Origin of the sequence: Treponema porcinum (assembly GCF_900167145.1) — a bacterium.
Taxonomy (GTDB): domain Bacteria; phylum Spirochaetota; class Spirochaetia; order Treponematales; family Treponemataceae; genus Treponema_D; species Treponema_D porcinum.
This window is the reverse complement of sequence record NZ_FUWG01000010.1, coordinates 57,487-114,789: the sequence shown is the minus strand read 5'-3', so window position 1 is coordinate 114,789 and position 57,303 is coordinate 57,487. Positions and strand designations below refer to the sequence as shown.

General features: G+C 43.4%; 54 protein-coding genes and 1 riboswitch (2 of these 55 cut by a window edge). Of the genes, 32 read left to right on the top strand and 22 right to left on the bottom strand.

Annotation, left to right across the window (positions count from 1 at the left end; all coding sequences use genetic code 11):
- The 5 genes from dnaX to purD all read left to right on the top strand — a co-directional run.
- On the top strand, positions 1-125 hold the final stretch of the coding sequence (gene dnaX, locus B5D55_RS07705) for a DNA polymerase III subunit gamma/tau (protein WP_078933426.1). The gene continues 1,993 nt to the left of window position 1, outside the view; only the last 125 of its 2,118 coding nucleotides appear in the window; the start codon falls outside the window, past its left edge; it ends in the stop codon at positions 123-125.
- Between the two features lie 29 nt (positions 126-154).
- On the top strand, positions 155-466 hold the full coding sequence (locus B5D55_RS07700) for a YbaB/EbfC family nucleoid-associated protein (protein WP_078933425.1): 312 nt from the start codon (positions 155-157) through the stop codon (positions 464-466).
- Between the two features lie 15 nt (positions 467-481).
- The gene (recR, locus tag B5D55_RS07695) at positions 482-1,072 is read left to right on the top strand and encodes a recombination mediator RecR (protein WP_078933424.1); all 591 of its coding nucleotides are present in this window, start codon (positions 482-484) and stop codon (positions 1,070-1,072) included.
- A 132-nt stretch (positions 1,073-1,204) separates the two neighbouring features.
- Positions 1,205-2,104: a glycerol-3-phosphate acyltransferase gene (locus tag B5D55_RS07690; protein WP_078933423.1), complete on the top strand. Its 900-nt coding sequence runs from the start codon at positions 1,205-1,207 to the stop codon at positions 2,102-2,104.
- A 71-nt stretch (positions 2,105-2,175) separates the two neighbouring features.
- Positions 2,176-3,519 carry a phosphoribosylamine--glycine ligase gene (gene purD / locus B5D55_RS07685; protein ID WP_078933422.1) on the top strand — a complete coding sequence of 448 codons (1,344 nt, stop codon included), beginning with the start codon at positions 2,176-2,178 and terminating at the stop codon, positions 3,517-3,519.
- Positions 3,520-3,642: 123 nt separating this feature from the next.
- Here the strand turns inward: purD and B5D55_RS07680 are convergent, their stop codons facing one another.
- The 4 genes from B5D55_RS07680 to B5D55_RS07660 all read right to left on the bottom strand — a co-directional run bounded on the left by B5D55_RS07680 (position 3,643) and on the right by B5D55_RS07660 (position 9,979).
- A complete protein-coding gene (locus B5D55_RS07680) occupies positions 3,643-5,730 on the bottom strand; it encodes a glutamine synthetase III family protein (RefSeq protein WP_078933421.1) in 2,088 nt (695 codons plus the stop codon).
- Positions 5,731-5,882: 152 nt separating this feature from the next.
- Positions 5,883-7,529, bottom strand: a complete 1,647-nt coding sequence (locus tag B5D55_RS07675) for a Na/Pi cotransporter family protein (protein ID WP_078933420.1) — start codon at positions 7,527-7,529, stop codon at positions 5,883-5,885.
- A 512-nt stretch (positions 7,530-8,041) separates the two neighbouring features.
- Entirely contained in the window at positions 8,042-9,376 is a 1,335-nt protein-coding gene (locus B5D55_RS07665; RefSeq protein WP_078933418.1) for a hypothetical protein, read from the bottom strand.
- A gap of 12 nt (positions 9,377-9,388) precedes the next feature.
- A complete protein-coding gene (locus B5D55_RS07660; RefSeq protein WP_078933417.1) occupies positions 9,389-9,979 on the bottom strand; it encodes a TP0733 family outer membrane beta-barrel protein in 591 nt (196 codons plus the stop codon).
- 119 nt (positions 9,980-10,098) lie between these two features.
- On the opposite strand from B5D55_RS07660, the gene folD reads away from it, so the two are divergent.
- Both folD and hrpB read left to right on the top strand, forming a co-directional pair.
- The gene (gene folD, locus B5D55_RS07655) at positions 10,099-10,974 is read left to right on the top strand and encodes a bifunctional methylenetetrahydrofolate dehydrogenase/methenyltetrahydrofolate cyclohydrolase FolD (protein WP_078933416.1); all 876 of its coding nucleotides are present in this window, start codon (positions 10,099-10,101) and stop codon (positions 10,972-10,974) included.
- Positions 10,975-11,031: 57 nt separating this feature from the next.
- Positions 11,032-13,446 carry an ATP-dependent helicase HrpB gene (gene hrpB, locus B5D55_RS07650; protein WP_143593269.1) on the top strand — a complete coding sequence of 805 codons (2,415 nt, stop codon included), beginning with the start codon at positions 11,032-11,034 and terminating at the stop codon, positions 13,444-13,446.
- Here hrpB and B5D55_RS07645 read toward each other — a convergent pair.
- The 6 genes from B5D55_RS07645 to B5D55_RS07620 all read right to left on the bottom strand — a co-directional run bounded on the left by B5D55_RS07645 (position 13,436) and on the right by B5D55_RS07620 (position 20,326).
- Positions 13,436-14,686 (bottom strand): M20 family metallo-hydrolase, encoded by a 1,251-nt coding sequence (locus B5D55_RS07645; protein WP_078933435.1) that lies wholly within the window; start codon positions 14,684-14,686, stop codon positions 13,436-13,438. The genes hrpB and B5D55_RS07645 overlap by 11 nt on opposite strands.
- A gap of 34 nt (positions 14,687-14,720) precedes the next feature.
- On the bottom strand, positions 14,721-15,695 hold the full coding sequence (gene galE / locus B5D55_RS07640) for a UDP-glucose 4-epimerase GalE (RefSeq protein ID WP_078933414.1): 975 nt from the start codon (positions 15,693-15,695) through the stop codon (positions 14,721-14,723).
- Positions 15,696-16,228: 533 nt separating this feature from the next.
- On the bottom strand, positions 16,229-17,107 hold the full coding sequence (locus B5D55_RS07635) for a metallophosphoesterase family protein (protein ID WP_078933413.1): 879 nt from the start codon (positions 17,105-17,107) through the stop codon (positions 16,229-16,231).
- A 2-nt stretch (positions 17,108-17,109) separates the two neighbouring features.
- On the bottom strand, positions 17,110-17,832 hold the full coding sequence (locus B5D55_RS07630) for a hypothetical protein (RefSeq protein ID WP_078933412.1): 723 nt from the start codon (positions 17,830-17,832) through the stop codon (positions 17,110-17,112).
- Positions 17,832-19,292 (bottom strand): peptidase U32 family protein, encoded by a 1,461-nt coding sequence (locus tag B5D55_RS07625; RefSeq protein ID WP_078933411.1) that lies wholly within the window; start codon positions 19,290-19,292, stop codon positions 17,832-17,834. Before B5D55_RS07625 ends, B5D55_RS07630 begins: the two co-directional genes overlap by 1 nt.
- 2 nt (positions 19,293-19,294) lie before the next feature.
- Complete coding sequence (locus B5D55_RS07620; protein ID WP_078933410.1) at positions 19,295-20,326, bottom strand: alpha/beta hydrolase; 1,032 nt, start codon at positions 20,324-20,326, stop codon at positions 19,295-19,297.
- Positions 20,327-20,454: 128 nt separating this feature from the next.
- On the opposite strand from B5D55_RS07620, the gene B5D55_RS11590 reads away from it, so the two are divergent.
- The 4 genes from B5D55_RS11590 to B5D55_RS07600 all read left to right on the top strand — a co-directional run bounded on the left by B5D55_RS11590 (position 20,455) and on the right by B5D55_RS07600 (position 22,962).
- Positions 20,455-20,598 (top strand): hypothetical protein, encoded by a 144-nt coding sequence (locus B5D55_RS11590; RefSeq protein ID WP_159446182.1) that lies wholly within the window; start codon positions 20,455-20,457, stop codon positions 20,596-20,598.
- 2 nt (positions 20,599-20,600) lie between these two features.
- Positions 20,601-21,512: a homoserine O-succinyltransferase gene (locus B5D55_RS07610; RefSeq protein ID WP_078933408.1), complete on the top strand. Its 912-nt coding sequence runs from the start codon at positions 20,601-20,603 to the stop codon at positions 21,510-21,512.
- Positions 21,513-21,533: 21 nt separating this feature from the next.
- Positions 21,534-21,941 (top strand): hypothetical protein, encoded by a 408-nt coding sequence (locus tag B5D55_RS07605; RefSeq protein WP_078933407.1) that lies wholly within the window; start codon positions 21,534-21,536, stop codon positions 21,939-21,941.
- Positions 21,942-22,101: 160 nt separating this feature from the next.
- Complete coding sequence (locus B5D55_RS07600; RefSeq protein ID WP_078933406.1) at positions 22,102-22,962, top strand: flagellin N-terminal helical domain-containing protein; 861 nt, start codon at positions 22,102-22,104, stop codon at positions 22,960-22,962.
- A 160-nt stretch (positions 22,963-23,122) separates the two neighbouring features.
- Here the strand turns inward: B5D55_RS07600 and B5D55_RS07595 are convergent, their stop codons facing one another.
- The gene (locus B5D55_RS07595) at positions 23,123-23,974 is read right to left on the bottom strand and encodes an Rpn family recombination-promoting nuclease/putative transposase (protein WP_143593275.1); all 852 of its coding nucleotides are present in this window, start codon (positions 23,972-23,974) and stop codon (positions 23,123-23,125) included.
- An 828-nt stretch (positions 23,975-24,802) separates the two neighbouring features.
- On the opposite strand from B5D55_RS07595, the gene B5D55_RS11585 reads away from it, so the two are divergent.
- Positions 24,803-24,952, top strand: coding sequence for a hypothetical protein (locus B5D55_RS11585; RefSeq protein WP_159446181.1), 150 nt, complete (start codon positions 24,803-24,805; stop codon positions 24,950-24,952).
- A gap of 69 nt (positions 24,953-25,021) precedes the next feature.
- On the opposite strand, the gene B5D55_RS07585 is transcribed toward B5D55_RS11585, so the two are convergent.
- From B5D55_RS07585 to B5D55_RS07565, 6 genes are all read right to left on the bottom strand, one after another.
- Complete coding sequence (locus B5D55_RS07585; RefSeq protein WP_078933403.1) at positions 25,022-25,981, bottom strand: hypothetical protein; 960 nt, start codon at positions 25,979-25,981, stop codon at positions 25,022-25,024.
- An 82-nt stretch (positions 25,982-26,063) separates the two neighbouring features.
- The gene (locus B5D55_RS07580; protein WP_078933402.1) at positions 26,064-26,285 is read right to left on the bottom strand and encodes a hypothetical protein; all 222 of its coding nucleotides are present in this window, start codon (positions 26,283-26,285) and stop codon (positions 26,064-26,066) included.
- A gap of 254 nt (positions 26,286-26,539) precedes the next feature.
- Entirely contained in the window at positions 26,540-26,923 is a 384-nt protein-coding gene (locus B5D55_RS07575; protein WP_078933401.1) for an Rpn family recombination-promoting nuclease/putative transposase, read from the bottom strand.
- A 43-nt stretch (positions 26,924-26,966) separates the two neighbouring features.
- Entirely contained in the window at positions 26,967-27,476 is a 510-nt protein-coding gene (locus tag B5D55_RS11890; RefSeq protein WP_234975401.1) for a transposase, read from the bottom strand.
- On the bottom strand, positions 27,466-27,846 hold the full coding sequence (locus tag B5D55_RS11885) for a hypothetical protein (RefSeq protein WP_234975400.1): 381 nt from the start codon (positions 27,844-27,846) through the stop codon (positions 27,466-27,468). The genes B5D55_RS11890 and B5D55_RS11885 overlap by 11 nt, the downstream gene beginning before the upstream one ends.
- A gap of 444 nt (positions 27,847-28,290) precedes the next feature.
- Positions 28,291-29,097, bottom strand: a complete 807-nt coding sequence (locus B5D55_RS07565; RefSeq protein ID WP_143593267.1) for a hypothetical protein — start codon at positions 29,095-29,097, stop codon at positions 28,291-28,293.
- A gap of 667 nt (positions 29,098-29,764) precedes the next feature.
- On the opposite strand from B5D55_RS07565, the gene B5D55_RS07560 reads away from it, so the two are divergent.
- From B5D55_RS07560 to B5D55_RS07535, 6 genes are all read left to right on the top strand, one after another.
- Positions 29,765-30,640, top strand: a complete 876-nt coding sequence (locus B5D55_RS07560) for an Rpn family recombination-promoting nuclease/putative transposase (RefSeq protein WP_078933399.1) — start codon at positions 29,765-29,767, stop codon at positions 30,638-30,640.
- A gap of 87 nt (positions 30,641-30,727) precedes the next feature.
- Positions 30,728-31,321 carry a peptide deformylase gene (def, locus tag B5D55_RS07555; protein ID WP_078933398.1) on the top strand — a complete coding sequence of 198 codons (594 nt, stop codon included), beginning with the start codon at positions 30,728-30,730 and terminating at the stop codon, positions 31,319-31,321.
- On the top strand, positions 31,318-32,289 hold the full coding sequence (gene fmt, locus B5D55_RS07550; RefSeq protein ID WP_078933397.1) for a methionyl-tRNA formyltransferase: 972 nt from the start codon (positions 31,318-31,320) through the stop codon (positions 32,287-32,289). The genes def and fmt overlap by 4 nt, the downstream gene beginning before the upstream one ends.
- Before the next feature lie 141 nt (positions 32,290-32,430).
- Complete coding sequence (gene ilvC, locus B5D55_RS07545) at positions 32,431-33,912, top strand: ketol-acid reductoisomerase (protein WP_078933396.1); 1,482 nt, start codon at positions 32,431-32,433, stop codon at positions 33,910-33,912.
- Between the two features lie 209 nt (positions 33,913-34,121).
- Positions 34,122-35,546: a methyl-accepting chemotaxis protein gene (locus B5D55_RS07540; protein ID WP_078933395.1), complete on the top strand. Its 1,425-nt coding sequence runs from the start codon at positions 34,122-34,124 to the stop codon at positions 35,544-35,546.
- A 156-nt stretch (positions 35,547-35,702) separates the two neighbouring features.
- Positions 35,703-36,230, top strand: a complete 528-nt coding sequence (locus B5D55_RS07535) for a hypothetical protein (RefSeq protein WP_078933394.1) — start codon at positions 35,703-35,705, stop codon at positions 36,228-36,230.
- A gap of 88 nt (positions 36,231-36,318) precedes the next feature.
- Here the strand turns inward: B5D55_RS07535 and B5D55_RS07530 are convergent, their stop codons facing one another.
- Positions 36,319-36,909, bottom strand: a complete 591-nt coding sequence (locus tag B5D55_RS07530) for a DNA-deoxyinosine glycosylase (protein WP_078933393.1) — start codon at positions 36,907-36,909, stop codon at positions 36,319-36,321.
- A 74-nt stretch (positions 36,910-36,983) separates the two neighbouring features.
- Between B5D55_RS07530 and B5D55_RS11470 the strand changes: the two genes are divergently transcribed.
- The 12 genes from B5D55_RS11470 (at position 36,984) to B5D55_RS07475 (ending at position 48,651) form a co-directional block, all read left to right on the top strand.
- Complete coding sequence (locus tag B5D55_RS11470) at positions 36,984-37,148, top strand: hypothetical protein (protein ID WP_234975399.1); 165 nt, start codon at positions 36,984-36,986, stop codon at positions 37,146-37,148.
- Positions 37,149-37,293: 145 nt separating this feature from the next.
- A complete protein-coding gene (locus tag B5D55_RS07525) occupies positions 37,294-37,851 on the top strand; it encodes a SpaA isopeptide-forming pilin-related protein (RefSeq protein ID WP_078933392.1) in 558 nt (185 codons plus the stop codon).
- A gap of 133 nt (positions 37,852-37,984) precedes the next feature.
- Complete coding sequence (fabF, locus tag B5D55_RS07520; RefSeq protein WP_078933391.1) at positions 37,985-39,247, top strand: beta-ketoacyl-ACP synthase II; 1,263 nt, start codon at positions 37,985-37,987, stop codon at positions 39,245-39,247.
- A 21-nt stretch (positions 39,248-39,268) separates the two neighbouring features.
- Positions 39,269-40,519 carry an enoyl-ACP reductase FabV gene (gene fabV / locus B5D55_RS07515; protein WP_078933390.1) on the top strand — a complete coding sequence of 417 codons (1,251 nt, stop codon included), beginning with the start codon at positions 39,269-39,271 and terminating at the stop codon, positions 40,517-40,519.
- Positions 40,520-40,681: 162 nt separating this feature from the next.
- Positions 40,682-41,767: a PASTA domain-containing protein gene (locus B5D55_RS07510; RefSeq protein WP_078933389.1), complete on the top strand. Its 1,086-nt coding sequence runs from the start codon at positions 40,682-40,684 to the stop codon at positions 41,765-41,767.
- A 37-nt stretch (positions 41,768-41,804) separates the two neighbouring features.
- Positions 41,805-43,316 (top strand): shikimate dehydrogenase, encoded by a 1,512-nt coding sequence (aroE, locus tag B5D55_RS07505; RefSeq protein WP_078933388.1) that lies wholly within the window; start codon positions 41,805-41,807, stop codon positions 43,314-43,316.
- Positions 43,303-44,022: a ribose-5-phosphate isomerase RpiA gene (gene rpiA, locus B5D55_RS07500; RefSeq protein WP_407701170.1), complete on the top strand. Its 720-nt coding sequence runs from the start codon at positions 43,303-43,305 to the stop codon at positions 44,020-44,022. The genes aroE and rpiA overlap by 14 nt, the downstream gene beginning before the upstream one ends.
- 10 nt (positions 44,023-44,032) lie before the next feature.
- Complete coding sequence (locus B5D55_RS07495) at positions 44,033-45,388, top strand: RluA family pseudouridine synthase (protein ID WP_078933386.1); 1,356 nt, start codon at positions 44,033-44,035, stop codon at positions 45,386-45,388.
- A 169-nt stretch (positions 45,389-45,557) separates the two neighbouring features.
- Positions 45,558-46,175 carry an ATP-dependent Clp protease proteolytic subunit gene (locus tag B5D55_RS07490; RefSeq protein ID WP_078933385.1) on the top strand — a complete coding sequence of 206 codons (618 nt, stop codon included), beginning with the start codon at positions 45,558-45,560 and terminating at the stop codon, positions 46,173-46,175.
- Between the two features lies 1 nt (position 46,176).
- Complete coding sequence (locus B5D55_RS07485; RefSeq protein ID WP_078933384.1) at positions 46,177-47,067, top strand: GNAT family N-acetyltransferase; 891 nt, start codon at positions 46,177-46,179, stop codon at positions 47,065-47,067.
- Positions 47,068-47,096: 29 nt separating this feature from the next.
- The gene (locus B5D55_RS07480; RefSeq protein ID WP_078933383.1) at positions 47,097-47,885 is read left to right on the top strand and encodes a DbpA RNA binding domain-containing protein; all 789 of its coding nucleotides are present in this window, start codon (positions 47,097-47,099) and stop codon (positions 47,883-47,885) included.
- 79 nt (positions 47,886-47,964) lie between these two features.
- Positions 47,965-48,651 (top strand): MBL fold metallo-hydrolase, encoded by a 687-nt coding sequence (locus B5D55_RS07475; protein ID WP_078933382.1) that lies wholly within the window; start codon positions 47,965-47,967, stop codon positions 48,649-48,651.
- Here the strand turns inward: B5D55_RS07475 and B5D55_RS07470 are convergent.
- The 3 genes from B5D55_RS07470 to B5D55_RS07460 form a co-directional block, all read right to left on the bottom strand.
- Positions 48,648-49,343, bottom strand: a complete 696-nt coding sequence (locus tag B5D55_RS07470) for a YfcE family phosphodiesterase (protein ID WP_078933381.1) — start codon at positions 49,341-49,343, stop codon at positions 48,648-48,650. The genes B5D55_RS07475 and B5D55_RS07470 overlap by 4 nt on opposite strands.
- Before the next feature lie 15 nt (positions 49,344-49,358).
- Entirely contained in the window at positions 49,359-50,126 is a 768-nt protein-coding gene (locus B5D55_RS07465; protein ID WP_078933380.1) for a DUF3798 domain-containing protein, read from the bottom strand.
- A gap of 141 nt (positions 50,127-50,267) precedes the next feature.
- Positions 50,268-51,710, bottom strand: a complete 1,443-nt coding sequence (locus B5D55_RS07460; RefSeq protein ID WP_078933434.1) for an alanine/glycine:cation symporter family protein — start codon at positions 51,708-51,710, stop codon at positions 50,268-50,270.
- A 79-nt stretch (positions 51,711-51,789) separates the two neighbouring features.
- Positions 51,790-51,886, bottom strand: a riboswitch (glycine riboswitch).
- A 480-nt stretch (positions 51,887-52,366) separates the two neighbouring features.
- On the opposite strand from B5D55_RS07460, the gene B5D55_RS07450 reads away from it, so the two are divergent.
- Positions 52,367-54,367, top strand: coding sequence for an AMP-dependent synthetase/ligase (locus B5D55_RS07450; RefSeq protein ID WP_159446180.1), 2,001 nt, complete (start codon positions 52,367-52,369; stop codon positions 54,365-54,367).
- A 59-nt stretch (positions 54,368-54,426) separates the two neighbouring features.
- Here the strand turns inward: B5D55_RS07450 and rpoN are convergent, their stop codons facing one another.
- Entirely contained in the window at positions 54,427-55,983 is a 1,557-nt protein-coding gene (gene rpoN / locus B5D55_RS11465; RefSeq protein ID WP_159446179.1) for an RNA polymerase factor sigma-54, read from the bottom strand.
- Positions 55,984-56,029: 46 nt separating this feature from the next.
- Between rpoN and B5D55_RS07430 the strand changes: the two genes are divergently transcribed.
- Positions 56,030-57,303, top strand: the 5' portion of a protein-coding gene (locus B5D55_RS07430) for a DUF1015 domain-containing protein (RefSeq protein ID WP_078933376.1). Its footprint extends 70 nt past the window's final position; 1,274 of the gene's 1,344 nt are visible here — the first part of the coding sequence; its start codon is at positions 56,030-56,032; its stop codon lies off the right edge, out of view.

The window sequence follows — 57,303 nt, the reverse complement described above, 5'->3', positions numbered from 1 at the left end:
GTCACGAGCATATGCAGTTTGAGATTCAATACATAGAAGAAAAACAAGAAAAATCAGCCGTTGAACTTCCGCAGCAGGTAAAAATCCTGTGCAATGCGTTCAAAGGCACCGTTGTAGGGACATAAGATAAAAACTGCTTTTATAGGAGTAAACAATGAATCCTTTTGAGTTACTGAAAAATTCTCAGGCAATAAAAGAACAGGCGGAAAAGCTTCAGAAAGAAATCTCTGAACTGACTGCAGAAGGGTCTTCCGGCGGAAGAATGGTTACGGTAAAAATCAACGGCAGGTTCGAGATGCTTGAAATTCATCTTGATCCTCTGTGTGTAGATAACCGCGATGTAAAAATGCTGGAAGATTTAATTGTTGCCGCCCAGCACGATGCAATTTCAAAAATGCAGGAACAGCTTAAGGAAAAATCAGGTACACTGCTTTCCGGGCTGAACATTCCTGGTCTTGGAATATAAGGCAGGGAAGTCGCAATGAATATAATTGATGAACTGACTAATTCGTTTTCCCGGTTGCCTGGAATAGGTAAAAAAAGCGCGGCGCGGATTGTAAATCATCTTCTAAAGGCAGAACCGCTGTACATTCAGAATTTTTCGCGTCAGATAAGCGAACTTCAGCAGAAAATAAAGCCGTGCTCGGTATGCGGCGCATGGACTGAAAACGATCCGTGCCCGATTTGCTCAAATCCGCTGCGCGATTCTTCCGTTATCTGCATAGTAGAGCAGCCGCAGGATGTTCAGACTATAGAAAGCGCCGGCGGATACACAGGACTTTTTCACGTGCTGGGCGGAGTAATTGCGCCGCTTGAGGGCGTAGGACCTGACCGCCTGAACATTGCAAGCCTTGTAAAGCGCGTAAGTGCCGGCGGAATAAAGGAAATTATCCTTGCGACAAATCCTACGTTTGAAGGCGACTCGACGGCGCTTTACATACAGAAAATCCTGTCGGAAAAATATGACGTAAAAATCACACGGCTTGCAACAGGAATTCCTGTTGGCGGTGACCTTGAGTATGCTGACAAGCTGACTTTGGCGCGAAGTTTCCGCGGAAGGACATCGTTCTAGCCGGTCAGCCTGTGCTGGCGGTAAAACAAATTGACACCTGCTTGAACTGCTATTAGAATATATTAAATGCACTGAGCGGTCTGTTTTTAAGCAGTCCGTTCAATCTGCTCATAAAGAAACAGAAGGAATTTTATGGCAAAACAATTAAAAGATGCGTACGGAAAATATTTTAAGGAGATGGTGGCTCTTTCCCACGCGCCTGATAAAATTGACGAAACGAATATTTATCAGGAAGCAAATCCTGAATTGACAAAATATATGGATTTAATGCTTGATGATAATTTTCTGCCGGAATCAGGTTTGGGAAACATCGAAAATTTCAAGGCATTTTATGATGCAGTTGTAAAAGACGGAAAAAAAGGTCTTATACTGATGGAGCATTATACAAATCTTGACCTTCCTGCAATCATTTATCTTTTGAAAAACCGTGACGAGGAGTGGGCAAAAGATTTTTCAAAACGAATTGTTGCCGTTGCCGGAATGAAGCTGAACGAAGCCGGTCCTGCCGTAAAAGTATGGACAGAAGGCTTTACACGCGTCGTCATTTATCCTACAAGAAGCCTTACAAAAGCAGAAGAACAGGCTGTTTCTGAAGAAGAACGTGCTGCAGAAGAGGCTAAAGCTCGAAAGATAAATTTTGCGGCTATGCGTGCTATGGATGCGTGCAAGCGCCGCGGGCAGGTAATTCTCGTTTTCCCAAGCGGTACGCGCTATCGTCCTGGTCAGCCGGAAACAAAAAAAGGTCTTCGCGAAATCGACAGCTATCTCCGCCTGTTTGACGTTATGCTTCTTGTTTCTGTAAACGGTGAAGCGCTCAAAATCAATATGGAATCCCCTGACGATATGCTGAGCGATCTTGTAGAACCTGCAAAAGTCGTGCTTACGGCAAAGCCTGTAATTAACTGCAAGGAATTCCGTAACGAAGTGCTTGCTTCCCTTCCTGCTGATGATCCTGATCCGAAACAGAAAATCATTGACCGCGTGATGGAAATTCTTGAAAAACAGCACGAGGAAGTTGCAAAAACAATGTAACGTTCCTGCGCAAAATCAAAAAAACGTGCGTAAAAATTGAATAAAGCCGCTGTTTATTGTATTATTGCATTATGAATGTTATCGTTGTCGGCAATGGTGGTCGCGAGCACACCATTGCTTGGAAAATTGCTCAGAGTCCTAAAGTTGAAAAAGTTGTTTGTGTTCCCGGAAACGGCGGAACTGCAAAAGAATCTAAGTGCACTAATGTAGAAATCAAGAACTGCTCGTATATTTCCGGCGATGAAAATCCGTATGTGCAGATTGCAAAACATGAAGGCTGTACGATGGCAGTAATCGGACCGGAAGATCCTTTGGCAGAAGGTCTTGCCGATGAATTCTGGAATGCAGGAATTCCGTGCGTAGGTCCTAAAAAACAGGCGGCGCAGCTTGAAGCAAGCAAAGACCTTTCTAAAGAGTTTATGGAAAAATACGGCGTTGCCTGCGCAAAAAGCCGGACATTTACCGATAAAAAGCAGGCAGAAGCGTATGTTAAGGAACACGGTGCTCCAATCGTTATAAAAGCAGACGGTCTTGCAGCCGGAAAAGGCGTTGTAGTTGCCGCTACTGAAGAAGAAGCGCTTGAGGCAGTTGCAGACTTAATGGAAGGCGGACGTGTTGGAACTGCCGGTCAGAAACTTGTAATTGAAGACTATCTGCAGGGCGTAGAAATTTCAGTTCTCTCTGCTGTTTCTGTTACAAAAGAAGCTGTTCAAAACGGAACGGCTGCCATTATTCCGTTCCTTCCGGCGCGTGACCACAAACGGCTGAATGACGGAGCCAAAGGACCTAATACAGGCGGAATGGGTGCTGTCTGCCCGTTAAGTGACGTTACGGACGATATTATGGCGCAGTTCAACAAAGAATGTCTTGAGCCGACTTTAAAAGGAATGATTGCCGAGGGATTTGATTACCGTGGCTTTATTTTCTTTGGCGTTATGCTTACAAAAGACGGACCGAAGCTTCTGGAATACAATGTGCGCCTCGGCGACCCGGAAACCCAGGCTGTTCTTCCGCTTATGGATTTTGATTTTATAGAGATGTGCGAGGCGATTGTAAACTGCACGCTTAAAAACTTCAAATTCAGCTGGAAAAAGGGATTTCAGGTTGCCCCTGTCGTTGTTTCCGGCGGATACCCGGGAGCATACCCGAAAGGAAAGCCGATTGTCATTGCAGAAAAGGCAGTTGAAGCAAGCGGTGCAAAGATTTTTATTGCCGGTGCGCGTTATGACAGGCGGACTGGCGGCGGCGGACTTGTAACGAACGGCGGACGCGTTCTTGCGTGCAGCGCATTCGGTAGAACTTTTGAGGAAGCATGGAAAAACGCCTACAATGCTGTTGATGCAGTTTCATTTGAGGGTGCGTTCCACAGGAAGGATATTGGTCTTCCTGGCGCGGCAGAAAGCGGTCAGCTGTAAGCGTTTTTTGCATACAAAAATACTTGTATACTGATAAAAAATGGAGGTGAAATTTTTTCACCTCCATTTATTTTTGTTCCTTTTTAATTTTTTCTTATATCACTTTGCGCAAACAAAAAAACTTTAAATCTTAAAAAGCAAATCTTCGTAGCTTGGGAACGGCTTGTAGTTTTCTCCAAGAAGCGGCTCGATTTCGTCTGCAACGGCGCGTGCTTCTGCCATTGCCGGAATTACCTCCCGCGCATACCCCTGTGCAATCTCCATTATGCCGGAGCGTTTCTTTATGCGGATATGCGTACTGCTCAGTTCTTCTGCTTTTTTTGCAAGTTCGTCCGTAAGTCCGTCAAGTTTTTTCAAAATATCACATTCTGCCCTGCATTTAGCGTCAGGAAGGAGATTTTTTACGTTTGCAGCTGTTTCTCCCACAGCACGCATATAACTGAATGATGCCGGAAGAATATCCTTATAAATCATCTCAAGCATCGTTTCAACTTCGATATTAAGGATTCCGCAGTATTTTTCAAGCTTGATGTCATAGTGGCTTTCCATTTCCGGTTCGGTGTAAATTCCCATTTCCGTGTAAAGCCTGACGTTTTTCGGCTTAAGATACTGTTCCATTGCATCCGGCAATGTCTTTAAGTTTAAAAGACCGCGTTTTTCTGCTTCTGTGATCCATGCTTCGTCGTAACCGTTTCCGTCAAAAACAATCCGCCAGTGAGCAGTGATTTCCCTCTTTATAAGATTCTGTAGTTCTTTTTCAAAATCAACGGCTTTTTCAAGTTCGTCTGCATATTCTTTGAGCGCGTATGCAAGAATTGAATTGAGCGTCGTATTCGGACCGGAAATTGAAAGCGCGGAACCCACAGAGCGGAACTCAAAGCGGTTTCCTGTAAATGCAAACGGAGACGTTCTGTTTCTGTCTGTGGAATCCTTAGGGATTGGAGGAAGGACATCTACGCCGATGGACATTTTTGACTTTGATTTTGAATCATAAGGCGTTCCGTCCTTAATCGACTTAAGTACGGCTTCAAGCTCGTCGCCAAGATAGATTGAAACGATTGCAGGAGGCGCCTCGTTTGCTCCAAGCCTGTGGTCGTTTCCTGCACTTGCTACACAGATACGCAGTAAGTCCTGATTTTCGTCGACTGCTTTAAGAACGGCAGTAAGGAAAAGAAGGAACTGCGCATTTTCCTGAGGCGTTTTTCCCGGAGCAAAAAGATTTTCGCCTTCGTCAGTAGCGATAGACCAGTTGTTGTGCTTGCCCGAACCGTTTACGCCGGCAAACGGTTTTTCGTGAAGAAGGCATACCATTCCGTGACGGCGCGCAACTTTTTTCATTATTTCCATCGTAAGCTGGTTCTGGTCTGCGGCAAGATTTGACGTAGTAAAAACAGGCGCCATTTCGTGCTGTGCCGGCGCAACTTCATTATGCTCCGTTTTTGAAAGAATTCCGAGCTTCCACAGTTCTTCGTTCAGTTCTTCCATATATTTTACAATGCGCGGCTTTATGGCGGCAAAATACTGGTCATCCATTTCCTGACCTTTCGACGGTTTTGCGCCGAAAAGCGTTCTTCCTGTCATACGAAGGTCTTTCCGCTGATTCCAAAGTTTTTCATCAATAAGAAAATACTCCTGTTCCGGCCCCATTGTCGTTGTAACGTGCCTTGCTTTGCTTCCGAACAGTTTAAGGATTCGGAGAGCCTGCTCGTTCAGTGTTTCCATAGAGCGAAGAAGCGGCGTTTTTTTGTCCAGTGCTTCACCTGTGTAGGAACAGAAAGCAGTTGGAATACAGAGCGAATGGTCTTTTACGAATGCGTACGCCGTCGGATCCCATACGGTGTAGCCGCGCGCCTCAAACGTAGAGCGTTTTCCGCCGGACGGAAAAGAAGATGCGTCAGGTTCACCCTTCACAAGTTCCTTCCCGGAAAATTCCATGATAACGCCGCCGTCCTGTGCCGGCGAAATAAAACTGTCGTGCTTTTCCGCAGTAATTCCTGTAAGCGGCTGAAACCAATGTGTGTAGTGCGTTGCACCCTTGGAAATTGCCCATTCTTTCATTGCGTGGGCAACCTGATTTGCAATTTCAAGTTCAAGCGGAATTCCCTCGTCAAGCGTCCGCTTCAGCGCCTTGAACGTTTCTTTTGGCAGGAGTTCCTGCATTACTTTCTGATTGAACACATTGCTTGCAAAAAGTTCCGGTACATTCGTCATACATACTCCAGTTGATAAAAAGTCTGCGTTGCTGTTTTAAAATAAAAAAGCGATGAGAACGCAGCAACACTACGTTCTCATCGCCATTGATGTTATATTGTTATACACTTTTTACAGTTTTTTAGCAAGATGCAAGAGAAAAACGCAATTTTCTATGCTGTCTGCGCAAGCAGTTCTGAAATGCTGAATGCGTGGTCGCCGATTTTTTCAATCTGACGGATTAAATCAAGGTAAAGAAGCTCCGCCTTTACGTCTGCACCGCTTTCAAGGCGTTTTCGGGCGATTTTCTTAAGGTTTTTGCGGAACAGGTCAATCTGTTCTTCAAGTTCCGTTGCCATTGCAAGTTTGTTTTCGTCAAGGTGCTTATTTATGTTTATGCGGATGAATTGCAGGAACTGGCGCGCAAGTTCCACGTATGGAATAAGGCGTTCCATATCTTCCTGCGGAAATTTCATCTTTTTTTCTATGCTGCGCTGCAAAAGCATTCCGGCGGAAAAACAGTCGTCAGACATAGCTTCAATGTCATCGGTAATCTGAATCATAAGGGAAAGGTTTGCGCGCTGGTTGTCCGTAACAGGAAGGTGCTGGCACTGAATTATGTAACGCACAAGCTGTTCGTGCATCTGGTCGCAGTAATCTTCCGCAGACTCAAGTGCTTCTGCATGTTCGTCAATGAAAGACTGACTGCGCTTTGAAAATCCGATTTGAAGCCTGTCGAACATCTGCGTTACTACATCCGTCATATCAGCAATTTCTTTTTCTACGCGGATGATGTGCATTGCCGTACTTTCTTTTCCCGTATGCTCCTGAAAATCAAGGTGATAATGCCTGAGAGCACCATCATTGTCATCTTTTACCAGAAATTGGGAAAGCCTGACAATTTGCGGAACGAACGGAACGAAAACAAGAGTCGTAACGATTTTAAATACAGTATGAAGAACGGAAATGCGTATTGCAATATTCTGACCGGCAGAAAGCCAGGTAACGAATGAAAGAAGCGGATTAAGGAAAATAAGTGCAAGAAGCGTTCCTACAACATTGAACAGAACGTGAATGAGTGCCGAACGCCTGGCATCTGCATTTGTGCCGAACGCCGCAAGAACTGCGTCAATCGTTGAACCGATGTTGCTTCCGAGCGTCATTGCGGCGGACACTTCCCAAGTTATGATGTTGTTGAACGCCATTGTAATTACGATTGCAGAAAATGCGCTTGACGAGTGCATAAGCGCCGTAACAAGAATGCCGATTACAAAACCGATAAGAATTGAAATAACGCCTAGATTCTGCACTTCTGCAAGAAATTTCAAATCCGATGGGTCAAACGAGAACGTATCGGAAAGTCCGCTTAATCCCATAAAAAGAAGACCGAATCCCATAATGGCTTCGCCGATGTTCCTGCAGTTTGAATCCTTTAATATTGTAAGGAAAAATCCCATTCCAAACATCGGAATTGCAAAACTGGAAATTTTGAAATTAAAGCCAAACAGCGAAACAATCCATGCGGTAATTGTAGTTCCGATATTTGCGCCGAAAATGACGCCGACTGACTGCGTAAGGGTGAGCAGTCCGGCGTTAATGAACGAAACGACCATAACGGTAGTTGCGCCGGACGACTGTATAATCATTGTGATTGCAAGACCGGTCAGAATGCCGACGAAACGGTTTCCGGTCATCATGCCTAAGGCCCGCTGTAGTTTTTCACCTGCGCTTTTTTGAATACCGTCACTCATCAGGCGCATTCCATACAGCAGAAAGCCCAGACTTCCTATCAACAGCAAGAAAGAATTAAGGATACTCACAATGCGTTAAATACTACAGGAAAAAAAACGTTAAAGCAAGAACGCCCTGTCGGTGGAATAGGGCAAACGCATTATAATTTTTTCAATAAAGAATACAAGTACATTGCAAAATATTACGGCTTCCGGCAGTCCGGCTGGCACAGGGTGCTCCAATTTTTCGTAAAAAATCATCACTCCACTACGTTTCGTTCTGATTTTCTCTGTGACAGGCGTCCAAAGTTGTCGCAATTGTGCGCCGTTCTACCTTCACCCTTCATATTTTATTATTATTTTTCCGCATTTTCACTGCTTTGATTTATAATGCGTTTGCCCTCAACAACAGACAACACGTTATCGCAGTTTTGCAAAGCAAAACTGGAAGCGCAGGTCAATACGAAAATCAATGAGCGATGTGTTTACCCTGCGCTGTAATTCCGTTACAGCAGACAATACTTTTATCGCAGTTTTGCAGCGCAAAACTGGAAGCGCAGGACGATATGTAAACCAATGAAAGATCGTTTTACCCTGCGCTGTCATTCCTTATTCCAGTTATTCCTGTGGCCGTTTTCTTTAGAATTATAGTACGACCAAAGACCTACGTTCTTATACGATGCTCCGGCGGAAGTTTCCGTGTATTGGAACTGAAGTGCGCTGTACAATGCACTGCCGTCAGCCGTTTCGCCAAGCGACGGATCTGTGCAGAAAAGCATACGGACAATATACGGCTTGCACATAACGGAATTTGCATTTTTTGTCGGAAAGGAGGTAGAAGCTTCAGTTTCCGGTTTGCCGCTGTCTGTCTTTACGTGGTATGCACCTTCTTTATAAGTTCCAAGAATAATAGAATCGTTTGTAACGCACATAGAAAGAATGTCGGCTGCACAGCCTGTTGATTTTCCTACAGGCTCTGCATCCAAAGCCTTAACGGAAGAAACGGATGCTGTTTCAAACCAATAAAGAGTCGTACCGTTACCCAAATAAATGTAGTCTGCTTCTTTGTTTTTTGTTTCATTTGTGGACGATGCAAGATAATCAAGGAAGTAAACAGTGTTGTTTGCATATACGGCAGAAGTTGTGTCTTTTCCGGCACCGGTTTTTTCAAGTGTACCGATTTTTCCGTCTCCCAGCAGCACAACATTTGCAATATCTGTATCAGTTCCGTTCAGTTCAATAATTCCGCAGTTCATAACGCCGTCTTTTACTGTAAAGTCACTTCCGTATGTCTGCTTATCTGACATCCACGAATAATACGGAGAGCCGCCTCCGATTCTGATGTATGCCTTGCGGTGTTCGTTCTGCGGTGCGTTAGTGCAGAAAAGCTGAATGCTTGAGTCCATCATGTATTTGTCATCATCAAGCGTACTTTCATATTGCTTCAGTATTGTATTGATTTGTTCAACAGATTTCCAGCCGTTTGCCTTGCTGTAGCAATACAGTTTAAAATTCTTCAGTATATTGCGGCTGCTCGATTCGTCATATTCAGGCGTTGCACCAAGAAGATAGACATAGTTTGAATCTGATGCAAGCTTACAGCTGTAAGTACCGGAAAATTCCTGATCAAAATAGGAATAGCTTATTCCTTCCGGTGCAGAACTGTCTTTTGTCCATTTGTCGTGATCCTGATTTTTAGTAAGTTTTGTTTTATCATCATCTTCTGAAATCTGCTTGTAATATACGTTTCCGTTCTGAAGATAAAGGAATTCCGTTTCGTCCGGTTCCTGATAGCGCACGATTGAATTTGTATAGCCGTTTATTACGCCGTCTTCAAGCGGAACTTCGTTTCGGATATTATAGAAAATTGCGTCATAGCAGCCGCTAAAACCGAAAACTGCGGCGGCGATGCTGATTGAAAGGAATATTTTTTTCATCGAAAACCTCTGTTAGAAATGATAGCGCGCGGCAACAAATGCCGTAAGGAAAAGTCCGTAGTCGGAACTTGCCCGTTCATCAGTCGTATACCACTGCGGAAGATACAAAAAGTCAGAGCCAAGACCGAACGACCAGCCCTCATTCATGCGGAAAAATGCGCCAGCCTCTGCTTTTGCAACAAATCCCGGAAAATACTTGCGGTTCTGGCAGGTTTCAAACGCAAAGCCTGTAGAAAGCGTAATCGGAAATTCAATCTTCCATACTGCCGGCTGGAACGAAACTCCGAACGTAATCGGAACGAACGTAAGGCTGTTGCTTCCAAGCGTGGGATTGTAGCCTACGCTAAGTTCACCTCCCAGTGCAAGCCAGCTGTTCAAAAAGCGGTAGTAGCCGAGTTCCGCCGCTCCGCCCACATACAACTGGTCTCCAAAGTTCAGTGGAAAATTCGGCATAATGGCAATCTTGATATACTGGTCGCCTCTTCCGTTCATTGAATATGAAAAGTCCTGTACTTCGTCCATGTCATCTTCCGGTGCATCCTGCGCAACCGCAAAAACCGAAAGTAATAGAAAAAAAACTACAATTGAAAGAATACGTTTCATCACATTTCCCTGCTATACATTACATATATGGATAGAATTTTACTAGAAAAAAAGGTATATTGACTATACATTTTTTAAAGTCTTTTTACAATAGAACATATATTACAGGAAAAGGTAACATGAGCGCTACTATTATTGATGGAAAAGAAGTTGCGGCACAAGTCCGCGCTGAAGTTGCGGAGAAAGTTTCTGCATTGAAGGCAAAAGGCATTACGCCGTGCCTTGCGGTCATTCTGGTCGGGGAAAATCCTGCGAGCGTTTCTTACGTAACAGGAAAACAGAAAGCGCTTGCGGAAGTTGGAATGGCAGACAGAAGCGTTCACCTTCCGGAAACTACAACGGAAGAGGAACTTCTGCATTTAATCGGAGAATTGAATGCAGATTCTTCCGTACACGGAATTCTTGTACAGCTTCCGCTTCCGAAACATATTGACGAAGAAAAAGTGCTTCTTGCAATCGACCCGTCAAAAGACGTAGACGGCTTTCATCCTGTGAATGTGGGAAATCTTGTCATAGGAAAAAAAGCTTATCTTCCGTGTACGCCGCACGGAATTATCGTACTGCTTGAAAAAGCAGGAATTCAGACGAGCGGAAAACACGCCGTTGTCATCGGACGGTCTAACATTGTGGGAAAACCAGTTTCGCTTCTTCTTGCGAGAAAAGAAACGAACTGTACGGTAACTTTGTGCCACACCGGAACAAAGAATATTGAAGAAATCACAAGACAGGCAGACATTCTTGTTGCCGCTGCCGGAAGACCGCACACCGTTACGAAAGATATGGTAAAACCTGGCGCTGTAGTAATTGATGTAGGCGTAAACCGCATTCCTGACAGCACCAAAAAGAGCGGATTCCGCCTTATCGGTGACTGCGACTTTGAAGATTTAAAAGACGTTGCAGGATTTATAACGCCTGTTCCGGGCGGAGTAGGACCTATGACAATCGCAATGCTGATGTTCAATACGCTTGAAGCTGCGGAGAATGCGCGAAAATAAAGCGAATTGCATTTCCGGCGCTTTTTTTGCCGGAAAGCAGTTTTTTTCCGCAAGCCTATGAACTATCCGGAGTCCGTACAGCAGTTTCCGATAACTTCTCATCTTGACTCAATCTGTAAAACATTGAAAAACAGCCCGGGAAGATGCGTTGTCCTTACAGCGGAAACAGGTGCCGGAAAATCAACGGTTCTTCCATTAGGGCTTCTGAAACACTTTTCCGGCAAAATCATTATGACTGAACCGCGCAGGCTTGCTGTTCTTGGAGCTGCAAACCGCGTTTCAAATCTTTTGGGCGAAAACTGCGGGGAAACTGCCGGGTACCGCATTCACCTTGAAAGTAAAATTTCTTCAAGAACGCGCTTTGAAGTTGTTACGGAAGCCATCCTTATCCGTGAAATGCAGAACGATTCCACCCTTGAAAAATATTCCGTCATCGTCATTGATGAATTTCACGAGCGCTCGGTAAATACTGACCTTGCGCTTGCGTTTCTTAAAGAAGCAATGGAGTTCCGCGATGATTTGTTTGTCATCATAATGAGCGCAACAATCAACACGGAAAAAACAGCCGCGTATCTAGGAACGCTGTGCAAAAACGGTGCGGCGGATGTTCCTGTAATTGCAATTCCGGGGCGGACGTTTCCTGTTTCGCTGGAATACCGTCCCGGCGTTTCGGTGGAAGAGGCTGTCCGCGAAGAACTTTTGTCTTTATCAAAAGGAACTATTCTTGCATTTCTTCCGGGAATAAACGACATTTCAAAATGCGCCGCCGCCCTGCACGATATTTCAGACGACAGGACGGAACTTCATATCCTTCATTCAAGCATTTCGTTTGATGCGCAGAAAGCCGTTCTTTCCGAGCCGAAAGAAAATGTCAGGCGCGTAATAATTTCTTCCGCAGTGGCAGAAACGTCGCTTACAGTGCCGGGCGTAACGTGCGTCATAGACTCAGGACTTTCGCGCATAAGCCGGATGAACGTTTCTACAGGAATGCAAAATCTTGTTACGGAAACAGAAAGCGAATTTTCCGCCGCCCAGCGTGCCGGACGTGCAGGACGTACCGCACCCGGAAAATGCATCCGCCTGTGGAGCAGAAACGACCCGCGCATAAAAGAGCTTCCGCCTGAAATCCAGCGGTGCGACCTTATACCGCTTGTCCTTGAATGTGCCGCCCGCGGAGCGTGCAGCATTTCTTCCGTAGATTTTATTGATGCACCGGGCGAAGCGGCTTGGAATGAAGCGGTATTCCTTTTAAAGCAGACAGGATGCCTTGACGGCGGCGGAAAAATTACGCGAAAAGGAACCGCCGCGCTCTCGCTTGGAATGCATCCGCGCCTTGCAAGCATTATGCTTTCTGCAGGAAGCAACCGGCTTACTGCGCAGGCAGAGCGGCTGTTCCTGAAATACGGAAATTACGCAAATGCAGGCGCAGAAATACAAAAAAAAGCAGTAAAAGACCTTGAACGCCGCCTTGCAAAATGCGCATTTTCGGAAGAACCCGGCGGAACGGACAAACCTGACGTGCCGGACGAAACTACCCTGATTCTTAACGGTTTTGCAGACCGGCTTGCAAGGCGGATTACGCCGCTGGGTGCGCAGAAAGCGGAGTATCAGTTTCCGTCTGGGCGAAAAGCCGTCCTTCATTCTTCCCTTAAAGAAACGCCGGAATACATTGTTGCGCCTGAAGTAATGGCAGGAACGACGGAAGCAGTCATATTTTCCTTTGAAGTAATGCAGGGCGCCGCCTTTGAAAAATGGCTTTCTTCGCACAGTACTGTTCGTACGGACTGTTTTTTTGAAAACGGAAAGCCTGCAAAGTTTGAACGGGTCTGCTACGGAGAAATCATAATCACAAGCAGACGGCTTTCCGCCGGAAAAGACGATATTGCCGCCGCCTGGATTTCTGAAATACGGAAAAAAGGCTTGCAGTGCCTCCCGATTGATGAAAAGACAAAATCTTTTTTGATGAGGGTGCAGTTTTACCGTCAGGAAAAGCGGAAGGAAAAATTACCGGCGGATGCAGGGAAGAGCGGCGGAACGCTGGAAGAAGAACTTGCTTTGTCGGCGGAGGAATGGCTTGTTCCGTTTATGGCAGGCACAAACCGGATTGACTCAAAAACAGTTTATGATGCACTTTACTGGTATCTGAACGGAAACGAGGTGGACGCAGCCGTGCCGGAACGAATTACGCTCCAGAACGGAAGGACTTGCGTAGTTCATTATGAAAAAAACAATATGATCCGCCCTGTAATAGAAATCATTATCCAGCGGATTTTTGGCTGTTTTGAAACTCCAAAAATCATGAATCAAAAAGTGCTTTTGAAACTTCTTTCACCAGCAAGCCGTCCTTTACAGATTACAGATGACCTTGAACATTTCTGGGACACAACATGGAAAGAAATCTGCAAGGAAATGAAAGGACGCTATCCTAAACATAACTGGGACTACCGCATTACAGATACGACTACTCGCTGAAAAATTCTATCAGCGTTTCCGCATCTTTTACAATATTTTCTATTATACAGTATTCATCCGGCATATGCGCACATTCATCCAGCGTACTCCATACAGCGCATGCAATTCCTTCCCGGCGAAGTTCCGCACCGACAGTTCCGCCGCCTATTCCTATTGTGCGCGCCTGTATTCCGTGCGCCCTGTAAATTGCAGAAGAAAGTTTTTTTACTACAGGAGAATCTTTTGGCGTAGCCGGACTTTCACTTTTCTGCGGAATTTCATAGCATACTTCAACGCCGTATTCTTCTTCAATCTGAGTACAGCACTGTTCCACTGCACTAAGAACTTCATCAAGCGTATAGCAAGGAAGAATGCGGCAGTCCATACAGAAAGTATCTTCACCCGGAATAATATTTATTCCTGAAACATTTGCAAGGCGCATCGTCGGCTGGAACGTAGAAACCGGCGGTTCAAAAAGCGCATCCTTACGGTTAAAAAACTGCTCAAGATTATGAAGCCTTAAAAGCAAATCGCTTGCCGCAGTACAGGCGTTGTTTCCCTGGTCAGGGCGTGAACCGTGCGCCTGTTTTCCGTGTACGTGAACTTTAAGCCACAAAAGATTTTTTTCCGCAATTTCAATCGTTTCGCCCTTTGAATCGCCGCCGTCCGGAATAAGCACAAGGTCATTCTTCCTGAAAAGCGCCGTATTTTTCAAAAGCCATATAACGCCGTATTCAGAGCCGACTTCCTCATCCGCCGCAAAAAGAAGCTTTACAGTATGTGCAGGCACGGCACCGTTTTTTATGTAGGCAAGGGCGGCGAATACTGCGCTTACAAGCCCCTGCTGATTATCCTCAACGCCGCGTCCGTACAGTTTGCCGTCCTTTTCTACAACCGTCCACGGATCTCCAGACCACAGCGAAAGGTCGCCGCAAGGCACAACGTCAAGATGCGCCATCACCCATACGGAAAAGTCATCGCTTTTTCCGGGAACAGTAACTACAAGATTTGGCCTGATTTTGGAAGAAATGCGGCAGTCCGGGGCATCAAAACGTTCAATTTTTACGTTTCCGCCTGAAAATCCGTTTTCACAAAGCCATTTTTCAAGCGCAGTACATTTTTCAAGCTCACCATCGCCGCCGTTCTCCGGGGCAAGAGCCTTGCATCGCGTTAAAAGCGATTCAAGTTCAACCATCTGCCGCTTTGAATCGCGCACAAAATTCCGTAAGTCCGCCGTACCGGCTAAATCCGTCCGTTCCATAAAAAGCTCCTGACCTTTACTTTCTGCAAACATCTTACTGATTGAATGTCTTTTTATATACGTTCCACGTTGTACTCACAAGCGTATCAACATCAGAATATTCAGGCACCCAGCCCAGAAGTTCCTTCGCATACGCGCTTGAAGTGTAAAGGCATGCAGGATCACCTGCACGGCGAGGCGCATTCTCCGCCGGAATAGCCTTTCCCGAAATCCTGCGGGCAGCCTCAATCAACTCAAAAACCGTCGTTCCTTTTTCCGTGCCAAGATTTACGGCAAGGCTTTTATCATTTTTTGTAATATAATCAAGCGCAAGAACATGAGCACGCGCAAGGTCAGTAACGTGAACGTAATCGCGGATGCACGTTCCGTCGCGCGTATCATAATCTGTTCCAAAAACCTTAAGCTCGCGAAGACCGCACGCAGCCTCCATAATTCGCGGAAGCAGGTTTTCAGGCTTCTGCTCAAGACCGCAGCAAAGTCCCTCAGGGTCGTAGCCGGCAGCATTAAAATAACGCAGAGCCGCAAAACGCATTCCCTTAAGCTTGTCGTACCATTCCATAAAGCGCTCGATTTCAAGCTTGGTAAAACCGTAGTAGTTTTCAGGATTTTTCGGATGATTTTCGTCCATTGGAAGATACTGCGGAGAACCGAAAATTGCAGCCGATGATGAAAACAGCATGCGAAGACATCCGTATTTCACCGCAGAATTCATAATGTTCAGGGTACCGGTAATGTTATTCACCGAATATTTTTCAGGAAGAACCATCGATTCGCCGGCCGCCTTAAACGCCGCAAGGTGAGCAAACGCATCAAACCCCTGCGCAAACGCCGCATCAAGATCAGACTGAATAAGAATGTTTCCGTAAATAAAACCGTTCTCCGCAAACAGATTTTGCCTTAAACCGCTGGAAAGATTGTCAAAAACCGTAACTTTATGTCCGGCGGCCATCAGTTCCTTAACAACGTGACTTCCGATGTATCCCGCACCGCCAATAACCAAAATTTTCATATACTTCTCCCATAAAAAGTCAAGAAGATTGTTTCAACAATCGATTGACTTTTTATGCCGCTTCGCAATGAAATGAGAAGCGGCAGTTGATAAGGAAGTTCGCAACGCGAACTTGTGAAAAAAAACTTTGACGCTATTTCAGGCAAAGTTTTTATTACATCCCCATAAAAAAGTTTGCAACGCAAACTTTTTTCTTTTTTTTTTCAGGGGCGAAACCGAATTCGAAAACCGGCTTTTCCGCGGCCCGCTCACGCTCGGTCTTTGCGCCTTAAAAATTTTCCGCTTCCATCCTGCGTTTCTAAAGATAAACCTCGTTTACCCCGAACTACACCGGACTTTCCGCGCAAATCCTGCCTCCGGCACCTCTCCAATCCGGCGCCGGAAAGTGCTGAATAATCGCTTCAAGTGTTAATCAGCACTTCCCTAAAAGTATAATCTCTCTTCCGCCCTTGTTCAACAGATTATGTTTTATCTAAAAATGCAGCATAAGGTCGGGGGCTATCCTGCCCGTTCAGGCCGTTTTCCCTGCTGTTCTAGTCGTACAGGTAATATGCGCATTTCACTGTTGCATTGCGCTCATTTATGCGTAGCAGCGTGTACGCACGTTTTTCAAGATAGCCGGCCATTGTGTATTCGTCAAAGTTTCCGAGATTGCTCACGGACTGAATGTGGGTGTGACCGTCTATAACTGCCTTTACGTTATTTTTGTTGAAAACAGAGATGATTTGATTTCGTTCCGCTGAGTTCTGCATCGTAAAATAAAAAAGTCCGTCTGCATAAAGCGGTACATGCATAAATACAAGTTTTGGCGCATCATCTTCTTTCATTTTGCGGCGGAGTTTTGTCAACTGGGAGTTTCCCAAAGAACAGCTTGCAGAATCAAGAAAATACCAGCTGAAATTCTGCGTTTTAAAATGATAGAATGACGTTCCGGGATTCAGATGTTTTTTAAAAGACGGCCAGCCGGAGTTATAAAGATCGTGGTTTCCGATTACGTTATACGTTTTTATTCCCATATCTTCAAGCGGCTTTACAATATCATTTGCAAAGTCCCGGAACTCTGAATCAAGACCGTGTTCAGCAACATCACCAAGACAAATGCAGAATTCAGGTTTTTCTGACTCGGAAAGTGCCTGTATTTTTTTTAGAAAAGTTCCGTCCTTGCGGGCACCGTTTTTTTCCCTGTTTTCGCCGCCAAAATGAATGTCCGTAATTACAAGAACGGTGTATTCATCAGGAAGGTTCTGCGGAATCTGCGTTTCGTTCAGTTCTGTCAATGTGTCAATCCTCTTGTCCAGCGTATTTTCGCGATAAAAAAATTCTTCCAGCCCGTAGGAATAATATTTACATGCAGAAGGAATGATAAAAAGGGGGAATAGAAATAACGGCGGGAAAAATGTTTTTCTTTTCATTTCTAAAACTCCATTTTTACAAAGCAGCGGAAATTCGCACTGTTAAAATTTGCGCTCAGCGTAAACATATCTATATATTGCACTTCAACTTCTGAACCGATTGCAAAAAGGCGTGAAAGTTTGTAGGAAAGTTCCAGCCTAAAGTCCGGCGCAAAGAAAATCATATAACGGTAGTAAGAATAGGAAGAAAAATCAAATGCGATGTTGAATTTTTCTGTTGGAAGGAACAGCAGGTGCAGTGCAAGAGCCATATTGTCGTTAGAAATTTTTACGAATTCGCTGTCTGTAATAAAAATCCGGGCAGTTTTCCGCAGGTACATCATATTTGCCGACACAGAAAAACACTTTACCGGCGTATATTTTGCAAAAAAGCCGAAAAGCAAGTCTGTTTCAATAAAATTATCGGGCATATAATTTATATGGAATATAGTTCCGATTCCCATATTAAGGCAGGAAAAAAAAGTCGGCCAGAAAATTGATTCTGTGGTAAAGTCAGAAGATTCCTGCATCAGTTTAAAACCTGTGGAAAAATACAGTTCCGTCAAGTCAAGCGAGGCACTTAAATCTACGCTTTCTGTTGCAGGCTCAAAATCGCCTCCGTTTTCAAGACTTATTCCGTTTTTCAGCGTCCAGTGCATTTCGGGCGTAAAAAAGTTTACGATTTGCGAAAATGCTGCCTCTGCGAGAAATAATAATGCTATTGTAAAAAGCCGCGTTCTCCTCATTATCTTCCGCTGTCCCTGATAAAACCTTCAACGTAATCCGGGTCAGGAACGCGTATCAAGGCTCCGTCTTCAAGATGTTCATTTGTATACAAAAGGCATTCGTGACCGTCGCACACCCAGCTTCGGAGCGTTCCGTTTTCCGGGTTTATTAAAAGCCATGAGTCAGAAGAAGGTTTTGTACATACGGTGTCCGGCGAGATGAATTCGATTTTATCGCCGGGGTGAATCATATTAAGCGGCGTTATTTTGTAGAACGACCAGCCGTCTTTTTTTTCTATGACAGGCGGATTTTTTTCCGGGTGAAGCGCGTAGTCTTTTTCGCGTGCGGCTCTGGCGTTCGGATGCATCTTTTCAAGTTCCTGCCGCCTGTTTTCCTTATGAAGTGCTGCTGCTTTTAAAACTTCCGCTTCTTCCTCCATGGAAAGTTTTTTTACAATTTCAGCGGCAAGAATATAGCGGCTGTCGGTTGCGCCGCTTACCGTTTCGTCTGCTTCAGAACGGTTATAGTAAAAGCCTGTACCAGATTCCCGGTGGCTTACGTTTTCAAGTTCATCTATGAAAAGCTGTGCTTCTTGTGCGGTAATTTTTCCGTCAAGTGCGTCAAGAGCCTTGCGGTATGCGCGGGTTACAAGCGCCACGTAGTAAACGCTTTTCATCCGTCCTTCTATTTTTAGGGAATCAAGACCTGCATCTTTCATATCCTTAAGGTGTTCTACCATCCGAATGTCCTTGCTTGAAAGGACGGCGGTAAAATCATCACCTTCATAAACAGGAAAATATGAATCAGGCCGCTTTTTTTCCCTTAGTACAAGCGCACCGCTTTCTGCAAGTTCCTTTGCCTTTTTAGGGTCGGCAAGAACGTCGTAGTCCCAGCGGCAAGTGTGGCTGCATGCACCAGCCTGTGCGCTCCGTCCTGTAAGATATGCGCTCATAAGGCATCGTCCGGCATACGCAATACACATTGCACCGTGGCAGAATGCTTCAAGTTCCATATCAGGAACGGCGTCCTTTATTTCACGTATTTCTTTAAGCGAAACTTCTCGACCGAGGACGACCCTTGAAAATCCAAGCGACTTGTACATTTTTACTGCTTCGCGGTTTATGCAGCTTGCCTGCGTACTTACGTGGAGTGCTGCCTCTGGAAAATGCTTCTGTAATATCGGAACAATTCCAATGTCCTGAACGATGAATGCATCTATCGGGTATGCTTTGAAATAGTCAATATTGCTTATGAAATTATCAATGTCACTGTTATGGAACGAAATGTTCAGTGCGCAGTGAAGTTTTTTTCCGGGAAACTGTTTTTTCAGTTCGATGACTTTTTTGTATTCATCATCGTAAAAATTGTCTGCCTTTACCCTAAGCGAAAATTTTTTAAGTCCGATATAGGCAGCATCTGCGCCGTAGGCATACGCGTAGTATAATTTTTCTACGTTTCCTGCAGGAGAAAGAAGTTCCATGATTACGCCTCCGACCTAAGGCTGTTTTCAAGGCGCGGTTTATTTTCAAAAGTCTGACGTCCGGTGTTTTTTTCAATGCCGGAGATGACGGCAGAAAATTTCTGGAGTGCATCGTGAGCTTCCGTAAGGTATTCATCTGCCATTTGAAAAAGATGCGGCATGTTCTGCCATATATCAAGCGTACATTCGTTTCCTGCTTCTTTTAAAAGAGCTGACATCATCTTTGTGTCTTCAAGCAGGATTTCTTTTGAACCGATTTGTATGTAGACCGGCGGAAACTGTTCCAGTAAATCTTTCGCCGCATACACAGGAGATACAAGCGGATTTGTAAAATTTGTTTCGTAAGTGTAGGTTTCGCTGCATTTCTGTATGATTTCGTTTGAAAGAATTTCATCGGCTGTTTTCTTTCCTGAAAATACAGAAGAAGAGTCTGAAAGATTGAACCACGGCGAGAAGAATACGACTTTCTTTATGCATTTTCTGTACCGTTCGCGAAGGTTCAGAAGAAGAGCCATTGCAATGCTTGCACCTGCGCCGTCTGCGGCAATTATGAATTCCGGCTGGGCAGAACTTTCCTGCGAATCTGAAAGTGACTGGGCATTTTTCTCTGCACTTGCATCAAGCGAGCGCGCTATTTGTTCTTCCGTAAAAAGCGAACGGAATGCGGACTGTACGTCTTCTAAAGCTGCAGGAAACGGATGCGCCGGTGCAAGGCGGTATTCAGGAACAACGGTGCGGCTGAATGCTTTGTTTGCCAGCGTTGCGCAGAAATTGCGATATGAATTGCGGGAGCCGCCTACAAAACATCCGCCATGTATATAGAATAAAATTCGTTTTGTTGAATAAATTTCCGGTGAAAGAAAATCGCATGGAATTCCGCCGTAAACGTGTTCCGCCTTTTCTACGTGATTTGGCAAAAACGCCGTATAAAACGTTTTTTCAATTGTGGCGCGGTATGAATTTATTTCTGATTTAGGTGTAAATGCAAGCGTTTTAAGCCGCTTTACCGCAGCCTTTCGGTTTGAACTGAACATACGTAAAATATAGCAAATAGCGTGCGTTTTTGCTATACTGCATAAAACAGTACAGAAAGTCAGAACTGAATATCATCCTGATTTTCAACGGCAGTTTTCAAGAAAAACTGCAATATTGGATTGGAGAAATGTTGAAAATCAGTCCAAAATGGTGTCCTGATTTTCAACGGCAGTTTTTAAGAAAACTGCAATATTGGACGTGTCCGCTTACGCGGACGCAGCCTGAATTCTCGGAAACTGAAGCTTCCTGCGAATTCAGGCTGATGGAGTAAATATGCCTGTAAAAATTCAATCAGATTTGCCTGCGTGCGGCATTTTAAAAAAGGAAAACGTATTCGTCATTACGGACAAGCGTGCTTTAACGCAGGATATACGTCCGCTTAAGGTAGCTATTGTAAACCTGATGCCTACGCGCGAAACAACGGAAACTCAGCTGCTCCGCCTTCTTTCAAACACTCCGCTTCAGATTGAAATCTCCCTTGTACGAATGGAAAACCATAATTATAAAAACACCGGAATGGAATATCTTGAAAAATTCTACATACCGTCAAGCGAACTTTTTACGCACAAGTTTGACGGAATGATAATTACCGGCGCACCGGTAGAACAGATTCCCTTTGAGGAAGTTGACTACTGGAGCGAACTGTGCCGTATAATGGACTACGCAAAGGAAAACGTTTATTCCACTTTGTATGTGTGCTGGGGTGCTTTTGCCGGGCTGTATCATCATCACGGAATTCAGAAACATGCTACGGAAAACAAGCTGTTCGGCGTATTTATGAATTCAGCAGTTACAAAAAACGATCCGCTTCTGCGCGGATTTGACGATACGTTTCCTATTCCGCAGTCGCGGCATACAACTATTTACGAAAAAGAAGTAAAGCTCTGCCGTGACGTAAAAATTCTTGCAAAGTCTCCGGATGCCGGCGTTACTATAGTAAAGTCTCGTGATAACCGCGAGATTTTTATGACCGGTCATCTTGAGTATGACACGAACACTCTTGCAGACGAATACTGGCGCGACAAGCAGAAAGGACTTGAAATTTCTCTTCCAAGAAATTACTTTCCAAACAACAATACAAGCCTTCAGCCTTCTTCTTACTGGCGGAGTACGGCGCACCTGTTTTTCAGTAACTGGCTGAACTACTACGTATATCAGGAAACGCCGTATAATTTTGCGGAATAGCGAAGTGCGCAGGATAATGCTATGACAGACTATATTATTATGGGGCTGGCAGCCATAGTTATAATTGCTGCGCTGATGTATTTTAGAAAACTTCTCAAAAAAGAAAGTTCTTCCGTGCCGCATGCATCATCTTCTTCCGGAACATTCGTAAACTGTCCTGTATGCGGAACGCCGCTTCTTCCGGGGCAGAACCTTCATTCAAAAATCTTCCGTCCTGCCGCTGCTGCACCAGACCAGCTGTGCTACGTATACGGCTGTCCTTCCTGCTGGCCGCAGTGCAAGCCCGGCATAAAACGTACGTGTCCTGTCTGCCATAAAGATGTTTTGCAGGACGGTTACCTGATTTCCAGAATGTTCAATAAAACAAAAAGCGGAAAACCTCACGTAATTATAAACGGCTGCGGAAACTGTAACCGTCATTCACGCTAGTGCCTTATCTATTTGCATAAAAAATTACTTAAAAAAAAGATAAAAAAAGCAAAAAAGTCCTTAAGAAAAAAAACGTGTATCCGACAATAAATGTAACGGGTGGTGGAAACCACGTGACACAAGCTTTTACGGTTTGTTAAAAACACCAAGGAGATACACTATGGTTATTAATCACAATATGAGCGCAATGTTCGCTCAGCGTTCCCAGGGAATTCAGGACTTGAACCAGCAGAAAAGTATGGAAAAACTTTCTTCTGGTATGAGAATCAACCGTGCCGGCGATGATGCTTCAGGACTTGCTGTTTCTGAAAAAATGCGCGCACAGATCCGCGGTTTGAATCAGGCTTCTACAAACGCAGAAAACGGCATTTCTTTCATTCAGACAACAGAAGGTTATCTGCAGGAAACAACAGATATCGTTCAGCGCATCCGCGAACTTGCAGTTCAGTCTTCAAACGGCATCTACAGCGATGAAGACCGCATGCAGATTCAGGTTGAAGTTTCTTCACTTATCGCAGAAGTTGACCGCATCGCTTCTACAGCTCAGTTCAACGGTATGAACATGCTTACAGGACGTTTTGCACGCCCGACAGGCGAAAACGTTGTAACTGCTTCTATGTGGTTCCACATCGGTGCAAATATGGATCAGCGCACACAGGTATATATCGGAACAATGTCAGCAATGGCACTTGGACTTCGCAATGTAGGCGATGAGTCAATCATGAGTCTTGGTGCTCCGGATGATGCAAACCGCGCAATCGGAACTCTTGATGAGGCACTTAAAAAGATTAACAAGCAGCGTGCTGACCTTGGTGCATACCAGAACCGCCTTGAAATGACTGTAAAAGGTCTTGATATCGGTGCTGAAAACCTTCAGGCTTCTGAATCACGCATCCGCGATACAGACATGGCTGGCGAAATGGTTGAGTTCACAAAAGACCAGGTACTCTCTCAGGCAGGAACAGCAATGCTGGCACAGGCAAATCAGTCAAGCCAGAATGTCCTCAGCCTGCTGAGATAAGCCTATAATAGCAAATGCGTTAAAAAAAACAGTCCGTCGGGACTGTTTTTTAGCATTTACAAGAAAATGGCTCGGCCGATTTATCGGGCGGCAATAATAGCAAATGCGTTAAAAAAAACAGTCCATCGGGACTGTTTTTTTTACAATATACAATAATTTCTTACAGGTTTTGAACCTCCTCTAACGAAAGCCCTGTACATTTAGAAATAATCTCCACTGAAACACCGGATTCTTTTAATTTTCTTGCATTATTTCTTACAACCAATTCCTTTTCTGCTTCAGCTTCTTTATATCCTTTTTCATAAGCTTTCTCAGCAGCCTCTTGAGCAGCATGTTTGGCGGCTAGTTTTATTTCTTGTTCTAAAGTCATAAAAGTCCTCCGTGAATCTTCCGGGATTTTTGCTTTAAGGACTTTTTCGCTGAGCGTTTTTGAAAATTCGGTTTCGTCCGGCTTCTTTTCTACAAGGAATTTGAAAAAAGTCCTTAGCTTTTCAGCAGGCATTTTATCATACTTAAGGGCATTGCAAAAGACTTTTGTGGTTTTGTCGTTTAGAAAAAGTCCGTTGTCTTCTGTGCAGATGCTTTTAAAGGTGTAAATCGGAAGACCTTTGTGAAAAATGTCTTCAAGACAGAGGAAAATTACATAACTTTCGGAAAGGCATTCGTAATCATCTCCAGCGTGCAGGGAAGAAATGTCAAGGACGCTCTGGTAATAGCGTGACCTTAGAGGAAGGTGCTTTTTTCCGATGACCTGCATCTCAATATCATAGGAACGGTCAGTTTCGTCCTTTACGAAGACGTCAAGGCGTATTCCTTTTGCAAAAAAGTCTACGTCAAGCGTCTTTTCCGGCTGTGCAAGGCTTATGCTTTCAATCTGAATGTTTAAAAGCATCTCAAGAAACTCTTTGCAGAGGTCTAAGTTTTCTGACATTACCCTGCAGAAAATGAAATTGTTTGAAAGTGAAGCTTCTTCCCATTCTTTAAGAAGCTCCTGCGGATAGTATTCGTGCATACATACTCCCATAAAAAGTGAATAAGGAAATTGTTTCCCTGCATGATAAATCGAATTTTTTTTGAATTTTCTGCAAAAAAAAACGAGAAAAAAAGTTAAAAAATGTAATTCTGGTACAGGAAGTTAAGAAGCCGATGGATGATTATAAACAGAAACTTAGCTACATTAAGGGGGGGGGGACAACCCCTTAGACCTTTGTTTGAAGCAAAGTGTAATCATGAACTTTTGAATAATCTTTTCAGATATCCTTACACTAAAATTGAATATATTGGACGCTCAGGATAATGTTTTTGGACGCTCAGAATAATATTCTTGGGCGCTCAGGATAATGTTTTTGGGCGCTCAGGATAATGTTTTTGGGCGCTCAGGATAATGTTTTTGGACGCTCAGGATAATGTTTTTGGGCGCTCAGGATAATGTTTTTGGACGCTCAGGATAATTTTTATAGGCTATCGAAATGACTTTTTAGAGATTTCTCGTTGGGAGGGGCGGACAAGTTTGCGTTCGGACAAACTTACGTGGGGGAGGGGACAGCACTTTTATAAAATCTGCCTAGCAGAAATTCCCGAATGGATTATTACTCAAAGTAAAGTTGAATTATTCAACTATGAATATGTTGAAGAAGAATCGTCTGACAGAAAATTCAAAGTAGAAACTACAGTCAAGCTGCCTTTGTTTAATGATAGGTACTTGAAGTGCTTGGAGTGATTCTGATTTTAAGTTGCTATTTTTAAAATAGTATTATATGATTGATTTGTCAGGACTGTAACAGACCATGACCGTTGTCTGAAATATAAGACAGCGCATCCTATTCAAGTGGAGTTTATAATGAAAAGAACATTTTTAGTTTTTATTTCATGTATGATTCTTGGAGTCGTTTTTGCGTCTTGCAAAACAACAAGAGAAACTGTACCAGCACAGTCAGCAGTTATAGAAGGCGAAGTTATCCAGTCTGAAAATCCAGGATTGGAAAAATAAAATTCAAGACTTGAAAATTTAATTTTCAACCGTAAACCTTGTTTTCAAACCGAAAGCAAGGTTTTCTTTTTAAAAAGAAACGCAGAATCCCACAGTTGCTTTAAAACCTTTGTAAGAAAAACCGCCTTGCTGCTGATTTAATTCGCCATTGCGATGATTTTTTCCTTTTGTAAGCAGAATAAAATTTCCTTCAAGCACTGAATTTACAGAAAACCGTTCAGAAATAATAAAATCATTTTTTAAATTCACCTGAAAATTTTTAAACCAAATATAAATAAAATCTTCCGAATAAAAATTACTGCTTTTTCCAAGATGATGATCTTTTGCATATACATAAGTAAAAGGCGCAACAAGAAATCCAATTCCTGTCCGCCACTTTTCAAATAAAACCTTTGAAAAATCGAATCCGGTTAAAATACTGAAAGTCTGATTTTCGTAATCAACGCCGGCAAGATGATATTTTCCGTCAGGGTAATAATGTGCATACGGACTGTCCCAAGAATGAACATTTCCATCTGAAGAATGTGCTGAACCTCCGTACCAACCGTAACCATTTTTAGCATTAAATGAAATAAACGAGTACGAAAACTGAATTAAGGGTTTAAAAGAAAAAACTGAAAAATCAAAACTATATGCAAATCCTGTCTTTACAGAAAAACCTTTATCAAGATAATTTTCATTTATGGAATAGTTGAATTTCATTCCGTCCGTCCAATAATCCGAATCCATCATTGAACCAGAGCGAACTGGAAGTTTTGCGGAAAAATCCAAAGAAAAAATAAATTTATTCAGATTAAAAATGCCTTCAAGCCCGAATATATAAGACGGTTTCTGTTCCCATTCAAGAAGACTGCACATTTCGTCAGCGTATTTTGAATAATCTTCGTAGTAATACGCTTCTTCAATAACACTCGTTTCAATTGCAAAATAAGGAATTAAATTGAATGACAAAGTTTTAGCACACAAAAACGAACTTACCGCAAAAAAAACAGCCGAAGTCAAAATGTACTGTTTCTTAAAAAATCCCATACTGCTACTCTATTTATTTCTCTTTGGAATTTTCAAAGTTACCTCTAAAAACTGAATCTTTTAGAGATAACTTATAATAATTTTACAGGTTTTGAACCTCCTCTAACGAAAGCCCTGTACATTTAGAAATAATCTCCACCGAAACCCCAGATTCTTTAAATTTTCTTGCATTATTTTTTACAGCCAGTTCCTTTTCTTTTTCAGCTTCTTTATAGCCCTTTTCATAAGCTTCTTTAGAAGCTTTCTCAGCAGCCTCTTGAGCGGCGTGTTTGGCGGCTAGTTTTATTTCTTGTTCTAAAGTCATAAAAGTCCTCCGTGAATCTTCAGGGATTTTTGCTTTGAGGACTTTTTCGCTGAGCGTTTTTGAAAATTCGGTTTCGTCCGGCTTCTTTTCTACAAGGAATTTGAAAAAAAGTCCTCAACTTTTCTGTTGGCATTTTATCATACTTTTGGGCATTGCAAAAGACTTTTGTGGTTTTGTCGTCAAGTACAAGGGTGCTGTCTTCGAGGCAGACGCTTTTGAAGGTATAAATCGGTAGGTTCTTGTGGAAGATATCATCAAGGCGAGATTACATAACTTTCAGTGAGGGATTCGTAGTCCTCCCCTGCGTGTAGTGAAGAAACATCCAACACACTTTGATAATAGCGAGCCCGAAGCGGAAGGTAATCTTTTCCGATAACCTGCATTTCAATATCAAAAATTCTATCAGTGTCATCTTTCACGAAAACATCGAGTCGGATTCCCTTAGCGAAAAAATCGACATTAAGAGTTGTTTCAGGCTGTGCAAGACTGATGCTTTCAATTTTAATATTCAAAAGCATTTCAAGGAATTTCTTGCAGAGGTCAAGGTTCTCGGACATTACCTTGCAGAAGATGAAGTTGTTCGAAAGCGAGGCTTCTTCCCATTGTTTTTCAAGTTCTTTGTCTACATAAATTTTCATGGTTATTCTCCAGTATTTATATTTAGCCCGAAATTCGAGTTTTCTAAATTAACCGTAATCTGAAAAAGTTTTGATAAAAGTCCAGATTGCGGTTAATCATATAAGCTGCAATGCTATAGAAAAAGTGCTGGAACATACCGATAATACTTCTTGCCTTATGATATTCAAGCTGAAAGTTATTTTTCAATGTTCCCCAGTCTGATTCAATGATGCTTCTGTGCTTGATATGATAGCATTCAAAACGGCTCATAAGTCTGTTCATATTTTTTCTTGGAGCAGCTTCAAATTTGATTCCCTTTTCTTCCATTTGTTTTAAAACATCTTTTTTCTGTAAATATCCTGCATCTGCAAATATTGTCCCCTTTACAACTTCTGCAAGTTTTTCTGCAATTTTACAGTCAGCAATATTTGCATAACTGAAGATGATGTTTTCAAAATCCCCATGTTCATTGCAGATTCCGCTCATTTTGAATCCGTACCACCATCCTTTTGTAGATTTACTTCTTCTTGCAATGACCTTTGTTACTTTGTGAGAGTAAATTTTATGATTCATGCAGACCTGTTATTGGTGTAGAATCCATGTAATGTATTTCTAATTCTTTTTTCCTGTTCATTTCCATCAGGAAGTTCATAAATGCAAGGATGAATACAGTCGATTTATTTGTTGCCTTCATGAAATTCTCATAATTCGGGAGATTTGGAACTTTGTCACTCATCAGTTCTTTTATCATTTTATGATAATTTTTCAGATCTCCCATTTTAAAATGAAATCTGTAGATGTTCAGCGCGACAATCTGCTCAAGACTCAATTGTCTTTTAGGTCCCCGCTTTCCATTGAACTTTGAAATAAGAAATTCATACATCAAATTGCCTTTAAGGCTCTTGAAAAACATGCTGGTTAAGTTGTAAATTTGTTCATACATAAGCGTAACTCTTTTGGATTTTTTTTGTGGTGATTAAAATTTTAAAGATTTACGCTTTTTTTGTAAATTCTCAACTAAACTCGAAATTCAGGCTATTTAGAAAAAATTTTTTCTTCATAATATATATGCGTTAAAGTGTCACTTTCGGCAAAAAAACGAGAAAAAAAGTTTAAAAAATTGTGATTTTTTTTTGCAGTTTGGAAGGTGGAGTGGTAATGATGCCCTGCGACAGTAATTTTGTCAGCAGACGGTAGTGCTCTGTTGTCATGCTCGTTTCAGCATCCCTCTAACGGTTGTAAAGACCTATTAATTGGATTCCGAAACGAGTTCGGAATGACAGGTGGACAGTCGGAATGGTGGGGGCGGGCAGGGGTGAATGTATTTAAAAACAAAAGAGACCGCCTTTAATAAGACAGCCCCTTTCTAAAATCTGACTAGCAGAAATTAGTCCTCATCAACACCAACTTCTTTGTAGTCGCCGCGGTATGTCCAAGTACCTTTAAGAGTTTTTTCTTTATATACATTTGCATAAACTGCAAGCTTATTCTGAGTAAGCTTTGTATAACCAGTTGCAATTGTTGCTACAGGAGATGTATCTGATAAATCAATTTCGTTTTTGTTTTCATCAACAAGCTTACCATTTGCATCAAGATTTGCTACTTTATTGTTAATAAGATATACTTTATAAATAAATTCATCTTTTTTATAGGCCTTTTTTGCTGAATCTGTACCATTTTCAGTAGCTTTTTCTTCAATTGCATAAGCGTAAACTGTTACTTTACTATCAGTGCCTTTCTCACCTTGTGCTTTAGCAAATGCTTTTACATATTCAGTTTCTTTTGCAGGATTTTCTGCAAGTCCTGTTCCGAAGTTTTCTGCCTGAATGTCTGTAACATTATCAAAGCGTGAAACGTAGTAACCGAGCCCCCCTTTAGTATCAGCTGTTCTTACACCAATTACATTGAAACTTTTTACTCCGTCTTTTTCTTCAAGGTCAAAGATAAGACCCATAACACCAGCCTCTTTAGTGTCACTGTTTACGTTTAAGAAATCGAGCTGAACGGCAGCACCAGCGTGTTTATAAGCAGTTGAATGGTAACCACGGCTAGTCACTGTAGTTGTGTTTGTGTAGTCAATTTCATACTTCTTGTTGCTTCCTGTAATCATTTCATTCGGATCGTCATCTTCTGAACATCCAGCAAAAGCGAACAATGCAGCGGCAGCAATTGTAACGGCTGCAATTTTTTTCATAATTTTCATTTGTATACCTCTCGAATTACGTTGCTGGAATTTTTCCTTAGTCTTTCACCGAAAGCACTGCAGGAAACACAACGTATTAGTTTATTAAAACTATATAAGCAAAATTTCTTTAAATCAAGTTTTTTTGTAACATTTAACATAGAAAATTGTTATTGCGTAAGTGCAGGGGAGGGGCGGCGCGCCTGAAAATCTGCATATTCCCGGAAACTTACTTATCGATTCTTTATTCCTATAATAAAATATATGTTGCAAGCCGCTGTTCCTTCCGTACAAAAATATTTTTCGCACTGAATGTAAAAAAATCCAAAAAAAATTCAATTTTTTTTCAAATTTCCCTGCACTTTTTTGCCCAAAATGAAAGATAAATTCGATTTATATGTAGGGAGAAAAATCCCGAACAAAACACACAGGAGCGTATAAACAAAACTTTGACTGAAATGGCGTCAAAGTTTTGTTTTACAAGTTCGCGTTGCGAACTTCCTTATCAACTGCCGCTTCTCATTTCATTGCGAAGCGGCATAAAAAGTCAATCGATTGTTGAAACAACCTTCTTGACTTTTTATGGGAGGGTATAAACAAAATTTTGACTGAAATAGCGTCAAGGTTTTGTTTTACAAGTTCGCATTGCGGACTTCCTCATCTTCTGCAAGGAGAATATATGCACGAATACTATCCGCCGGAGCTTCTTAAGGAATGGGAAGAAGCTTCACTTTCCAACAATTTCATATTTTGCAAGGTAATGTCCGAAAATCTAGACATCTGTAAAGAATTCCTTGAAATGCTTTTGAACATTCAGATTGAAAGCATAAGCCTTGCCCAGCCGGAAAAGACGCTTGACGTAGACTTTTTTGCAAAAGGCATACGCCTTGACGTCTTCGTAAAGGACGAAACTGACCGTTCCTATGACATTGAGATGCAGGTCATCGGAAAAAAGCACCTTCCTCTAAGGGCGCGCTATTACCAGAGCGTCCTTGACATTTCTTCCCTGCACGCCGGCGAAGATTACGAATGCCTTGCCGAAAGTTATGTAATTTTCCTCTGTCTTGAAGACATTTTCCACAAGGGACTTCCGATTTACACATTCAAAAGCGTCTGCCTTGAAGACACAAAACTTTTCCTCGACGACAAAACCACAAAAGTCTTTTGCAATGCACTTAAGTATGATAAAATGCCTGCTGAAAAGCTCAGGACTTTTTTCAAATTTCTTGTAGAAAAGAAACCGGACGAAACCGAATTTTCAAAAACGCTCAGCGAAAAAGTCCTCAAAGCAAAAATCCCGGAAGATTCACGGAGGACATTTATGACTTTAGAACAAGAAATAAAACTCGCTGCAAAACATGCCGCTCAAGAAGCTTATGAAAAGGGATATAAAGAAGCATATAAGGAAGCTGAAACAGAAAAGGATCTAGCTGTAAAAAAGGCTGCGGAAAATAATGCAAGAAATAATGCAAGAAAACTTAAAGAATCCGGTGTTTCAGTGGAAATAATTTCCAAATGCACAGGGCTTTCGTTACAGCAAATACAGGAACTGTAAAATTCTGGTCTGCAGTTTTCTAATTCGCGATTTTCTGCTATCATTTTAAAGTTAATTATATAGAAAAAAACGCTGGAGGCGGGCAGAATGAGAATTACAAAATTAGGCGAAGAAATTTTACGGCAGAAGGCAGAGCCTGTTAAGCCGGAAGAAATAAACGATGACCTGCGGAACTTTTTGAACGAAATGTTCGAAGCGATGATTGCGGCGGATGGAGTAGGGCTTGCAGGACCTCAGGCAGGAATAAGCAAGCGTCTTTTTGTTGTTATTGCAGATGATGATGTGCGCCGCGTATTCATCAATCCGCAGATTATTTCTACCAGCGCAGAAATGGTTGATTTTGAGGAGGGCTGTCTTAGCGTTCCTCAGGTGTACGAATCCATTTCACGTCCAAAAAAGGTAACTGTTCAGGCATTTAATGAGAACGGAAGACCGTTTACCCTTGAAGCAGACGGTCTTCTTGCTCGTGTTATCCAGCACGAATATGACCATCTGGACGGAATTCTTTTTATTGACCGCGGAGACAAGGCTTTTGCAGAAAAGACTGCGGCTCAGTTTAAAAAACGTGCAGAACGTGCAGAGCAGAAGCGCCTTGAACGCGAAGCAAAGGAGCGAAGGATTGCGGCAAAAAAGGCTGCTGCTGCTGCAAAAAAGACTAAGTCTTCCGGCGGTGAAAAATGATTCGCGTACTGTATGCCGGAAGCCCCGATGCTTCTGCGGAAACTTTGCGTATTCTTCTTGAAAAAAGTTCTTCCTGCGGCTTTGAAATCGCAGGAGTCCTTACAAATCCTCCGTCTGCGCAGGGAAGGCACAAAACGCCTGTTCCTACGGCGACTGCTGTTCTTGCAAGGGAAAACGCGCTCCCAGTTCTTGAGCCGGAACACCTTGACGGCGCGTGCCGCGAAGAAACCGCCGCGCTTAATCCCGACATTCTTGTATGTTTTGCATACGGTCATATTTTCGGTCCGAAGTTTATGTCATTGTTCCGTTTTGGCGGAATAAATCTTCATCCGTCGGCGCTTCCGCAATACCGCGGCTGTACTCCTGTTCCGGCAGCTATACTGAACGGCGACGATACGACAGCCTTTACTGTGCAGAAAGTAAGCGAAAAAATGGACGAAGGAAATATTCTTGCGCAGGTTTCCGTTCCGCTTACAAAGACAGAAACTGGCGGTTCTCTTTTAAATGATGCGGCAGTTCGCGGTGCGGAGCTTTTGTGCGGAGTTCTTGCTGATATTTCAAAAACAGGAACTGTGCCGGAAGGACGCGTTCAGGAAGGAAAAGCAACTTATACTGGAATAATTACAAAACAGGATGCAAAAATTGACTGGAGCAAAAGTGCAGAAGCTGTTGACGCTCAGGTGCGTGCGTATTTTCCTTCTCCGGCTGCGTGGACTACGGAAAACGGTCTTTCCCTGAAAATTCTTTCTGCAGTTCAAGTCCGTGAAGATGATTCTCTTGTAACGGAAGAAATGCGTGCCGCTGCTCCCGGTACTGTATGCGCATTTATAAAACAGGCTGGTATTTTTGTGCGCTGCGGAACTGGCTTTCTTGCAGTAAAAAACTTGCAGCGGCAGGGAAAAAACGCCGTGGACTATAAGTCATTTATGAATGGTGCACGTGATTTTATAGGTACGCATCTTGAATAGCCCGGCTGTTTTTCTAAAGCCGGAATATTTTGTGTTGCATATTATGCAATATTAAAATTACAATCTTTCACTTTACGCATTTTTTATTCCTCTATATAATAAGTTTTATAACAAAGCAAAATTATTTTTAGAGGTTTTAATATGGGAAACAATTATTTTAATTCAATTCCGTGGCGTGAGGCTCGTCTTCAGCTTGGACACTGCCGCTCAATGGCAAAAGAAGAATTTGCTGACGGAGTAAAGGCTCTTAAAGGCAAGAAAATTGTTATCGTCGGTTGCGGCGCTCAGGGATTGAACCAGGGACTTTGTCTTCGTGATTCAGGTCTTGATGTAAGTTATGCCCTCCGCGAAAGCGCAATTACGGAAAAACGCCAGTCATGGAAAAATGCGACTGAAAACGGTTTTAAAGTCGGAACTTATGACGAGATGATTCCGACAGCTGACCTTGTAGGAAACCTTACTCCAGACAAGCAGCACACTCCTGTAATTACAGAAGTTATGGCAAAAATGAAAAAAGGTTCTGCACTGTGGTACAGCCACGGATTCAATATGATTGAAGAAGGAATGCAGATTCGCAAGGATATTACTGTTATTATGTGTGCACCAAAAGGTCCTGGAACGGAAGTATGGCACGAATTCCAGCGTGGATTTGGTGTACCGGACTTAATCGCCGTTCATCCGGACAACGACCCGGAAGGAAAAGGCTGGGCTTATGCAAAGGCTCTTGCAGTCGGAATGGGCGGTTCTAAAGCCGGTGTTCTTGAATCAAGTTTTGTTGCAGAAGTAAAGTCTGACCTTATGGGTGAACAGACAATTCTTTGCGGTATGCTTCAGGCTGGAACGATTGTCTGCTATGACAAGATGGTAAGCGAAGGAATTGCTCCTGAATATGCAACAAAACTTTTGATGCACGGATGGAACGTTATTTCTGAGGCATTGAAATGGGGCGGAATTACAAATATGATGGACCGCCTTTCAAATCCGGCAAAAATCAAGGCAAACGAACTTTCCAAGAAAATCAAAAAGCTCCTTGCACCTCTTTATCAGAAGCACATGGACGATATTATCAGCGGAAAATTCTCTTCAACGATGATGAAAGACTGGGCAAACAAAGACCACGACCTTCTTACATGGCGCGAAGAAACAGGAAAACTTCCGTTTGAATCAACAACTGAGTCTTCAGAAGAAATTACTGAGCAGGAATATTTTGACAAGGGAATCCTTCTTGTTGCAATGGTAAAAGCCGGCTGTGAACTTGCGTTTGAAACGATGGTTGATGCTGGAATTAAGGAAGAATCTGCTTACTACGAATCACTCCACGAAGTTCCGCTTATCGCAAACCTTATTGACCGCAAACGTCTTTACGAAATGAACCGCGTTATCTCTGATACTGCTGAATACGGATGTTATCTGTTCAGCCGCGTTGCTGCTCCGATGATGGCAAAAGATTTGATGCCTGAACTTCACATTGACGTAATCGGAAAAGGTCTTGATGTTAAGGATTTAAGCGTAAGCAATACTGAACTTGTTGCCGTGAACGAAGAAATCAGAAATCACCCGATTGAAGTTGTCGGACGTAAGTTGCGTGATTATATGACAGCAATGAAACCGCTTATAAAATAAACTGTTTCATCGTATGACAGCAATGAAAGCACTGGTTTAAGTTTTTTCTTAACTTAAGAAAAACTTAAACCGGTGCTTTTTTTAGAAAAGGCGGAGATTTTTAGGGGAAATGCTGAATAAATCCTGTTGAGGATTTTTCAGTGTTTCCCCTGAATGTAACGTTTCTTCGGAAACATTGACTTTTACCATATCCACTATATAATTATCGTATGTTTACATTCTTAAAAAAGCCTGCGGTGATTTCTGAGTCAGAAGAACTGCAGCCGAACGTTGAGTCCGTGGATAAGTGTTTTCTCAATTTTGTTGATTTGATGGAGAAGATGTCGCTTTTGTTCAGGAAGAACATTGCGTCATCTTCTGATGTTATTTCCCATGTGCTTCGCCAGCAGGAAAAATTCCAGCTTTTTTCCGGCAGCATGGAAGAAACTGTTTCTGCAATAGTTTCAATCAATTCTCAGATAGCGGAAGTCAATTCCTTTATAGAAAATCTTGATGCTGCCGTCCATTCGTCAAGTGCGGCAATCGAGCAGATTACTTCTTCTGTTCATAACGTTGCGGACATTGTTTCCGAGCGTATTTCCATTACAAAAGAACTGTCAGAGGCCGCCGGCAACGGATCTGAAAAAGTCCGCAAGGTTCTTGGCGTTATAGATGTTCTTAGCCAGAATGTAGATGCAATCAAGGGTGTTATTGCGGCAATTAATGAAATAAGCGAAAAAACAAATCTTCTTGCAATGAATGCGGCAATTGAGGCGGCGCATGCAGGAAAAGCAGGTCTTGGATTTGCAGTTGTTGCCGGTGAAATCCGTTCTCTTTCTGAAGTTACCCGTAAAAATGCTGCTGACATTCAGAAAACGCTGAAAAGTATGATTACGACGCTTTCCGACGCGCACATAACGGCGGACGAAGCCGGCGGCGCGATGAAATATATCGGCGGAAAAGTTCAGGAAACGACGGAATCTTTCAATGAAATTACAAGCGAGATGGAAAGCCTTTCTGACGGAAGCGACAATATTCTTGCGTCCGTGCGTACGATTTCCGGCTCAAGCGAAGACTTGAAAAACCGCTTTTCTTCCGTTGCTGCAAACATGAACACAATCGTTTCATCTACAGAAAGCGGAAAGGCAAGTTTTGACGAAATAAAAGCCAGTTCGGAGCAGATAAGCGGCCTTATGAGTGCTGATTTATTCAATATGAATGATATGATTCAGTGTGCACTTGATATAGACGGCTGCCTTGCAAAGAAACAGCAGGAAGCAGCTGCTGCAAGCGGTGTGCCTTCGTTCCCGTTTACGAACATAATTCTTAAGCATCTTAGCTGGGTAACCAAGGTTCGCGCACTTATTGACGGAAAACTTTCTGGAGAAGGTATTTCTCTTGGCGACCATCATGCATGCGATTTGGGAAAATGGATTGATACGCAGGCAGAGTCGCTTGGACTTTCGGAAAAACCGTCGTTCAAGGCGCTTGTTGAATCTCACGAGGCACTTCATTCTGTTGTGCATGATGTCTTCAACAATCTTGAAACTTTGAGCCTGTCTGAACGCGAAGACCGCTATGCAACTCTTCTTAAAAAATCTCAGGCGGTAATTGATAATCTTGTTGTCATACGTTCTGAATTAAAAACAGCGTAGCATTATCTGAAAACTAAGGAAGTGCTGATTAACACTTGAAGCGATTACTCAGCACTTCCCGTCAAATTGACGTAAGTCATTGACTTACGGACGGTTAGCTGCATTCAGTGTTAACCTAAGAAAAATAAAATATAAAATTGAAAAAGGTGGTTATTTATGGAAGAAAATGAGCAGGAGATTCCAGTTGCCGAACAGTTCAGAAACCGCGTTATTCTAAAGGCGGCGCGCATAGAAAAGGTGGAACAGCATCCCGGCGGAAGTCTTTTGTATATTCTTACTCTTGAGTGCGGCGACGAAGAACCTCGTCAGATTGTAAGTTCAATCGTTCCGTTTTACAAACCGGAAGAACTTTTGGGAAAAACGATTGTAATTGTATATAATTTAAAGCCGGCTAATTTCCGTGGTGTCCGCAGTAACGGTATGCTGCTTGCCGCGTCTGATCCTGCTGTAAAAGATCACGAAACGTGCGAAGTTCTTTTTGCGCCGCAGTTTGCGCCGGGAACAATTCTTGAACCGGAAGGATATGATGCTCCGACTGAAAAATACTGCTACGTAAAGCCTGATAAGTTTTTTTCAATGCCGTTGTATACAAAAGACGGTTTTGTTGAGGTGGACGGTAAAAAAATCGGTGCAGACGGCAAATTTCTTACCGCAGAAATCTACAGGAACGGAGATGTAGGCTGATTTTATCCCCAAATCAAGTTACGATGGAATTGTGCACAAAAATATAATCGACTGGCTTTTAGAATCATAAGCGGTACGGTTGTGCGGTTTATATAAATTTCAAAATCTCCCTTTTATATTCTTCTGTAAGTTTTTCGGTTGGCCAGGCTGCCTGGTTTGCGGGGCTTGTGGACGGAAGGTAGGAAAAGGGCGTGCTGTATTTTTGTGAGCAGTGCTTTTTGTAAAGGTTAAAGGCGGTTTTTCCTGTGCAGAAAATGTGCGCGATTTTTGATGCGGCAAGAATTTCTGAAAAATCGTTTGGAAGTTCCTTATTAATAGAAGAATCTGATGCGCCGGTAATTTCACATTCAGAAAGGACGTCCCAAAGCGCAATGTGACGGCATTCAAGAAAAGCAATTCGCTCTTCTATTGCCGCTTTTTTGTCGGCATCGTTGTTTCTGTGCAAAAACTCTTCGCCAAAAATCTGCGCCAGCACCGGCCAAAATCTGTTCTGTGCGTGCATATAAAAAAATCCAGCTTTGCGGGAAGCAGGAGAAGGCATTGTTCCCAAAATCAAAATGCGGCTTTCCGAGTTCCAGACCGGCGCGATTGTGTGCGTTACGAATTTTCTGTTTTCCGATTTATCTTCAGCCGTAATTCTTTTCTGCAAAATAACCTGACGGTCTATTGTTGTTTCCATATTTCAAATGTAAAACATAAGATAGTCAATGTAAAGCAAAGTATTTTCTGCATTCCGTTTTATGGGAGTTTGCAATGTTTAATCGCAAAGATTATGTTAGTGACAAGGCCTGGGCGCGTTTTCTGGAGTTTTCAAAGGATCTTGAAACTCCGAATATTGTCATCAATCTGAATACGGTAAAAAGCAGTTTCATCAATCTGAAGGGGGCTTTTCCGCCGATAAAAACGTATTTTATGTAGAAAAAAAACTTAAAGTGGTGATAAAATGAATTGTCTGCAAAAGCGTATTTCTATGTTTTTGCAGACAGTATCAGGCTGTTTCCTAAATTCAATCTTTTCAATTTGAATATGTTGGACAGTCATTAGTCTAGATGGAGTTATTGGTATGAAAAAAAGTATTGTCTGTTTTGCTGCATTTTTATCTGCCATTCTGTTTTCGGGCTGTTCTTCCCTTCCTGAACCGTCTGAAAAAAATCGTACCTTGTTGTACGCGAATACGGAGTATTTCGGTGCGTATACGTTTGGCGGAAACGAATCTGCCGAGGTGAAAAAGCAGATTTCCGGTATTACTGTGAAAATCAAGAATATAGCAACAAAAAAGACTTATACGCTTGTAAGTAATGCAAAAGGCGAGATTATACGGGCAAATCTGCCGGAAGGAACATATATTATAGCGGAAATCAGTTCTGAATTTGAGTATGACGGCAGAAACTGGGTGTCTAATTGTGTTCCGCGGACGAATGATGTTTCTGCCTATTTTAAAATTCGTCCAGGTGTCGTAAATCTGGGAGTTATCCACCTTCAGATTAATTTTGATGACGGTTGGGGGCGTGTTTCCTGGATGAATTCACCTGAGGTAGCGCAAAGCCGGTTTGAAGAAATTCATTTTGATTCCTGGTGGATAGCCGAAGACTGGTTTACGATGATTGAATCCCGTCAGTAAATATCTGCTTTTTTTCTTTCTTTTCTCAGTCTGTTATGACATATTGACTAAAAATGTCATAACAGATAGTCTTTAAAATACCGCGCAAAGAGTGTATAATAAACCGTATTTATACCTAAAGTAGGAGCATTTTATGTCAAAAAGACGTGTCGTAATCACCGGACTTGGAGCCGTTTCTTCTGTAGGAAATACTGCGGAAGAAACCTGGCAGGCTGTAAAAGCCGGAAAAAGCGGTGCTTCCCATATAACGCTGTTCGACGCAGCTGATTTTCCTGTTCAGATTGCCGCGGAAGTAAAAGATTTTTCACTTGATGCGTATAATGTAAATCACAAACTGTCCAGAAAGATGTCACGTTTTGCAAAGTTCCTTTTGGGAGCAGGAATTCAGGCTGTGAATGACAGCGGTCTTTCTTCGGAAACTCTTGCTTCTGGGAAGACTGGGATTGTAACGGGTATTGGAATCGGACTTTCTGATGGTCTTGATGCCGGTTATAGAAAATACTTTGACCCTAATGCCGGGGTGAACAGGCTTCCGCCGCTTACAGCTCCTCTTTCATTGAACAACGAGGCTTCTGCAAATGTCAGTATGTATTTCGGCATAAAAGGACCTTCCTGGACGATTTCTACAGCCTGTGCTTCCGGTTCGGACGCCATTGGTCTTGGTATGGATATGATTCGTTCCGGAAGAATTGACGTCTGTCTTGCAGGCGGAACTGATGCGAACATTACGGGATTTAATATCGGCTGCTATCAGGTGCTTCAGGCGCTTACGCAGAATTTTAACGATGCGCCGGAAAAAGCCAGCCGTCCGTTTGACAAAAACAGAAGCGGTTTTGTTATGGGTGAAGGTTCGGCTGTTCTTGTTCTTGAGGAACTGGAGCACGCAAAGGCGCGCGGAGCAAAAATCTACGCGGAACTTGCCGGTTTTGGCACTTCAAGCGATGCGTATCATATTACGGCTCCTCTTGAAGACGGTTCCGGCGGTGCAATGGCTATGCGCCTTGCGTTTGAGGATGCAGAAATGAAGCCGGAGGAAATTCAGTACTATAATGCGCACGGAACTTCCACTGTTGCAAATGACGTTGCGGAAACCAGGATGCTTAAAAGCGTCTTTGGGGATTATGCATACAAACTGCATGTTTCTTCTACGAAGAGCGAAACCGGTCATATGGTCGGTGCGGCAGGCGCGATTGAAGCACTGTTCTGCGTAAAGGCAATTCAGGAAAGTTTTGTTCCGCCGACAATCAATCTTGACGAGCCGGATATTGAACACGGCTGCGACCTTGACTATACGCCTAATGCCGGCGTAAGCTGCGAAGTGAATGCTGCTGCAAGCTGTTCGCTTGGTTTCGGCGGTCACAATGCCTGCCTGATTTTGAAAAAATATAAAGAATAGATTTTTTATAGGAGTAAAATTATGGTTATTAAACCGATGATTAGAAGCAATATGTGCCTGAATGCTCATCCGGTTGGATGCGCACGTGACACAGAGCGCCAGATTGAATACGTAAAGGCTCAGAAAGCAAAGCGCGGAATCAAGAGCGTAAAAGAGGGCGGAAAAGGTCCTAAGACTGTTCTTGTTCTCGGCTGTTCTACAGGCTACGGACTTGCAAGCCGTATTTCTGCGGCGTTTGAGTACGGTGCTGATACAATCGGCGTTTCTTTTGAAAAAGCACCTACGGAAACAAAAGGCGGAACGCCGGGCTGGTACAACAATGCTGCGTTTGACCGCGCTGCAAAGAAAGAAGGTCTTGTTGCAGAAACATTCAGCGCAGACGCATTCAGCCACGAAACCAGAAAAATGATTATTGACGAGGTAAAGAAGCTCGGCAAGAAATTCGACCTGATTATCTATTCTCTGGCAAGCCCTGTTCGTTCTGACCCTGATAAAATCGATGAAGCAACAGGTCAGCACGTTCTTTATAAATCTGTCATCAAGCCGATTGGAAAAACGTATGCCGGTCTTGGAATTGACATTCTGACGGACTCTTTGAAAGAATCTGCTGCAGAGCCTGCAAATGACGAAGAAATTGCAAATACAGTAAAAGTAATGGGCGGCGATGACTGGCGTCTGTGGATAAACCAGCTTAATGACGCAGGCGTTCTTGCAGAAGGATGCCGCACTGTTGCATATTCATACATCGGACCGGAACTGAGCCACGCAATCTATCGTGACGGTACAATCGGTCAGGCAAAAAAAGATCTGGAGGCTGCGGCTCACGACCTTGACAAGGTGCTTAAAGAAAGCGTAGGCGGTGCGGCGTATGTTTCTGTAAACAAAGGTCTTGTAACACGTTCAAGTGCCGTAATTCCAATCATTTCTCTGTATCTTTCAATTCTGTTTAAGGTAATGAAGGCGAAGGGAACTCACGAAGGTTGTATTGAGCAGATGGAGCGTCTTTTTGCAGAACGCCTGTATACAGGTGCTGACAGCGCTGCCGGTACTGTTCCTGTTGACAGCGAAAACAGAATTCGCGTTGATGACCTTGAGATGAAAGATGACGTTCAGGCAGAGGTGAATAAGCTTATGGCTTCTGTATCGAACGAAAATATTGCTCAGGTGTGCGACCTTGAAGGATACAAGCACGACTTCCTTGCGACAAACGGTTTTGACGTAGAAGGCGTTGACTATACAAAAGAAATTACTGATATGACTTCTCTGGACTGATAATTCAAATCCAGTAGAAAAGTATAGAAAGGGTATAGAAGATTTTGAAAACGGCGGCGGAATGACACTTCTTCCGCCGTTTTTTTCTTCCTGCAGAACATTACGGTTTCGTTTGCCGTTTCGTTATTGAGCAGAGAGTTAAAAAATGGTAGTATCACACTTATGGATAAGAATAAAATCTTTGATACATTGAAAAATGCCGGGAACAAAGTTATTGAAAAAGGTAAATCTGTAAAGGATATAAAACTTTCCCGCGTAAATATTCATTCTTTTTTTGAAAGCTTGCAGTCGAACGGAAAAACGCTTGTAATAACGGTTGTTGCTGCCGTTGTGCTTATGGTATTTTTCTGTTTTGTAGTGTTTTTTGTAAACGTAAAAGGACCGGAGGAAGTTCTTGTTCCGGAAGTGCGCGGCAAGGATCTGACGCAGGCGCTTATCGAAATGCAGAACAAGGAACTGTATCCGAAAATTACGCTCCGCTATTCAGATATTCCGGGTGATGAAGGAACGATTCTTGACCAAAGTCCTGATGCCGGCTCTATCGTAAAAGGCTACAGCCGTGTAAATCTTGTCGTAAGCCGCGGCGTCGTCGTTGATCATGTTGAAAATTACGTAGGAATGAACTTTGACGAACTTAAGCTCAAGCTCCAGACTTTATTTGCCGGTTCTGCAAAGCCGCTCATTATACTTGATTCGCCTGACTTTAAGGCTGACATTTCTGAAGCAGGAACTATTCTTGCGCAGGAGCCGCCGGAAGGAACAGATATTTCCGAGCCTGTAACGCTTAAACTTGTCGTAAGCCGCGGACCCAATTTTGAAAATACGCGCGTTCCTTATCTTGTGGGAAAAACAGTTGAAGAAATGCTGCAGATTGCTTCCCATAGCAAGATTGTGTTTGATTTTACTTCTCGTGCGGCGGCTCAGGACGAAATGGCCGGCACTGTGGTGGAACAGCAGCAGTTTGACGGCGAGTTCATAAAGAATTATTCGCGTATGAGTGTTGTACTTGCGCTTAGGAATACTGAAATTGACGGAAAGAAATATGGAATTTTCTCCGCAGAACTTTCAGATTATCCGTACCCTGTACCGATGCGCATTGACGCTGCCGATGAGGACGGAAACGTAACTTCTTTGGTGAACGTGCTTCATTCCGGCGGCAGTTTTACGATGCCGTATGCCGTTCCGAAAAATACGGTTCTTACGCTTTATGTCGTTGATAAGGCAGTAAAAAAACTGACCGTTCATTAGTCGTAAACGCAATTTATTTTATATTTCAGGGCTTGCTATGGATAAACCGCTTGTCTGCCTTACGTTAACGGGCAAAACGCTTCAGGAAAATGTTAAAACGCTGGAAAAATACAGCCGCTATGTTGATATTGCCGAACTTCGCGTTGATTATTTGAGTGAGGAGGAGCAGTTGTACGTCCGGCGTTTTCCGGCTATGGTGAACGTTCCGTGCATTCTGACTATCCGCCGTGTAAGCGAAGGCGGAAAGTACAGTAGCAGTGATTTTTCGCGGACGGCTTTGTTCGGAAGGGCGCTTGCGTTTGCAGACCAAAATCCTTCTAAGAATTTTGCATACGTTGATTTTGAAGAGGACTTTCACGTGTCCGGACTTCACGATGCGGCGCTTGCATTCGGCGTAAAAATCATACGGAGCGTGCACGATTTTGAAAATCCTGTAGTAAATATCCGTGAACGCTGTGAAAAAATGCGCAAGACTGGTTACGAAATTCCGAAAATTGCGTTTATGCCAAAAACGCTTTCTGACGTTACTCGCCTGTTTAAGGAAGCGGAACAGTTTACCGATTTTGAGCATATTCTGTGTGCGATGGGACCGCTTGGAACGCCGTCGCGTATTCTTGCAGGAAAACTTCATTCGTATTTAACGTACACTTCTCCAAAAACAATGGATGACTCTATGAAGGGAATAGGGCATATTGACCCGGTGACTTTGAGCGATTTGTACAATTTTAAGAATATTGATGAAAATACAAAACTTTGCGCCGTAACAGGCTATCCGCTCAAGGTTTCTTCCAGTCCGCTCATTCATAATTCAGGCTACCGCACGCACGGAATGAACCGCGTGTTTATTCCGCTTCCGTCTACGTCTGCCGCAGAGTCTCTGGAATTTGCGGAACAGGTCGGCATTACTGGAATGGCGGTTACAGTTCCGTACAAAGAAGATGTTATGCGCCATATAGAAGAAATTGATTCTGAATCCGGGGAAATCGGAGCGTGCAATACTGTTGTCCGCGAAGACGGCCGCTGGGTTGGAAAAAATACTGATGCAGAAGGTTTCCGCCGTGCACTTGTGGAATTTCTTGGCGTAGAAAAGCTGCGTCACCGTAAAGTTGCAATTATCGGTGCAGGCGGAGCGGCTCACGCAGTTGCGTATGCAATTAAACAGCTTGGCGGAAAGGCGTGCATTTTTAACCGTACCCTGTCTACGGCAAAGGAACTTGCGGAGCGGTTCGGCTTTGAATATGCGCCTCTCAGTCCTGAAAGTACCGTTACTCTTGAAAAATATTCCGACATCATAATTCAGACTACGAACGTCGGTATGAATTCAAAAGAGCCGCCGTCAAAGGAAAATAATCCTATCTGGTTCTATCAGTTTAAAGGCACGGAAAACCTGTTTGACATCGTGTACGACCCGGAAACTACTCCTGTTATGGCTGTTGCAAAGTCCTGTGGCTGCAATGTGAGCAACGGATTTCCAATGCTGAAATATCAGGGATATAAACAATTTTACTATTTTACAGGAGTCGAATATGAAGGAACTGTCACAAAATGAGCAGAAAATTCTGGCAGCAAGAACTGCGGTAGAAACGCTTGTTGAAAAGGGGCTGATTTTCAGCGGAATGAAAATCGGACTTGGAACTGGCTCTACAGCTCTGCCGGCGGTAAAACGGCTTAGCGAATTCATTGCGGACGGTACGCTTTCTGATATAAAGGCTGTCGTTACCAGTTTTCAGACGGAAAATGCGTGCGCGGACTGGAACATTCCGGTTTATTCATTCAAGGCGCGCTGTATTGAAGGTCATCTTGACCTTGCAATCGATGGTGCAGATGAAATTGACGTAAATAATAACCTTATAAAAGGCGGCGGTGCGGCGCTTCTTCGTGAAAAAATCGTTGCGTATAATTCTTCGCGTTTTGTTATTGTTGCAGATTCATCAAAAGCCGTTCAGACTCTTGGTACGAAATTCGCCCTTCCTGTTGAATTTATCCCGGAAGCATACGTTCCTGTAAAACTTGCGCTTGAAAAACTCGGTGCTTCTGTTGTCCTTCGCGAAGGCGTACGCAAATGCGGACCTGTAATTACGGATAACGGAAATCAGATTGCAGACTGTCTTTGGAAAAATCCTGTTGACCCTGTGGCGTTTGAGGACGCCATAAACGGCATTACAGGCGTAGTTGAAACCGGCTTTTTTACGAAGAATAAGCCTTCTGCCTTCATTGCAAAGGCTGACGGCAGCGTAGAAGTGCGCGGGCTTTAATTCAGGCAGAATGTTTCCGCCGTTCCCGGAAGAAGAGGCGTATGCCGAATGCGCCAGAATTATACAGGATATTGACGCAGGGAAAATCCGCATAAATCAGTTTTCTGCTCCGAGTGAGGAGCGGCGCGGTCAGGGCGTAATGATTGGCGTTCTTGTATGCCGCGCTTCTGACGGACGGCGCATTGTTTTGAAAACGCTTTCCGGAATAGGAAAGGAACTTGTGTCTGACTGCGTGGCGGAAGATGAAATATTTGTCCGCCCGATAGTCAGTGCGGAAAAAATAAACGCTGCCCTTTTGGAAAATGATGCCCGTATTCATACGCTTACAGATAAAATAAATGCTCTTAAGTGCGCAAGGAATGCCGGCGGTTCAAAGTATTCCGTTCAGACAGATGAAGAAAAGCGTTATGTTTCGGAGCGCGCCGCCCTTACAAAAAAATCGCTTCTCCGCGTGTATGAACTTTATTCCTTTCATTGCGCGGACGGAACGACCCGGAAACTTCTTGAAATCTGCCGGAAAAAACTTCCGCCTACAGGAACAGGTGACTGCTGCGCGCCAAAACTTCTGGATTTTGCCTTTTCCAACGGGCTTTTGCCTGTAAGTATGGCAGAAACATTCTGCGGCGGAGAAACGGCTCATAAAATTTCAGGGCGGCGCTATCCTCCCTGCGACGAACGGTGCGCCCTTATCCTCCCGGCAATGCTCGGTCTTAATATTATCTATCGTGATTTTTCAATAATCGTCGTAAACAAGCAGAGAGGCGTTTTAAGCGTGCCGGGGCGCGGTCCTGAAAAACAGGACTGCATTGTAAACCGCGTAAAGCGCCTCTTCCCCGGCTGCATCACCCAGCCTGCCGTCCACCGCCTTGATATGGAAACGTCCGGACTTATGGTACTTGCCTTTACGGAAGAAGCTCACCGGAACCTAAACCGGCAGTTTGAAAAACGTGAGGTACAGAAAGAATATATCGCCCTTGTTGACGGAATAATTCCTTCGCCGGACGGTCAGACGGAACTTTTCTTCCGTGTTGACGTTGATAACCGCCCTCACCAGATATGGGATGACGTTCACGGAAAAAAAGCCGTTACCGAATGGCACGTCGTCCGTACGGAAAATTATGTTTCTCCGGCAGACGGAACTGAACGGACTGTAACGCGCGTGCGCTTTATTCCTCATACAGGAAGAACCCATCAGCTTCGGCTTGCTGCGGCAGATAGTCACGGCTTTGGAAAACCGATTGTCGGCGATACGCTGTACGGAACGTGCGCTCCCGGCGAACGGCTTATGCTTCACGCGCGGACACTGTGCTTTACGCATCCTGTTACCGGCAAACCGATGGAATTTACGTCTGAACCGGATTTTTAGGGGAAGTACTGATTAACACTTGAAGCGATTATTCAGTACTTTCCGTCAAATTGCCGTAAGACATTAACTTACGGGCAATTAGCTACATTCAGAGTTTCCTTAGAATATTGAAAATAACTGCGACATTCAGTATTATAGAATCAATACTTTTATTTTACGGTGGATTTTAATGAAAAATATCTATGTTTCTCCGTTTTGTGATGATGAAGACGAGAATGCAAAAAAGGCTCCTGAAATGCCTGATCCGTTAACAGAAAAATTTTTAAAGACACGCCAGATTTTGCTTTCCGGTGAAATCAATAAAGATTTGGCAGAAAAAATTGTGCGCCAGCTTCTTGTTCTTGAGGCGGATGATTCTGAAAAAACAATCTATATGTATATTGATTCTCCTGGCGGCGATGTTGATGCCGGTTTTGCAATTTTTGATATGATTCGCTTTATCAAGACACCGGTTGTTGTTGTTGGAATGGGACTTATTGCAAGTGCTGGTGCGCTCATTCTTCTTGCTGCAGACAAAGAATGCAGGCTCGGTCTTCCGAACAGCCGCTATCTTATTCATCAGCCGTCAAGCGGAATGAAAGGCGTTGCAACTGACATTCAAATTCACGCAAAGGAAATGGAAAAGACACGTGCCGTAATCAATCGCATAATTGCCGGTCAGACAGGAAAGCCGTTTGAGCAGGTTGAAAAAGACACGGACAGGGATTACTGGCTTGATGCGAACGAAGCCGTTGAATACGGACTTATCAGCAGAATCGTTACGAAGCGTTCTGATTTGAAAAAATAATATGGTATTCCAACTGACAGAAGCGCTGGCAGATGAAATCATACAGGCTCTTGAAAATCAGGAGCGGCATTTTGTAATAGACGCTTTGAATTCAGTTCTGCTTGATGCAGATTCTGTCAGTGCGGATGATGACAGATTTTATTCATTGCCTGAATGGAATTCAGAAAAAGGTTTTGCTCTGCGGCAGGATTTTGTAAACAGTATTCATTCTGTTGCCGTGCAGAATTCCTTGAGGTATATTCTTCATTCAGGAAGAGGGGTGTTCAGGAATTTTAAGAACGAATTGAAGAACTATCCTGAAATCGAAAAAGTATGGCACCGGTATAAACACCACAGGCTGCGTACTTTTGTAGGTGAATGGTATAATGAACTGCGTGAAATATGGGGTTTGGAAAAATTAGAACATGCACCGGAAGATTACGACAATCTTCTTCAAGATGACTTTATATTTCAAAAATATTGCCCTGAAAATGCACAGGACATTATTTTTCAATTTTCCAGCGCAGAGGAAGATTTTGACAGCAGCTGGCCGCAGGAGATACAGGAAACGGTAACAGAGTTATGGAAGCGCCAGTTTTCGGCGTTCGGATTGGAAAACCACATCGGGTTTATCTGCCGGACTGTATCAAATGAATTTGCCGGCTGTATTACGGCTGCGCCCGTTTCAAAAAGAACAGAAAAGACTGTTGTTGTATCAAGTTTTTTTGTTCCGCAAAAATTCAGGGGACTTGGAATTGGCACCGAGCTTTTGGAAAAGTGCCTTTCTGAATTAAAAGCCCTCAAAAAAGAATGGATTTTGCTGACAAATGTAATTATTCCTGATTCTATGGAGCCTTTATTGTTACGCTCAGGCTTTCAAAACTCAGGGTCGGGTTATTCAGCAAAAATCTAGATTTTATTTTTTCTTATAGGAGTAATGGTATGTACAATCGTAATTATGAAATTGATATGGAATCAGTTGCGGCGTATCTTAAGGATGCGGTAAACAAGGTAAAGACTCAGGAAAATCCGGATGTCCTTAATGATATTAAAAAGACTTTCAAAAAGAATGTTCCTTTGACGCTCCGTATGTATGTTGCGGCGTATCTTGTAAAGGAACTGCAGAGAGGCGGAAAAGGCACTTTCCGTTCTTCTCGCCGCGATTTTCACGAAAACAAGAAATTTTCTTCAGTGCGCCAGCCGCGCGAACGTGATATAAAGGCTTATTCTTCAGAGTCTGGGGAAGAGCGCACTCCTCATCCTCGCGTTCAGATTGATCCGACGCTTGCTTCAACTATTTTTATCAGCATAGGAAGAAACCGCCGCGTTTTCCCGCGTGACTTAGTCGGTCTTCTTATAAGCGTTGCCGGTCTTGAGCGCGACAGAATTGGTGATATCCGCGTTCTTGCAAACTATTCGTTCGTTCAGCTTTTCTCTGAAGATGCAGAAAAAACAATCGCTGCACTGAACGGCTACGATTACAGAGGCAGAAAACTTGCCGTAAGCTATTCACGCCAGAAAGATGCTGAAGACGGTGATGAAACAGCACAGCCGTATGTTTCAGATTCAGCTTCATATCCGGCGGATGCAGCTATTGATGAAAATCAGCTTGCAGAAGATGCGGCAGCTTATGCTGCTGCAGAAAAAGCTGCCGCAAACAACGAGCCGTTCTCTGCACCGCACATTTCTTCCGAGCCAGGTGACGCGCCTAAAAACGACTATCTTGTATAACGGATTGTCCTGAAAAAAATGCTGCCTGTTCAGGGCAGCATTTTTTTATATTCATTTCAGTTTTTCTTCGGAGTGCTTTATGAAAAATATTCTTACCGGTCCTTTTCAGGTTAATACCTGGATTATTCCTCTTGCAGAAAATAAGGTTCTTGTAGTTGACCCGGCCGCCTGTTCCTATATCCGCGATACGCTGAAAATCGTTTCGTACCTTACGGAAGCTTCCCTTGAACCGGCAGGATTTTTGCTTACGCACGGACATTTTGACCATATTACGGGAACTGCTGTCGTAAAGGAACGCTGGCAGAATGTGAAGCTTGTCTGCCACGAAGATGACTGTTTTATGATAGGAAAAAATGCGGCTTCTGCTCAGGCGGCAGAACTTTCTATGATGGGACTTTCCGGACTTGGTGCGGCACTTGAAGGTTTGCCGGATGCAGACGTATGTGTAAAGGGAGGCGAAACCCTTGACTCTGTTCTTGGCGGAAATATGTTTTCTGCCGCCGTGAACAAGGCTCTTTCCCAATGGAAAATCATTCACACTCCGGGACATTCGCCTGGTTCGGTGTGCTATTATAATGCGGCAGAAAAACTGCTTGTGTCAGGTGATACGGTTTTCTATCATTCTTACGGCCGCACGGATTTACCAGGAGGAAGCGATGCGCAAATTGTGAAAAGCCTTTCTATGCTGGCAAAAACACTTCCGCCTGATACGCTTGTCTATCCCGGGCACGATTATTTCGGATTTGCGCTCGGCGATAATTTTTAGTAATAAATGACTTCAGGATTATACGGGACGAATTTAACAGTCGGGAAAGTTTCCATTTTGTAAAAGACAGAATAAATTTCTTTTTCAACTATCTGGATAAAGGCAAATCCCGGTTTTGAAAGATTGCGCGGGCACGTTGCGCTTCCGGGGTTCATAAGGTATACGTCGCGGCGGATTTCTGCCGGGCAGTGCGTATGTCCGAAAACGACCGTGTCTGCGCCGCGTTCTTTTGCCGCAAAAACAAGGCTGTCTGTAGAATAATATACGCCGTATTCGTTTCCGTGCGTCAAAAGAATTTTTCTTCCGGCGGCGATAAGTTCGACATTTTTAGGAACGCTTACGTTAAAACTTTTGTGTGCGTTTTCATCGCTGTCATAGGGATTAAAATCAACAGGATAGGAAGAAGGGTCGTTGTTCCCTTTTGCAAATGCAATTACAGGCGGAATGCATTTCATAAAATATTTTTCTTTGTAGGCTTCGTCAAGGCAGGCAGTTAAATCACCTGTTCCGTCGCCGGCAAAAAAAAGTGCATCACAGGATTCTCCGTATTGAAGGATAATATGGCGGAGCGTGTTTCTTCCGCCGTGACTGTCTGAAATTACCAGAATTTTTGCCTGCTTTTTCTGAGCCAGTTTTTCGCAGTCTGCTTCTGAACCTAAAATTCCGGTTTTTAGTTGAATAAGGCTGTTCATTGTATGCTCTCTGAATTATTCTATGACAAAATGATTTATTGAAATAAGATTTGTTTCTGGATCGGCGTATCTTTCCATTTTTACGCCTGGCGCAAGCGTTTTTACAAAATCAAAGAGCGCGGCGTTTTTCGCAAACGGCGCATCGCTTAAAATCTGACTGCGGACGGCTTTTACAAGAATGTCGGGAATTTCTTTTATATACGTCTGCTCTTCTTCTTCAAGAATGCCGTTTATTTCCGCCTTCTGCGCTTTGTCCAGGACGAAATCAGCGGAGTCTTCCATCGCAATAATGTCGTCCTGTGAAAAGAAAGAAAACACCGGATACGGAAGCGCGCCGCCCCAGGAATCCTGCATTCTGGCGATTGCTTTATGCGTGTTTTCAGGCGCGCCAAGAAGGATTATTCCCTTTACGTTTTTGTCCGAAAGTTCGTTTTCTATGTTCGTGATGTATGTTTTTGAGCCGCGCTTGAAGTCGTCCGGGAAAATGAGCGGAAAAATCCATCCGCCGTCATCAAATGAACCGAATTTCTGAAAAAGAGTGCGTGTCATATTGGCAACAAAATCTGAATCATTGTAGCCGTATCCGAACAGAATGAATATGCATTCGTCTGTCTGATGCCATAATTGTGTTGGCGCTGAAAGGTCGTCTGCAAGGTTTTCTGCGTCAGTTATGGCTGCTGCTCCTCCGTCGGCGGTAATCTGCCGGCTTTTGCCGCAGGATGAAAAAGAAAACAGAGCTCCTAAAAAAAGTGTGGCTTTAAAAAACGTCAGTCTGTGTTTCATAGTCTAAACCATTTTTTATTCTACTGATTTTAGCCTGTCGTGAAAAGACAAAAGGAAAAACAAAAGGCCTGCGTGCACAGTGTTTTAACCTGAAAACTTTTTTGCACGCAGGCCCTGTTTTATAAAAATTTCTGAACTGATTTACAGTACAGGATATTTGTCAAAATAAGCTTTTGTTTCCCTTGCTGCAACGCCGCTCAGTACGAGGAGCGAAATACAGTTTGGAATAGCCATAAGTCCGTTCGTAATGTCTGCAATTGTCCATACCTGACTGATTGTAAAATACGGTCCGATGAAAACTGCAAGAATGTATACCCAGCGGAATACTTTTTCAACAATTTTATTGCCGTTCGTTAAATATTCAAGACATTTTTCTGAGTAGTAGTCCCAGCCAAGAATCGTTGTAAATGCAAAGAATACAAGGCAGAGCATAAGCAGGAACTGAACTGAATGACCGTCTCCACCAAGAACTTTGTTGAATGCGGCAGATGTAAGTGCAACGCCCTGAAGGTTACCTGCACCTGCGGCATCTGCGCCTGTGTAGAATGCAATTACGATTGAAAGACCTGTCATAGTACAGATGATTATTGTGTCAATGAATGTTCCGAGCATTGAAACAATACCCTGCTGAACAGGCTCGTCTACCTGTGCTGCGGCTGCTGCAATCGGTGCAGAACCAAGACCTGCCTCGTTGGAGAAAATTCCGCGTGCAACACCTTTCTGCATTGAGTCTGTAATCTGCTTGAATGTCCAGCCCATTGCACCGCCCATAACGGCATTCCATCCGAACGCATTTTTAAAGATTACGGAAAAAGCTTCCGGGATTTTAGTTGCGTTCATAATCAGAATTGAAAGTCCGAGGAATACGTAGATTATTGCCATCGCAGGAACGATTTTTTCTGCAACTTTTGAAATTCTCTTGAGTCCGCCGATGATTACAAGCGCAACTGCCAGAGTAACTATAAGACCTGCTATTACTACAGACCAAGTGTAGTTGTTTCCAAAAAGCGTAAATGCAATGTGCTTGTTTTCCGGGTCGAATGCATTGTTTACGGCAGATGTAATTCCGTTTATCTGTGTAAATGTTCCGATTCCAAAAAGACCTACGCATACGCCAAAAATTGCAAAGATTACGGCAAGCCATTTCCAGTTAAAGCCCGTCCGTTCTTTCATTCCTTTTTCTATAGTATAGAACGGTCCGCCAAGAACATGGCCGTCATCTGCGTGTTCACGGTATTTTACGGCAAGCATACATTCTGTGTATTTTGTTGCTGTTCCTAAAAGAGCTGCAAGCCACATCCAAAAAAGTGCTCCCGGTCCGCCGCCTGCAATGGCAGTTGCTACGCCGACAATGTTTCCTGTTCCGATTGTTGCAGACAGGGCTGTACAAAGCGCGGCAAAAGGTGATACTTCGCCTTTTCCGCCTTCCGTCTTTTTGAAAAGGGTTTTAAATCCTCTTCCTAACTTTGAAAACTGAACGCCGCGCAGGCGAATTGTAAGGACGATACCGGTTACCAGGATGAGGACGATTGTAGGAATTCCCCATACGATATCATCAATTTTGTTAAGGATTTCTTCAAACATAAAGTTGTCCTTGTGAAAAAAAATAAGAGCCTGAAAGACTGGTGTCATTCAAGGCTCTCTAAAGAGTGTGTGTTGAAAAGTTATGCTTTCTGTCCACTTTGCCTGAGATATTGGCTGTAATAGCCTTAACCCTTCGGCGTCCCGCTGGTATGCGGGAACTCTCCAGAGAATTGCTGCGGCAAACACGTGCCGTGCAATGGAAAAATTATATCACAGCAGGTATTGTTAATCAACAAAAACAAATTTTTCTTCCCGAAAGCAGGCATTGCGCGGTGTTCTGCATATTTAAAAAGCGCAAATAATATAGACACGAAAAAAAAATAAAGGTTGCAAAAAAATGATACATTGTATAAAATATTTCTGTTTGTTGACAAAAAAGTAAAAAATGTCAGCGAAAAGGTAATGGTGCAAGATAAAAAAACGCTGAAACGACATATTTTTGTATGCTTCAGGTTTTCATTATTTATGAGAGGGGGAATAAAAACTCTGCCTGAAATGACGCCGGGGTTTTTATTTACAAGTTCGCGTTGCGAACTTTTTTATAAACTGCACGTTCCGCTGGAAACTTGCGCTGCGAGTAATTTCATTATGAATGTGCATAAAAAGTCAAATCGGAAATCGACATTTCCTCATTGACTTTTTATATGGGAGATTATATGTATTCTACGCTTCCGCAGATGATTTATGAGAAAGCTCAGAATGTATCAGGAAATTATATCCAGTTTGAAAAAGATAAAGCCGGCGTATTTCAGCCGATAACATACAGTGAATTTGCGGAGGTTATGCTTGATTTTTCTGCAGGGCTTCTTTCCTCCGGAACAGTTCCCGGCGAGCATATCGGTCTTATAAGCGATAACCGCAAGGAATGGCTTGTATGCAGTATGGGAATTATGGCTATTGGTGCAAGCGACATTCCGCGCGGAAGCGAAGCTACGGTCAAAGATTTGTCATATATCCTGAGCTTTGCCGAGTGCAAGACGGCCGTTCTTGAAAGCAACTACAGCTACAAGAAAATTGTAGAATGCATCGACAGCCTTCCTCTTCTTAAGAACATTATTCTGATTGACCAGAACGGCGTTGACGAAAGTCTGCTTGCCGGAAAAAACATTACCGTATCTTCCTATTCCGATGTTCTTGTCCGCGGAAAGGAATACCGCTCCGAAAATCCGGGAAAAGTGGAAAACCTTATGCTTTCCGGCACGGAATCTGATACGGCAACGATTATCTTTACGTCCGGAACGACAGGTACTCCTAAGGGCGTAGAACTTACCCACAAGAACTTTATCTGCCAGCTCAAGGACATAGGCGCGCTTCTCCCGCTAAAAACAGGTGACAAGGCGCTGTGCGTTCTTCCTGTATGGCACGTATACGAGCGCGAAATTGAATACTGTCTTTTGTATCTGGAGTGCGCGCTGTGCTATTCAAAGCCGGTCGGAAGCATCATTATGTCGGATTTGAAGAAAATCCAGCCGAATTTTATGGCGTGCGTTCCGCGCGTGTGGGATGCAATTTACAAGGCAATTCAGAAGCAGGTAGGTGCAAGTTCTACAGGAAGATGGGTGCTTTTCAAGACTTGCGTAGGCGCTGCGTCAACAATTCTCCGTATGTACAATATCATTCACGGACGCAACCAGCAGTTCAAGCCGCCGCTTTTTATCTTTAAGATTGTGAATAAAGTCCTTTACTTTCCGATTTTGTTCCTTCTTCCGATGAAAGCACTTGGTGAAATCGTGTTCTTTAAAAAAGCCAGGTCTGTCTTCGGAAATAATTTTAAAATCGGTATATCAGGCGGCGGAGGTTTAGCTCCTAAACTTGATAAATTCTACAATTCAATAGGAATGCGCCTTGTGGAAGGCTACGGTCTTACAGAAACTGCACCTATCTGTTCCCTTAGAAGTTATAAGCGTCCGGTGCTTGGTACTATCGGAAAAATTATGCCGTACTGCGAAGGCAGGGTTGTAAACCGTAACGGCCAGGAATGTAAGCCGGGACAGACTGGTGTGCTTTATATCCGCGGCGAAAACGTTATGAAAGGCTATTACAAGCAGCCGGAGCTGACGGCAGAAGCTGTTGTTGAAGGGTGGTTTAATACCGGTGACCTTGTAATACGTACCTGCAAGGGTGATATTATTGTAAAAGGCCGTCAGAAAGATACGATTGTCCTGCGTTCCGGAGAAAACGTAGAGCCGTTCCCGATTGAGTGCAAGCTTGCAGAATCTCCGTATATTGCGCAGGCTGTTGTCGTAGGACAGGACAAAAACTGTCTTGGCGCACTTATTATTCCTGCAAAAGACAATATCAAGGCGTATGCCGAGCAGAACGGAATGGATACGTCCAATTTCCCTGCCGTATTGAAATCTGATTTAATTCACAATCTGATTTTCAAGGAATTTGAACGTCTGATTACCCAGAAGAACGGATTTAAGCCGTTTGAGAAAATCGGAAAATTCGTTTTCCTTGACAAGCAGTTTGAGGTTGGCGTTGAACTCAGCGCAAAGCAGGACATTATCCGCTATAAAATCAACGAACTGTACAAATGGCAGATTATGATGATGTTCAGCGATTCCAGTATGGCGCAGAACCTTCAAAATCTTGGGAATATGAAAGATACGATTATTTCAAAAATTCCAGTGAAGGGCGGAAAGAAACCTCAGTAATTCGGTAATCCGGCGCAGAATTTTTGTAAAAAGATTACTTCTGCGCCTTTTCTTGCATTTTACCGGTTGTAGCTTGATTCTATGTTCAGCTGCGAGCGGTATTTTGCAACTGTTCGCCGCGCTATTTTATAGCCTTTTTCCAAAAGCATATCAGCGATTTTTTGGTCAGAAAGCCGCTTTTCCTCCGGCTTCTGTTCTTTTAGAATCAATTCTATTTCGTGTTTTACAGCATCGCTTGAAACCTGAGTTTCCGCACCTTTGTTTTTGACGGAACTTTTAGTCTTTTCTTTATTGTTTTCAGTTTCTGCCGCCTGTTTCTGCACTGCATTTACAAAAAAATACTTTACCGGAAAAGTTCCCCAGCTGCATCTTATGTATTTTGAGTCCGCCATACGCGATACCGATGATTCGTGAATTCCAAGAAGCGCGGCGAACTGGCGCTGTGTAAGCGGATGCAGATGCCCCGGACCGTTTCTGAAAAAATCTTTCTGGCAGGAAACAAGGAAGCTGCACGAGCGTATGATTACCTGCTGGCGGAAATCAAGTGTATCTAAAAACGACTGCGCGGCTTTTTGCTGTGACACGATAAAACGCTTTTCTTCGCTTCCAGGAGAGGCTTCATCTGCGCTTTTCTCTGAAAAATCAGGCGCAATTCGGACTACAGGCACTGTATCTCCTGCGCCGGTAATTTTAAAATACGTATTCTCCGAATCCATTACAAGTCCTGCATCCTTGTCTTCTTTTTCAAGATTTCCGTTTTCACGCGTTACGTAAACGTCAGGGCGGATAAAGTGCGCCGTCGTCTGCGTTCCGAAATTCCGCGCAGGGAATGGGTCAAGCGACTGTATGCATCGGATGGAGTCTTCTATTGATTTTACGGAAAGTTCTTTTCTGGAAAAAGGAATTTTCTCAGTCTGAAAAGAAAGCGCTTTTTGGGAGTCCAGCCAGGAAGTGATTTTTTTATGCGCTTTTTCCGCAGACGGCGGCGTTATGAAGTCAAGATGACCGTGAAGGATGAACAGCGTAAGCGAAGATACGTTTTTTTTCTGCCGTGCCTGAATTTCAAGGCTTTCGGTAACGTTCTGGCAGCAAATTCCTACCGGATCAAAATGACGGATGATGGAAATGCAGTCGTCAAGAAACTGTTTGTCCTGTTCCGGATCGTTTCTGTCTGTGAGCGAATCGGGCGCAAGCAGGTAAAAGCCGTTTGAGTCAAGGCTGCATATAATTTTTTCGCACAGGTCATACTGTTTTTTTGAAATCGTAACCATATTCAGCTGGTGAAGCAGGTGTTCCTGTAGCGTTTCCCGCTCGTCAGGAGAACTTTCAATCATCTGCTGGAACGTGTCCGATTCCACCTGACCGGCTGCTCCTGCGCTTCCTGTGCGGATTTTCTGCGCCGGTGCATTTTTTTTTCTTACGGACAGCGCGCCTTCTGCAAAAGGGTCGCTTATAATCTCAATCGCCGGATTTTCTTCAGCCTGCCTGATTATTTCGTCACGCAGTTCCTGACTTCCCATTCCGATGAGTTTAAGCGCAAGAATTTGCTTCTGCGACATCAGCTGTGTCTGTATTTGAGAAGTTCTTTGTGTTTGGCTAAGTCCGACTTCAGACATAAATTCATTATAGCATAAAGATTTGAAATGAGTTATATTTTTTGCTATGAAAACTTTTGAACAGCTGGGAGTTTCTATTCCCGAAATCATTTTGCCAAAATCACTTGATACAAGTACCTGGTCAGTTGTTGCCTGCGATCAGTACACGCAGGACAGGGATTATTGGAAGAACGTTGAAAAGACGGCGGAAGGAAAACCGTCTTCGCTGAATATCATTCTTCCTGAAGTCTACCTGAACGATGCGGACAAAAGCGAACGCATAGAAAAAATCAGAAAAACGATGAATGACTATATTGACGGCGGAATTTTTGCACCGCCGCAGAAAGAATGTATTTATGTCGAACGGACGACGGCATACGGACGAGTCCGTCATGGTCTTGTTTGTGCAGTTGACCTTGAGACGTATGAATGGAAGCCGTTTAGCAAGGCGCTTATTCGTGCTACAGAAGCAACGATTGTCGAGCGCATTCCGCCGCGAATGGAAATTCGCCGTGGTGCGCCTCTTGAGCTTCCGCACATAATGCTTCTTGTAAATGACCCGGAACATTCCGTGGTAGAAGGGACTGGCGATTTTGTAAAAAAATCTGGAAAAGCACCGCTGTATTCGGGAAATCTTATGCAGGACAGCGGAAGCATCCGCGGCTGGGCTGTTCAGTCTGGTGATGAGCTTGAGTATATGCGGAGCGCCCTTGAGCGTCTTGCAGAAAAAAATACTGCTCCTGACGGTTCAGTGTTCCTTTTTGCCGTGGGCGACGGTAACCATTCTCTTGCGACGGCTAAGGCAGTCTGGGATGAGTATAAGGCAGCCCACCCTGATGATACGCACAGCCGTGTTCGCTATGCGCTTGTTGAAATAGTAAATATTTATGATACCGGACTTACGTTCGAGCCTATTCACCGCGTTGTTTTCAATGCAGGGTCTGAGGCGCTTGTAAATGCGCTTGCCGGAAAACTTGGCGGAAAAACGACGGTTCTTGATTCGGAAAAGGAACTTGAGGATGCCGTAAAAAACAGCAGTGCGGATTTCGGATTTGTGTTCCTGAAAGACGGAAAAAAGACGTATGTGCTTATGCAGACCGATATTACGGAACTTGCCGTTTCGCGTTTTCAGCCTGCTCTTGACGAGTTTGTGCAGAATGCTCCGGGCGGTCATATCTGTGATGAAAACGGATGCCGTCTTGTAAAGCCGGAAATTGACTATATCCACGGAAGTGCAGAAGTATTCCGTCTTGGAGAAAAGGAAAACGCAACGGGAATTCTTCTTCCGCCTGTTGCAAAAGACAGTTTCTTTGCAACGATAGACGGCTTGGGACCTCTTCC

Excerpts from the sequence above, each read along its gene's own strand:
- B5D55_RS07700 (WP_078933425.1), top strand. The coding sequence starts at position 155 with ATGAATCCTTTTGAGTTACTGAAAAATTCTCAGGCAATAAAAGAACAG.
- recR (WP_078933424.1), top strand. The coding sequence starts at position 482 with ATGAATATAATTGATGAACTGACTAATTCGTTTTCCCGGTTGCCTGGA.
- B5D55_RS07690 (WP_078933423.1), top strand. The coding sequence starts at position 1,205 with ATGGCAAAACAATTAAAAGATGCGTACGGAAAATATTTTAAGGAGATG.
- purD (WP_078933422.1), top strand. The coding sequence starts at position 2,176 with ATGAATGTTATCGTTGTCGGCAATGGTGGTCGCGAGCACACCATTGCT.
- B5D55_RS07680 (WP_078933421.1), bottom strand. The coding sequence starts at position 5,730 with ATGACGAATGTACCGGAACTTTTTGCAAGCAATGTGTTCAATCAGAAA.
- B5D55_RS07665 (WP_078933418.1), bottom strand. The coding sequence starts at position 9,376 with ATGAAAAAAATATTCCTTTCAATCAGCATCGCCGCCGCAGTTTTCGGT.
- B5D55_RS07660 (WP_078933417.1), bottom strand. The coding sequence starts at position 9,979 with ATGAAACGTATTCTTTCAATTGTAGTTTTTTTTCTATTACTTTCGGTT.
- folD (WP_078933416.1), top strand. The coding sequence starts at position 10,099 with ATGAGCGCTACTATTATTGATGGAAAAGAAGTTGCGGCACAAGTCCGC.
- hrpB (WP_143593269.1), top strand. The coding sequence starts at position 11,032 with ATGAACTATCCGGAGTCCGTACAGCAGTTTCCGATAACTTCTCATCTT.
- B5D55_RS07645 (WP_078933435.1), bottom strand. The coding sequence starts at position 14,686 with ATGGAACGGACGGATTTAGCCGGTACGGCGGACTTACGGAATTTTGTG.
- galE (WP_078933414.1), bottom strand. The coding sequence starts at position 15,695 with ATGAAAATTTTGGTTATTGGCGGTGCGGGATACATCGGAAGTCACGTT.
- B5D55_RS07635 (WP_078933413.1), bottom strand. The coding sequence starts at position 17,107 with ATGAAAAGAAAAACATTTTTCCCGCCGTTATTTCTATTCCCCCTTTTT.
- B5D55_RS07630 (WP_078933412.1), bottom strand. The coding sequence starts at position 17,832 with ATGAGGAGAACGCGGCTTTTTACAATAGCATTATTATTTCTCGCAGAG.
- B5D55_RS07625 (WP_078933411.1), bottom strand. The coding sequence starts at position 19,292 with ATGGAACTTCTTTCTCCTGCAGGAAACGTAGAAAAATTATACTACGCG.
- B5D55_RS07620 (WP_078933410.1), bottom strand. The coding sequence starts at position 20,326 with ATGTTCAGTTCAAACCGAAAGGCTGCGGTAAAGCGGCTTAAAACGCTT.
- B5D55_RS11590 (WP_159446182.1), top strand. The coding sequence starts at position 20,455 with ATGTTGAAAATCAGTCCAAAATGGTGTCCTGATTTTCAACGGCAGTTT.
- B5D55_RS07610 (WP_078933408.1), top strand. The coding sequence starts at position 20,601 with ATGCCTGTAAAAATTCAATCAGATTTGCCTGCGTGCGGCATTTTAAAA.
- B5D55_RS07605 (WP_078933407.1), top strand. The coding sequence starts at position 21,534 with ATGACAGACTATATTATTATGGGGCTGGCAGCCATAGTTATAATTGCT.
- B5D55_RS07600 (WP_078933406.1), top strand. The coding sequence starts at position 22,102 with ATGGTTATTAATCACAATATGAGCGCAATGTTCGCTCAGCGTTCCCAG.
- B5D55_RS07595 (WP_143593275.1), bottom strand. The coding sequence starts at position 23,974 with ATGCACGAATACTATCCGCAGGAGCTTCTTAAAGAATGGGAAGAAGCT.
- B5D55_RS11585 (WP_159446181.1), top strand. The coding sequence starts at position 24,803 with ATGAAAAGAACATTTTTAGTTTTTATTTCATGTATGATTCTTGGAGTC.
- B5D55_RS07585 (WP_078933403.1), bottom strand. The coding sequence starts at position 25,981 with ATGGGATTTTTTAAGAAACAGTACATTTTGACTTCGGCTGTTTTTTTT.
- B5D55_RS07580 (WP_078933402.1), bottom strand. The coding sequence starts at position 26,285 with ATGACTTTAGAACAAGAAATAAAACTAGCCGCCAAACACGCCGCTCAA.
- B5D55_RS07575 (WP_078933401.1), bottom strand. The coding sequence starts at position 26,923 with ATGAAAATTTATGTAGACAAAGAACTTGAAAAACAATGGGAAGAAGCC.
- B5D55_RS11890 (WP_234975401.1), bottom strand. The coding sequence starts at position 27,476 with ATGAATCATAAAATTTACTCTCACAAAGTAACAAAGGTCATTGCAAGA.
- B5D55_RS11885 (WP_234975400.1), bottom strand. The coding sequence starts at position 27,846 with ATGTATGAACAAATTTACAACTTAACCAGCATGTTTTTCAAGAGCCTT.
- B5D55_RS07565 (WP_143593267.1), bottom strand. The coding sequence starts at position 29,097 with ATGAAAAAAATTGCAGCCGTTACAATTGCTGCCGCTGCATTGTTCGCT.
- B5D55_RS07560 (WP_078933399.1), top strand. The coding sequence starts at position 29,765 with ATGCACGAATACTATCCGCCGGAGCTTCTTAAGGAATGGGAAGAAGCT.
- def (WP_078933398.1), top strand. The coding sequence starts at position 30,728 with ATGAGAATTACAAAATTAGGCGAAGAAATTTTACGGCAGAAGGCAGAG.
- fmt (WP_078933397.1), top strand. The coding sequence starts at position 31,318 with ATGATTCGCGTACTGTATGCCGGAAGCCCCGATGCTTCTGCGGAAACT.
- ilvC (WP_078933396.1), top strand. The coding sequence starts at position 32,431 with ATGGGAAACAATTATTTTAATTCAATTCCGTGGCGTGAGGCTCGTCTT.
- B5D55_RS07540 (WP_078933395.1), top strand. The coding sequence starts at position 34,122 with ATGTTTACATTCTTAAAAAAGCCTGCGGTGATTTCTGAGTCAGAAGAA.
- B5D55_RS07535 (WP_078933394.1), top strand. The coding sequence starts at position 35,703 with ATGGAAGAAAATGAGCAGGAGATTCCAGTTGCCGAACAGTTCAGAAAC.
- B5D55_RS07530 (WP_078933393.1), bottom strand. The coding sequence starts at position 36,909 with ATGGAAACAACAATAGACCGTCAGGTTATTTTGCAGAAAAGAATTACG.
- B5D55_RS11470 (WP_234975399.1), top strand. The coding sequence starts at position 36,984 with ATGTTTAATCGCAAAGATTATGTTAGTGACAAGGCCTGGGCGCGTTTT.
- B5D55_RS07525 (WP_078933392.1), top strand. The coding sequence starts at position 37,294 with ATGAAAAAAAGTATTGTCTGTTTTGCTGCATTTTTATCTGCCATTCTG.
- fabF (WP_078933391.1), top strand. The coding sequence starts at position 37,985 with ATGTCAAAAAGACGTGTCGTAATCACCGGACTTGGAGCCGTTTCTTCT.
- fabV (WP_078933390.1), top strand. The coding sequence starts at position 39,269 with ATGGTTATTAAACCGATGATTAGAAGCAATATGTGCCTGAATGCTCAT.
- B5D55_RS07510 (WP_078933389.1), top strand. The coding sequence starts at position 40,682 with ATGGATAAGAATAAAATCTTTGATACATTGAAAAATGCCGGGAACAAA.
- aroE (WP_078933388.1), top strand. The coding sequence starts at position 41,805 with ATGGATAAACCGCTTGTCTGCCTTACGTTAACGGGCAAAACGCTTCAG.
- B5D55_RS07495 (WP_078933386.1), top strand. The coding sequence starts at position 44,033 with ATGTTTCCGCCGTTCCCGGAAGAAGAGGCGTATGCCGAATGCGCCAGA.
- B5D55_RS07490 (WP_078933385.1), top strand. The coding sequence starts at position 45,558 with ATGAAAAATATCTATGTTTCTCCGTTTTGTGATGATGAAGACGAGAAT.
- B5D55_RS07485 (WP_078933384.1), top strand. The coding sequence starts at position 46,177 with ATGGTATTCCAACTGACAGAAGCGCTGGCAGATGAAATCATACAGGCT.
- B5D55_RS07480 (WP_078933383.1), top strand. The coding sequence starts at position 47,097 with ATGTACAATCGTAATTATGAAATTGATATGGAATCAGTTGCGGCGTAT.
- B5D55_RS07475 (WP_078933382.1), top strand. The coding sequence starts at position 47,965 with ATGAAAAATATTCTTACCGGTCCTTTTCAGGTTAATACCTGGATTATT.
- B5D55_RS07470 (WP_078933381.1), bottom strand. The coding sequence starts at position 49,343 with ATGAACAGCCTTATTCAACTAAAAACCGGAATTTTAGGTTCAGAAGCA.
- B5D55_RS07465 (WP_078933380.1), bottom strand. The coding sequence starts at position 50,126 with ATGAAACACAGACTGACGTTTTTTAAAGCCACACTTTTTTTAGGAGCT.
- B5D55_RS07460 (WP_078933434.1), bottom strand. The coding sequence starts at position 51,710 with ATGTTTGAAGAAATCCTTAACAAAATTGATGATATCGTATGGGGAATT.
- B5D55_RS07450 (WP_159446180.1), top strand. The coding sequence starts at position 52,367 with ATGTATTCTACGCTTCCGCAGATGATTTATGAGAAAGCTCAGAATGTA.
- rpoN (WP_159446179.1), bottom strand. The coding sequence starts at position 55,983 with ATGTCTGAAGTCGGACTTAGCCAAACACAAAGAACTTCTCAAATACAG.